Genomic DNA, 57671 nt, shown 5'->3' on the forward strand with positions numbered 1-57671 from the left:
ATTGGATTTTGTAGCATTATTTTCCCAAATAGTGGTGGTCACGAATTGAAAGACATCGTTTCCTATATTAACACCATATTCAAATTTAACAGGTTGGGTGTTCCAGGCATTTCCTACTTGCTTCTGTTCCAAAATTCTATCTAATGGAGAATTTTCCAGTATTTTCTCTGAAAAAATCTTTTCTGAGCCGTAAATATCGGGTTGGGTTGCATTCGCTAATGGTGTTGACACTATTGCTCCATTCACGGTTCCTGATTGTGGAACAGGTAAGTAATCTTTGGTCTGCCTTCCGTACTGATCGTATTCAATATGGGTAACAACGTCTCTTCCCAAAGGAGAAGCTTTTATGTTCACCACCTGTTTAGGTCTTCCAAGACCATCTATATACTGAACGGTTTCTGAAGTTTTTGTCGGTTGGCCGCCTGCATTATAATCAAGATAGGATTTAGAATACACATAGTTTTCTCCCTGGGTAAGCTGGGCATTCACGGAATGAGCCATCAGCAAAGCCCCGATGGGAATGATTATTTTTTTCATGGTTGTGTGTAGTTTTTATAGTTATATTGGTATTCTTTCGCGATTCTGTATCCACCATTTTTATCCAGCTGTTTTACTTCTTTCAGTCGGTTTGCAGTGTCGTAGGTGTAAATTTCTCTCATTCCGGACGGTGGAGTGATGCTGGTTACACCAATTAATGGATTGTAAGTATACGTACTGATCTGATATCCTGATAATGCAGAATTGTTTCTAAACAGATCTAAAGCTGCAACCAATGATTGTTCGGAAGCCTCTGTACCCAACTGCGCATCATTGTCTGAGGCATTGACGATGTTATCAATTAATGACTGGCTGATATCTGATAGTTTCGCGCCTTCAATTTTAGCAATGGGCTGGGTTTTACTGTAACCCCAGATTACAGTCGTAGAAATTCCGGCTTTTGTAGTGTATTGCTGTATGTTTCCTTTGGAATCATATCTGTCATAAGTAGCTTCGGTAGATGGTGCATTGTTTTGAAGGTCATAGGAAACAGATGATAAAGGAAGCACCAGAGAAGCGCTGTTGTTTGTAATTTCAGCAACGGTTTTCGGATAAATGGTTTCTGTTCTCGACAACGTTTTTGTAATATTTCCAATCTTCTGCGTTGTTGAAGTTTCCAGAGGAAGTCCTATCATATTCTTACTGATCATCAACTGATTGCCTTTTTCATGGGCATATTGGTAGGTGGTTTCTGTGACCATATGGTCTGAAGTTTTTGCCGTTACGGTTTTCACGTTCATAGGTTTATTGATATCCGTATCGTAGTAAGCTGATTGGGTAACCGTTTCTACGACTCTATTTCCAGGGAAATATTCTGTCGTTTTAGATTCAGTATTTTCAACCTTACCCGAATTGATCGCTAAAATTTCTTTATTTACTAAATATATATGGCCATAAATGGTCTCATGTGTACTACTCGTTATTCTTTTGGGATATTTTACAATATCCAGATTTAAAGCAAATCCCATTTGGTTGGGATCTCCGGTAATAAATCCGGCTTTAGGGTTTTTTAGATTATTAAAGGCATATTTATTAGTTTGAACTCTCAAAGTATCACCCAGCTTATTTAAGATGATACTTTTTTCCAGCAATCCATTTTTCCAGTCATCATAATTGGAATAAATGTGGGTGTACATTTTATCACTGTCTGAAGTGTTGACCTTTGAAAATATATTGATGCTTTCTCCCAAATCATTATACTCTGTTACTTGCTTATAAGTAATAACATCTGAAGAACCATAGCTGTTATAACTGGTGCTTGAGTTATTAATAACAAGATATTTTTGAACATACGGGGGATATATTTCAGCTCCCTCGTTGTTAAGTTCAGAATATCTTTTCAGTAAACTTGTATATTGAAAAGGCATATTCAGAACGCCGCTGCTTTTATTGGTATTGGTAGCCGGATCGAAGGTTTCGTATTTATAATTGTAGGCATTTACAATGCTGTTTTCATTTTTATCTTCAATTTTTTTAATTCTAAGCCCTCCAATCGGAACGTTGGTATTCACCGTGTTATATTTTCCATACTCTACATCTATTGCATATCCGCACTGGCATTTACCCTGTCGGGATAAAGATATGTTGAATACATTATTCGAGGGATACAGTTCAAATACAGCCGGTTTTCCATTAGTCCCATAATTCTGCCCCATAACCATAGCATTCCCATAGCAGGAGGTATCATGAACCTGACTGGTTTCGTCATCTACATTGTTTTGACAGGTATTCCCAAATGTCAGTTTGATCTTAGAAGCTACTTTTCCATCAAAGAAACTTTGTGGAATAGTGACGGTTTGGGTTACATCTCCAAAATCATCACTGAATCCCCCTGTTCCTGTAGGTTCGCTCATTACCGTGGCAAAATTGTCTAGATATCCCCATTGATAATTTGATTTTGTGAAAAATTTACTGGCGTTTTCATAATACAGATTTTTACTTCCACCGGTTGGATATTCAATTTTATTTAAAATACCAATCTGTGCATAGGTCGGATTGGTATCACGATTCCTGGTATATTGAGGTTTTACAGAAACATTTTCACTTGGGGATACATAATCTGTATAAACCTGATCGGGAAGATTGTATGAGCCTTCACTGGAATTAGTAGAATTAATATATCCCCAATAGTCATCATTATTAGAATTACGGGCAGGAAAGGGAATACTTTCATTATAATAAAATTTATAATAATTATTCTGCAGGTCATCATAAACGTTCAATAGCTTCAGCCTGTAATTCTGAAAATCAGTACCGTTATTTGAAGTAAAATAAGAATAATTCATGTGATAATTCTTGATAATCTTTCCATAATTATCTTTCACAAGAACCTGACGCAGCGCCACACCATTATTGCCCGAAAGGTCTTTTCTTATACTTGTTCCGTCAGAAAAAGGCAATCCGTCATTAGAATAATTGAAATATACAGTTCCGTCGGGAAAAATAATTTTTGTAATTAATTTCTCCATACTGGCTGCTGTTCCTGTATACCTTTCATATTCAGGTAAATTAGGTGGCAGATTTACATCTGTCATAACGTTTTTAGTGATATCAATATTTACTTTTTCAGTAATACTTTTTTCCTCATAGGAGTATGATTTTGCATATTCGAATAAAATCCTCTTATTATTTGCAGTTCTGATACTATCAACCTGATAAAGTGTTTGTGAGCCAGAACTTGTACTTCCCGGAACACCTGAGTCTAATAATGTAGAGTTCTTTGTACTTAAGAAATAGGTAGCTCCGTCCGTGCCTACAATTTTGATATTCTTTTTGTTATTTGTAGCGGTAATCAACAGATCCTCATGAGGAATCGTATATCCTGTATCGTTATTAAAAATAAAGCTTCCTCCTCCCAATGGCAGGGAATAATTGAACATATCGGGTCTTGTATCATATACCCCTTCATAATGATCAGCCACGACTTGTCGGAGCTCATTTTCGTGCATACTTATATCAACAAGTTTGGATAATATCGTATTGACATTTTTAGTATACATTGAAGAATACTTGTCATCTTTATCCACAATATTCTGGTTGATGCTGCCGGGAATATTTAAAGACCAGCCTAAGCCTGCAGTACTGGCCACCTCATTTAATTTTATTCCGCCGGTATTATATGACAGGGAAACAGGAATATTAATCCCATCCACATTCACAGTATAAAAAGGAATATTGATATTGGCTTTTCCTCTAAACATATCAACCGGAAGCTTCCCCACTTTGTCCATTGCATATGCATTCGCGGAAGTAGGAAAAGCGACAATATTTTTTTTCTGTGTACTGTAATCTCCCACTCCGGATTGACTGTATCCGGTAGAAAAAATATAAATAAATAATAGTATAAAAACTTTTTTCATCTTAGTTTATTTCTTAATTAATTTCGCACTCGCTGTCTTATTCGTATCTGTCTTTATCGTCACCAGATAAGCCCCCTGAATCAGATTCTGCGTATTGATCTTCGTCACCTTATTCTTCGTCTTCAAGCTCTGAAGTTGTCTTCCACCCATATCGTACAGAATAATATCAGCTTCCTTAAAACCTTGCCCTGAGCCTGTCGAAGGGTCAAAGCCTATTTCTACATAAGCATAATCTGAAACCGGATTCGGATAGATCTTGATGTCTTGTTTTTCAATTAATTTATTGATCTGGCTGTCCCCTAGTTTCACGATCTTCCAGTTTTCTTTTCCAAGCTCTTCTGCACTAGTTCCTGCCAGGATGATGGAGCCATCTCTGTTTAATTTGATATCTGAAAGTCTTTCCTCTTTTTTCCTGGATTCTCCTTTCACATATTTTCTCCACGCTTCATTTCCGTCTTGGTTGAGATAAAGCATCCAAAACGTTTCATCGTCTGTTTGTATTTTTCCTTCTGCCTGCGTATAACCTCCTAAAAGAATTCCTTTTGAAGATTTATCATCTGCTGAATGAAGAACACTCATCCCCATCAGAATATCACGGTTCTTGAAATTGAAAGATTTCTGCCAGATTTCATCACCTATTTCATTTAAAGAAATTAGCCAAAGATCTGTTCCTTCCTCAATGCCTACCGTTTTATTTCCTGACCTTTCAGATCTGGATTCTCCACCGATTAAATATCCTGCTGATGTTAAGGCTAATGTTCTGATATGATCATCACCTTTTCCTCCATAGTTCTTTTCCCATTCCACTTTTCCGGTTTTGTCGAGTTTGACGATCCAGTAGTCGCCCTCGCCGAAATTATCCGTAGACTTACCGGTTCGGGATACGGGATACGAGGTTGCCGAAGACAATTTATCCGTGGAACCCGAAACCCGGATCCCGGAACTTCTCGAGTAAATTCCCAACAAGGCTCCACCATCTCTGGTAGGAATTATTTTCTCCACTTCATCCAAGCCTTTTCCGCCTAAAACCGTTTCAGAAAGAACCTTTCCGTTTTTATCCAGTTTTGAGATCCAAACATCTTTTGAACCGTAACCGCTAGTTCCCTGAGGCTCTCGAAGGGAACTTTGTCTGTTTCCTGCCACAAAAAATCCAAGATCCGTAGTTTGGATAACCGATCGTGCTTCCTCATCAGAAGAACTTCCCAGTGTTTTCTGCCAAAGCTCATCTCCGAATTCATTGATTCTGATCAGCCAGATATCAGATCCGCCTTTGGAATCTTCTTTTTTATCGAGTCCCTTTCCGGAATAGGAAGTTCCGGCCAGAAGAAATCCTCCTTCCTGAGTGGCTACGGAGGCTGACAAATAATCGTGGTTTTGACCTGAGAAATATTTTTCCCAGATCTGCTCACCTTGTTGGTTCAGTTTGATTAAATGGAAATCGTAACCGTTGTTTTGCTTTCCTGTTCCCTGAGGCTCTCGAAGGGAACTTCCTGAAATAAGATATTGCTGATCAATAGTCGTGGTCACCTGGCTTAGAAAATTCTGTGTAGAAGATCTGATGTCTTTCTGCCACAATACTTCCTGGGCAGAAAGCCCCAGAAGCGTGCACAAGATCAATGCACCGGAGTAGAATTTCTTCATCTTTTGTGTATTTTTAGTTTAAGATTAGCTTGTATATTTTGCGGCAAAATTAACACTTTTTAACGCATTCCAAATCCCTGAATTAAGATTTAATCTAAGTTTTAATTAAGCGATATATTATTAACACTTTACCAATTAACTGATGAACAAAATTAATCCCATAGCACGACAGAACGTGTCGCATAAAAATAAAAAGGACCGACCCCCGAAAGGATCAGCCCAAAACATTAACTGTTTTTATTGATAGAATTATGATTTCTTATTTCCAGCCACCGCCTAAACTTTTGTAAATATCTACAACGGTACTTAGCTGTTGCTGTTTGGCTTCGATCAGCTCCATTTTCGCATCCAGCGCATCCCTTTGATTCAGAAGAACTTCAAGATAATCTGCTCTTGAATTCCTGAACAATTGGTTCGCAATGTCAATCGACTGATCCAGCGCTTTTGTTTCCTGCGACTTCATCTGATAGTATTGATCTATATTTTTAACCTTTGACATCAGATTAGCCACATCCAGATACGCATGCAAAATCGTTTTGTCATACTCGTATAACGACTGGATCTGTCTCGCATCCGCGGTCTGGAAGTTCGCTTTGATGGCGCTTTTATTAATCAGAGGTCCTGCTAATTCTCCAGCCAGATTATAAGCGATGGATTCCGGCATTTTAACCAAATAAGAAGGTTTAAAAGCTTCCAGCCCTAACGTTGCAGAGATCTCCAGTGACGGATAAAACTCTTTTCTCGCAGCCTGTACATCCAGTTTTGCCGCTTTCAATTCAAGTTCAGCCTGTTTGATATCCGGACGGTTAGCCAGTAACTGAGACGGTATTCCCGTATACACAGTCTGTGGCATCGTAGACATAAAGCTTTCCTTAGCCCTTACAATAGGTTGCGGATATCTTCCCAGAAGCGCATTGATCTCGTTTTCTTTCTCCGTAATATTCTGACGGATCGTGTATTCCGAAGCTTTGGATTTTGCCAGTTCAGCTTCAAATTTCTTCACAGCCAGCTCCGTAGCCGCAGCAGCTTCTTTCTGAATTTTGGAAATTTCCAGTGCTCTTTCCTGCAGCTTAATATATTGCTGAATAATATCCAGCTGATTATCCAAAGCCAGCAATTCATAATAATTGTCTGCTACTTCTTCAACAAGGCTGGACAGAACGAAGTTTTTACCCTCAACTGTAGAAAGGTAATGAGCAACAGCTGATTCCTTCTCAGTTCTGAGCTTTTTCCAGATATCAATCTCCCAGTTCGCCATGAATCCTCCTTCAAAATTCCCCAGCGGATCCGGCATTTCTCTTCCGGGTTCTATTTCCGTAGTGGCATCACCGGCGCCTTCGCTGGTATAACGTCCGGCTTTTTTAAGACCGGCTCCTATTCCGGCTGAAACAGTTGGGCTTAGTTTTCCTTTTTTCGCTAAAACACTGCTTTTCGCCATTTCAATCTGCTGAAGCGTGATCAGTAATTCCTGATTGTTTTTTAAAGCAGTTTCAATTAAGCTTACCAGATTCGGATCTGTAAAAAACTGTCTCCATGGAGTTGTACCACTGTTTGCATTGGCATCCTGCTGCTCTTCCTGATTGAAATTCTGAGGCAGGTTTTCTTTTACTTCATCTTTTATAACCGTGGCCATTGGAGCTCTACAGCCTGTGAGTACAAGCGATAGAGCAATGGCTGCTATATATTTATTATAAATCTTCATGTTTGTTATCGTGTTGATAAGGTTCAGTTTGTTCTGTTAAAGGATTCTCTTCTTCATATCTTGCCAGCCTCGATTTCTCTGCAATAGTTCCGAAAATATAATACAGTCCCGGAATAATCATCAGTCCGAAAATAGTTCCTATCAGCATTCCTCCTGCTGCTGCCGTACCAATCGTTCGGTTTCCTACAGCTCCCGGTCCGGTGGCCATTACCAACGGAATAAGACCCGCGATGAAGGCAAATGAAGTCATCAGGATCGGACGGAAACGGATGGCCGCCCCTTCGATAGCTGCCTGTGCTACAGGAATTCCTTCTTCTGCTTTCTTCTGAACGGCAAATTCGACGATCAATACAGCATTTTTACCCAGCAGACCAATCAACATGACCATCGCCACCTGAGCGTAAATATTGTTTTCAAGGCCTAATAATTTCAGGCATAAGAATGCTCCGAAAATACCTGTAGGAAGGGATAAAATCACCGGCAACGGCAGGATAAAGCTTTCATACTGCGCTGCAAGAATCAGATACACAAATCCAAGACAGACTAAGAAAATAAATACCGCTTCATTTCCTCTGCTCACCTCGTCTTTAGAGATACCCGCCCAGTCGATACCGAAACCTCTCGGAAGTGTTTTATCAGCAACTTCCTGAATCGCTTTAATGGCCTGTCCACTACTGTATCCCGGCGCAGGAGTACCACTTACTTCTGCGGAGTTATACATATTGTGTCTTGTGATCTCTGACAATCCATATACTTTCTGCATTTTCATAAAATCAGAATACGGAACCATCTGTTCTTTATCATTTTTCACATACAATTTCAGCAGATCGGTAGGCAGTGCACGGTATTGCGGCCCAGCCTGTACAATCACTTTATACGGTCTGTCGAAACGGATGAAACTGGTCTCATAGTTGGAACCGATCAATGTGGACAGGTTATCCATCGCACTTTGGATCGTTACCCCTTTCTGCTCGGCAAGATCATTATCCACTTTCAGCATGTACTGAGGGAAACTTGCAGAATAGAAGGTAAATGCAGACCCAAGTTCAGGGCGTTTCTTCAGTTCTTTAACAAAATCATTACTTACCTGCTCCATTTTATGGTAATCTCCACTTCCTGCTTTATCCAGCAAACGGAGTTCGAAACCTCCTGCAGCACCATAACCCGGAATGGAAGGCGGCTGGAAGAATTCTATGTTAGCACCAGGAATATTCTTGGCTTTTTCCTCGAGCTTTTCAATGATTTCTGCGGCAGATTCCTTACGTTCTTCCCAACTTTTAAGGTTGATCAGACACGTTCCAGAGTTGGATCCCGTACCTTCTGTCAGGATTTCATAACCAGCCAGTGAAGAAACGGACTGTACCCCATCGATATCTTCAGATTCTCTTAATAATTCTTTCGCAATCTGATTCGTTCTTTCCAGAGTAGATCCCGGAGGTGTCTGGATAATCGCATAAATCATCCCCTGATCTTCCGCCGGAATAAATCCTGAAGGAAGTGAGTTGCTTAAGAAGAATGTACAGGCACAGAATGCCAGTAATAAAGGAAGTGTAATGGATTTTTTCTTAACTGTTTTGTTAAGCATTTTCTCATATCTTCCTGCTCCTTTCGTGAATAAATTGTTGAATTTATCTAAGAAAATAGTAATCGGTGTTTTCTTTTTAGCTTTTCCGTGGTGATTTCTTAAGATCAAAGCACATAAAGCCGGAGTCAGTGTCAAAGCTACAACCCCTGAAAGGATGATCGCTGAAGCCATCGTAATGGAAAACTGACGGTAAAATACCCCAACCGGACCTGACATAAATGCAATCGGAATAAATACGGATGCCATTACCAAAGTGATCGCGATAATCGCCCCACTGATTTCATGCATCGCTTCTTCCGTAGCTTTTAAAGGTGAGAGTCCTTTTTCTTCCATCTTGGCATGGACAGCTTCAATCACCACAATCGCATCATCGACGACGACCCCGATGGCCATTACCAATGCAAATAGTGAGATCATGTTCAGCGTAATTCCAAATGCGGACATGACTGCAAATGTTCCAACCAGTGAAACAGGAACCGCCAGCGCCGGAATTAAGGTCGAACGCCAGTCTCCAAGGAACAGGAATACCACAATGGCTACCAGAATAAAGGCTTCAAATAAGGTATGAATTACCTTTTCCATGGATGCATCCAGGAATCTTGAAACGTCATAACTGATGTCATAGTGCATTCCTTTCGGAAAGTTATTTTTCTCAAGATCTTTCATCAAAGTTTTCACATTTTTGATAACGTCACTTGCATTGGAACCGTAAGACTGTTTTACTGTAATCGCGGCAGAAGGTTTTCCGTTCAGTGTAGAATAGATATCATACATGGAAGAACCGAATTCTATATCCGCTACATCTTTTAATCTTACAAATTCTCCTCCCGGTTTTGCTTTCAGGATAATATTTCCATAATCTTTTTCATTGTTGAAACGTCCGGAATATTTCAGAATATATTCGAAAGACTGGGAACGTTTTCCTGAACTTTCTCCCGTTTTACCCGGAGAAGCTTCCAAACTCTGCTGGTTCAGGGACTCCATTACTTCGTCTGCGGAAATATTGTAAGCGGTAAGTCTGTCCGGTTTAAGCCAGATACGCATTGCATATTCACGGGTTCCGAGGATATCTGCGAAACCTACTCCACTTACCCTTCTCAATTCGGACATCACGTTGATATCAGCATAGTTGAAAAGGAATTTCTGGTCAGCTTTGGGATCGTCACTGTACAGGTTAATGTACATCAACATGTTGGGTTCTTCACGGGTAATTTTTACCCCTTCACGCACTACAAGCGGCGGAAGTTTGTTGACCACGGAAGATACACGGTTTTGAACGTTTACTGCGGCTACATTGGGATCTGTTCCAAGATCAAATACGATCTGAATGGATGCTTCCCCGTCATTACCGGCATCGGACGTCATATATTTCATACCCGGAACTCCGTTCAGTCCTCTTTCGAGGGGAATAACTACCGATTTAATCAATAGTTCGTTGTTGGCTCCCGGATATTCTGCGGTGATATTTACTTTTGGGGGTGAAATGGAGGGAAACTGGGTCACTGGAAGTTTTACCAGCGACAGAACTCCCATAAATACGATGATCAGTGAGATCACGATAGACAGAACAGGTCTGCGGATGAATTTCTTAAACATACTGCTTCGTTTTACGAGTAGACTACTCTGCTTTTAGTTTCAATGACTGAAGAACTTTTTTAGGATCCTGGAATTTGGACTGTATTTTCTGGTCATCTTTTACCTTCTGTACCCCTTCTAAAAGGATTTTATCTCCCTCGGCAAGCCCTGATCCTACCACATAAAGATCGGGCAGTTCGTAAGCTACTTTTATGTTTCTGGATTTTGCTTTTCCATTTTTATCGATGATGAATACATATTTCTGATCCTGAATTTCATACGTCGCTTTCTGTGGAATGATCAACGCATTATGTACAGGCATCGTCATCTGTACTTTTCCGGTTTCCCCGTTTCTAAGGAGCTTATCCGGATTCGGGAATTTTGCTCTGAAGGCAATATTTCCTGTTTCGTTGTCGAATTCTCCTTCTATGGTCTGGATTTCTCCTTTCTGAGGAAGCATTTCTCCATTAGCCATAATCAAAGATACCTCCTTGCTTCCTCTGTCGGCAACATGGGTCTGATAGGTTAAATATTCCGGTTCTGAAACGTTAAAATAACTGTAAACGTTGGTGTTGTCTGATAAAGAGGTTAGCAAATCTCCTTCGTCTACAAGGCTTCCTAATTTTAAAGGAATTCTGTTGATCACCCCTGAAAACGGAGCTTTAATATCTGTAAAAGATAAATGAATCTGAGCCAGTTTCATTTCAGCATTGGCAGCATCTAACTTTGCTTTAGCCATTGCTCTTTCGTTTTTAGAAACAATGTTGTTACTCGCAAGTGTGCTGGCATTTTTCAGTTCAATACTTGCCTGCTCCACTTCAGCTTTGGCTTTCAATAATTCAGCCTGGTACAGCTGAGGCATAATTCTAAACAGGGTTTGTCCTGCCTGTACATACTGGCCTTCGTCTACATAAATTTTTTCAAGAAATCCTTTTTCCTGTGCACGGAGTTCAATGTTTTTCACAGATTGGATTTGGGCTACGTATTCTTTGTTGATTACCGTGTCCATTTTGACAGGGCTGGTGACGGGATATACTGTGGCTTCTTCTTTTTCTTCTTTCTTCTGACTGCAGCCAACAGTCAATAAAAGGATGCTTATCGCAATGCCTGAGGCAACTCTTTTGATCATAATTCTAGAGTTTAATATAAATTCGTTAATGTTTTGAATGGGAATAAACGGTAATGGAATTCCTGCATCGTCATGATTACCGGCATAAACAATGCAGTAGATCTCCCGCCCGGAATCCGGACAGAAAAGCGATCACGAAAAATAACTTTTAGATTCTGATAGAACGGATCAGAATGAATGTTTTAACATTGGAATACAGCGAAAGAAAACCATTGATAGTGGGTTTTCTGCTTTTAGAAGAACGAAGACCAAAAATATAGACAAGACTGAATACACCGGCAAATACAGCAATCATCTGAATGGTATCAGACAACTGAAAACTATCTTCAGCAATCTCTAAAGTGGAATTATCAATATTGTCTGCCATCTGCTGTACCGAGAGCTTTTCAAAAGTCTGGTTCAGGCGGTTGGCTTTTTTGGGCAAATGATGAGAAACATGACCGGAATAGTCATTTCGAAGTGTTTTGACATCGAGTCTGCTTTCTACTACGAAGAGCAGAAAAAGGCCGGTCAAAAAATATACTAATACGTTTCTCATTTTGAAGTGGCAAATGTACACTTAGAAATGCATACCCTCATAATAGATTAACAAAATTTAACGCTCCTTTAAATTAGCTGAATGCAAGAAAACACACATTTTTTTCTTATGAAACACGGTGAAACGTCATTCAATTTTAACAATTACAGGTATAAACAACGTAAAATCCATTTTTATTATAAATTTTAAACGTAATATTTAATTTAAGTAATAATAAATTACTTTCAAAAATGGTTAACGTACCTTAAAATTTGAATTGAAAATTAATTATTATTTAAAAATCTAATATTGATTAATATTAATCATAATAATTTGTATATTTATGAAAAATTATCAGTAATTAATTAACAATTCGGTACAGTTATTCAATTTAATAGAAGTGTTTTATTTTTAAACTTTTATACGATTTATAACCGGAATATTTAATTTTTTATGACTTATTTTTAAAACTAACCAACCACTATAACCATGAAAACTTTAATTGTGAAAAACATAATATGTTCTGCAGGCCTTTAATTCTGCATCGACATTCAATTAAAGATCTTATTTGACCACTGCAGAGAGCTGACTTTTTCGGTTCTCTTTTTTTATTACTTCTCAAAAAAATAAAGCTTCACGGGTATGATTTAAATCATTTTTTACTGTGTATCAGCATTATAGAATTTTTAATACTTTTGCAGCACATTAAAACAACAAATAGAACGTGAAAAAAAACTGTACTTTTTTATTCTTACAACCGGCTGTTTAAACCAGTATTCCAACGGTTACCCGCTCAGCAAATCTTTATTGAACAGACTTACTTTTATAGGTTATAAAAGAATACTGTAAAGGAGGCGTAAAGCTTAACAGATAGAAATATCAGATTAATTTATGTAAAATTAACACATATTTAATAAAAATATTTGTAAATTTATATAGTATTAATATCACAATTCATGACACACCTTCAAATCACTTATCACTATGAAAAAATTATTTACATCGGTTCTTATGGGGCTGGCAGTCCTTTCCTCAACAGCGTGTAAGCATCCCGGCAAAGAAGCCGAAGCACTTACTGAAGCTGCACCTGAAAACAAAGATGAGATCTCAAAAGACATTTTCACGGACAATTACGGGGAAAAAATTGAAGTCACCATCAACCACACAAAAAACACAGCAACTGTTCATCTGGAAGGCAAAACGTATGATCTTAAGAAAAGCGATGCTCTTCCTGAATATACGGCCAGTAATGAAGAATATCAGTATTCGGATATCAAAGGAAATATTACTTTACTGAAAAAAAATGTAGATATGGTTCTGTTTCATGCCAAGCGTGACCCTAAAGGATCCGGATCTACAAAGATGGCTTCCTATTAATCCGAAGCCTTAACATACTACCCAACCCACACAAAATAATAAACTATGAAAAATTTGTATTACTATTTATCTGCCCTTTTTTTACTGGTATTTCTTACGGGATGTAAGACGCCACCGGCACAGAAAACGACAACAGATATCATGGGAAAAACATGGAAACTTACGGAACTGAACGGACAGCCCATCAAGCTTAAGAATCCTAAAAGCAATCCTTATTTCAAGCTCAATACGGAAGGTATGAGATATGAAGGTAACGGCGGCTGTAATGGCGTTGGAGGCACTTTCGAGATCAAACCTGAAATGATGAGAATCAAATTTAATCAGGGAATGTCTACGATGATGGCCTGTGATGATCTTGAAACGGAACAGCTGTTCACAAAAGCTTTGCTTGCTGCGGATAATTATTCTGTCAATGGCAATACACTGACCTTAAACAAGGCGAGAATGGCCCCTTTGGCTAAATTTGTTCTTCAGCCTTAATTGAATTTAAAATTTTACGATATACAAAGGTGGCTTGAATTTCTCAGCCACCTTTTTTTATTTCTTATAGATCATATAACTTACCAGCAGACTTATATTGACCAAAACAGCAAATGCATTTGACAAAATAATAGGCAATTCGTCTTTCTTAAAACCATACCATACCCAAAGCGAAAGTCCTGAAATAAGGACCAACAGCATGACCAGAGAAATATCGTCCACATTCTTCTCTTTGATCACCTTGATCAGTTGGGGAATCATGGAAATGGAGGTAAGTACTCCGGCTACGATACCAAGGATATTTTCATTCATAGTTTAATTTTTTTTTTGGCTGATGAATTCTGGCTTCTAGTTTTTGGCTTATTTAAATCTGTCACTTGAAACTTCTTCATGTAACGGTATATTCTCTTCAATAAACTGATACAGACTATGAGAGAAATAGCAGCCATTCAGAATTCCTCTTGCTCCCAGGCCATTGAAAACATACAGGTTTTTGAATGATTCATGTCTTCCGATGATGGGTCTTCTGTCCTTGACAGTTGGTCTGAAGCCAAAGTTTACTTCTTCTACTTCAAAATCATACGGATAAATTTCAGACAGACCGTTCACGAGCTGTGCTACTGCGGATTCGTCTACATGATGATGCAATTGCTCTCTGTCGTATGTTCCGCCGTAGAAATGAAGTCCGTTATCTGTCGGGAACAGGAAATGTTTTTTCTTAATAGTAATATCTTTCGGAATAGATTCTGAAAGTTTTACTTTGATATGGTGTCCTTTATTCGGAACTACTGCAATATCTGAAAAGAAAGGATTTTCTTTTACGCCCATTCCTTCACAGAATATAATATTTTTAAACTGAAGGTCTTTGTAAATTCCTTCAGAAGTTTCAACTTTTCCATAATCGAATTTTTCTCTGACCAGAAATTTATTTTTTTCTAAAAAATCAAATAGATCCATGAAAAACCCACTTACTTTCAGTCTGGCAGACTGATTGACCTTTCCGGTGTTAAAGTCGTTTTTTACTACCTCTAAATGATCGAATTTTTCATCAAGAAAGCTGGAAAGTTCTTCACTTTTGGATTTCTTTACCCAAAGGTTCTGTTCATTCTCATCATGAAAGATTCTGTGGATCGGTGAATCGATCAGATAATTTTTCCCGGTATAGGATTTTATCTCTGCTAAAGTATCTTTAAGAAAGTCGATCTGTTCCTGTGCTTTCCAGAATGTCGTGAATTTTTTGAGCACTACAGGATTGATTATTCCTGCAGAAACCTGGGAAGCACTCCTTCTTCCTTCTGAGAAAAGGACAAAAGATTTGTTATGCTTGATTAACTGATGAGCGAAAAACAGCCCCGCATATCCGTCTCCAACGATGATATAGTCTATATGTTTCATAATAAAAAAAACCTGAGTAAAAGTACTCAGGTTTTATATAAATATCAAGTGAAATCTTAGTAATTCCACATATCATTTTCCATACTAAGGATCTGATTTTTGATTCTTTCGCTTTCAGCTAACTGATCGTCAGCATCTTTAGGGATATAGTCCTTGATCGTACCATCACCTAAACCGCTTGATGATTTGTAAATAACTGAAGAGAATCTTCTTGCATTGATGATATCATCGAATGAAAGGTCAGCAGAAGAGTTTTTTCTGTTGTACACAAAGTTGTTGGCCAACACATCTCTAGCATTCGGATAGAAGATCCAGAACAGGTCGATAAGCTCGTCATTACTTGCAATCGGCTTACCATCTGGTCCAATAACTCCCTGTACAGCTGGATCTGGTCCCATTGCTGCAATACCAAGAGGTCTGTATTTCATCTGTCCGTCTCTCTTATCGATAAACCACATACCCATGATTTTAAGAACTTTTACTTTATCAGTAGTGGTCTTGAAAACGTCGGTATATTCTTTTTTCTCCTGATCAGTTAATTGTCTTCCGGAGTTAAGGATATCAATAGCAGCATCATTGATGATTACTTTTTCCAGTCTCTTCTGGATACCTTCCGGCGTTAATTTCACCGTAAAGTTTTCGTCATCATAAACCTGCTCGATCTTTCCGCTTAAAGCAGCATCCAATAATAACTGGTACAGAGATCTTGTAGGTGTAGCCAAAAGTCCATCCGGATTGTCATAGTAGAAAGGCTGGTTGATCTTATCATTCATGTCAATGATCTCCCATACAAACATACTCTTAAAGATATCTTTATCTTCTACAAAACCATATTCAAGAGGCTTTACTGTCTTATCAATAATAGTATCACCAACTTTTTGTTTGTTTTCCTCTCTCATCTGTCTGAACTCTTCCGGAGAAGCTGCGTTCAGAATAGTCTGGGATAAAGCGAATCCCGAAACTAATACTAAAAGGGTGCTAATATATTTTTTCATAATAAATTACAATTTTAGTCCTATGGAATATTAATGATTATAGGAGTAATGTTTTTAATAACCTGACCGTCCAGACCTTGAGCCGTAACTTTAATATCAAATATTGAAACTACATCTCCTGATCTAAGATTTTTCACTAATCCAGCGGCATCATTTAATGAACTTCCGTGAACTAATAATGCTGCTCTACCTGGTACTCTAACCATAAACTGAGTTACAGTGAATGAAACCGGGAAGTCAAAGTCAGGAATTGCTGCCTGTACCGTTTGATTCTGGATAGACGTAGCCGGCATAGATACCATACTCTGTCCTCTGATCTGTCCTTGCGGCGGTGGTACATTCTTAATTCTATACTCAAATACCTGTGATACAGATTTTCCGTAAGGATCTGTTCCTGATAATGTCAGTTTAACTGTATTACCCGAAGTAGGCTTCACACTCCATTTTCCTGGACCTGTATTTTTTACAGATGCTCCCGGAGCAGATAGTGAAAGTTTAGAATTGTCAGCCCCTAAGATTGATCCTGACACAGGGTTCTCAAGTCCTCTATACATTACATTCATCTTATCCGCAGAAAGCAATAATCCTTTTTCAAGTTTTACTTCTCTTGGTCCTGCGATTACGTTATACGTGTGCGTCCATGGGAAACTTTGAGGTTTTCCTGAAGCATCCGTTAAAGTAATTGTTCCACCCAGTTTGTGCTCGCCGATACCAGAACCTGAAATAGAGGTAATCCCTTTTCCGTTCTCTACTCTGCTTACCCCTGAGATAGCGATCTTGTTACTTGTAGAATAAGTACCCAACATTACTTTTACTTCAGCCTGTTTTCCTGCCTGGATATCCACCGGACCTGAAACGATAGGCTCGTAACTTGAGAATTTGATACTTGCATCCACTTTCTCCTGAAGTAATAATGCCAATGCATCAGACTGTACGTTTCTCGCATCATTCTGGATGATCTCTAAATTAGAAATCGCAGCGATCAACGGCTGGTGATAGAATTTATTCTGAAACCAAGTCTTGTCATTCGGAGATTTTCCTTTTGGATATTCAGCGATCAAAGATTTATTAGCTCTGTCTACTAAGTCTTTCAGCTGAGGATTGTTTCCAAAAGTAGCATTGATGTAATTTCTTACGTCGTCAATTTTAGCTTTTAAATCTAAAGCTCCTTTTGAAGGCGTATTCTCTTCTCCTTCTTTGAAGAAATATTCCGTAGTTGCTTCATTATTATTCAGCGCTGCGAAATTTTCGCTTACATCAATTTCTTTTCCTGTTTTTGGATCTTTATCATGAAAATCTGAAGTCTTTTTTAAAGCATCCTTAATATCCTGAGCAGATTTTACTAAGACATCAATTTTACCTTTTAAAACTTTATAATTTCCCCAAGGCTGTGCATAAGTATCTGGTACCTGCATTGCTTTAGCCTCAAGGGTTTTTTCGAATATTTTTTCGTTCTTATTTTCTGTTAAAGTTCTTGTTTCATTCAATGCTCTGGTAGAGTCATAATATGATCTGATGATTTCTGCATCAATATTTAGGGCCATCATCGCGATGAACACCAAATACATTAGGTTGATCATCTTCTGACGAGGGGTCTGTTTTCCTTGTGCCATTCTCTTTTCTTTTGTTTTTGATTAAGTAGTTAAATTTCAGAAATGGTTAGGAATTAAGACTTCATAGCAGTAAGCATACCACCATAAACTCTATTTAAGCTGTTAAGATTAGTTGTTAAACCTTGTAACTCTTGATTGAATTTTTCAGATTGCTCTGCAGACTTCTGCATATCTGCTACATATTTATTAGCAAATTCAGATTGTCTTTTACCGCTTTCAAGCTGCATTACATATAAAGCGTTCATACTTTCCATATGCTGAGCTGCTTTGTTAAGCTGATCATTATATTTATGAGTAGAAGCAGATACATCCACAGTCTGGTTGATCTGGTCTACAGAGTTAGAGAACTTGTCAATACCAGTTCTCAGTCTGTCGAACAACTGAACATCCAGTTTAGCATCCTGAAGCATTTTGTCTAATTTGTTTGAAAGAGAATTTTCTAATTCTGCAAAATGCTGAGCATTATTTTTAGATGAAACATTAGAATGTAAAGGATTTGGGTTAGCATGCTTATCTAATAGTTCAGGATAAACATTCTCCCATGCATAAGATTCTTCTGATTTTGGAGGGTCGAATGCAAAAATGATAAAGATAATAGCCTCCGTAATAAGTCCCACAGTAAGAGCGATATTACCATTAATTGGTCCCAAGGTAATGTGAGTAATTTTAAGCCAAGCTCCAAGAATTACAATTGCAGCACCGAATGAATAAAAGAAATTCATCCAAGCATCTTTAGTCTTAAACATATTAAGTTAGTTTTTTTAATGTTAAATAAAATTGTTATTGAAAAATAGTTGTCCGGTTAAATTATCTGTTAACTCTTCTTGGCTTAACAGCTGCTTCAGGAATATCCTGTACAGTTCTGAATCCGATATAGCTTCTTGCGGAATCTTTTCTTTCCCAATCTCTAGCACCTGTCATAAGGGCATATCCTATATCTTTCCAAGATCCACCTCTTACTGATCTCTTCGTATCCTTTGTATCTTTCGTAGAAGGATTTAAAGTAGATGAGAATCCGTAAGAAGAGTTGTTATACGCAGATGCTGTCCATTCAGAAACGTTTCCAGCCATATCAAATAACCCAAATCCATTTTTCTTAAATTTCTTTACTGGAGCTGTATATGTATAAGTACCTTTTTTCTCGTCTTCCATGTAGTTACCTCTCTTCGGTTTGAAGTTCGCCAGGTAGCAACCTCTGTCATCCATTAAATATGGACCACCCCAAGGGTAAGTAGCGTTTTGCATTCCACCTTTTGCAGCGTATTCCCACTCAATCTCTGTAGGAAGACGGAACTGCAATGGTCTTTGTTTTCTTCTTTTTAAGCTTTCGTTGTAATCCGTTTTCAGTTTAGATCTGAAGTAGCAGTATGCTCTCGCCTGATCCCAGGTTACCCCTACTACAGGATAATCTTTGTAGGCTTTGTGCCAGAAATACTGTTCGAACAACGGCTCGTTGTAAGTAAAGTGGAAATCATTTACCCATACCGTAGTATCAGGATAGATGGCAATGCTTGAACTCTTAAGGTAGTTGGCTCCTCTTTCGTTGTCAGCAAGTGCGGCATCCATATCTCCCCACTGATAGCTGTATTTTAGTTTACTAACGTCTAAAATTCTTTCGTTTCCTATTCTGGAAGAAGCAGGCAGATACATAGACTCTAAAACTTCCGCATATTCTACATCAGGGTACTTTCCAGTGCTCCAATGTAATGGGATTTTCCAGTCTAATTTTTTGCTTGCATCATAACTTCCGTCATCTCTTCCTCCCTGGCCTTCTAAATATTCTTGATAAGGTGTTAAATTTTCTTCTTTTTTAGCAAGGTATGCATAGTCTCCTATACTTGCTCCTCTACGTCCACCTTCTTCACCGCCTTCCCCAGCAGCTTCGGCCAATAGAGTTCTCGCAATGGAATCTCTCACATAATTGATAAATACCCTGTACTCCGCGTTGGTAGTTTCCGCTTCATCCATGAAGAAAGAGGAGACCGTAACAGTTTTCAATGATGCTTTTTCAGGGGTATTTGTTGGATCCTGATCAGCAAGACCAGCCACAAATGAACCTGCTGGAATAGCCACCATTCCGAATGGTCTTTCCGCAACAAATGATTTCGTTTTTTCTCTTGGTATCAATTCTCCTTTCGTTCCAGGCTTCCCTACAGAAGAACTGCCACCACCTGAACAAGATACTGATGCTACCGACGCAGACAATAATAAAAGAAATATCCTTTTCATGTTAATTTTTATAATTAAGCCGTAAATATATAATTTTTTTAAGAAACTTTTAAGATTTTTTTTGAAATAACGGAAGAAATCTAAATTTATTTTATTTACAACTGTTTTTTATTCTACGGTTACTGATTTTGCCAGGTTTCTCGGCTGATCTACATTGGCCCCTCGGTATACAGCAATGTAGTAAGCTAATAGCTGTAGAGGCACTGATGCAACGATCGGTGAGAAACATTCTGAAGTCTCCGGAATTTCAATAACATAATCTGCCATTGCACTTACCTGCTTGTCTCCTTTATTAACGACAGCAATGACTTTTCCTTTTCTGGCCTTAATCTCCTGAACATTACTCACAATCTTATCATAGTGTCCTTTTTTTGGTGCAATGATAACGATTGGCATGTTCTCATCGATAAGGGCGATAGGTCCGTGTTTCATTTCTGCTGCAGGATATCCTTCTGCGTGAATATAAGAGATTTCCTTCAGCTTAAGGGCACCTTCCAATGCTGCAGGATAGTTGTATCCTCTTCCTAAATAAAGGAAATTGGTAGCGCTGATAAAGTCTTTAGCAATATTCTGAGTAAGCTCGTGTGTCGTACTTAATACTTCTTCGATCTTTTTAGGAATAGCATCCAGTTCAGCGATTAAGCTCATGAATTCAGCATTTCCTAAGTTACCGTTATGTTTCCCCAGTTTAAATGCAATCAATGTAAGGATCGTAAGCTGTGCTGTAAATGCTTTTGTAGAAGCTACACCGATCTCAGGACCTGCATGCGTATACGAACCTGCATCTGTAATCCTTGCAATGGAAGAATCCACTACATTACAGATACCATATATAAATGCTCCTTTTTCTTTGGCTAATTTCAAAGCAGCCATCGTATCTGCAGTTTCTCCTGACTGGGAGATAGCAATCACCACGTCTTTATCTGTGATAATCGGGTTTCTGTATCTGAATTCTGATGCATATTCCACTTCTACCGGAATTCTTGCATATTCTTCAATAAGATATTCCCCGATAAGACCTGCGTGCCATGAAGTACCACAAGCGATGATGATAATTCTGTTGGCATTTTTGAATTTCTCTAAATGATCCCAGATCCCAGCCATTTTGATAATCCCTTCGTCTACAAGAAGTCTCCCTCTCATCGTGTCGTGTATGGATTTAGGCTGTTCAAAGATTTCTTTAAGCATGAAATGCTCATAGCCACCTTTTTCTATCTGCTCTAAGCTTAATTTAAGCTCCTGAATCTCAGGTTCAATTTTAGAGTTATCATTAATCGTTCTGATGTCTACCCCATTTTCCAATGAAATAGTAGCCATATGTCCCTCTTCAAGATAGATCGCCTCTTTTGTAAATTCTACGAAAGGAGAGGCATCAGAAGCAATAAAGTACTCTTTATCACCAAGTCCTATGGCTAGCGGAGAACCTAATCTTGCTACCACCAATACGCCCGGATAATCTTCGTGAAGTACTGTGATAGCGTATGCTCCGTATACTTCATTCAAAGCATATCTCACCGCTGTAGGGAAGTCTATTTCTGAATTCACATCCATGAAATACTGGATAAGATTTACCAGAACTTCCGTATCTGTTTCGGATTTAAATGTAAATCCTTTTTCAGTAAGCATTGTTTTAATGGTATCATAGTTTTCGATAATACCGTTATGGACAAGGGCTATTTTTTCATTATTTGACAAATGCGGGTGTGAGTTTCTGTCACTTGGAACCCCGTGAGTGGCCCAACGGGTGTGGCCCATTCCTATTTTAGCTGTCCCTTTTAACTGCGCCGAAATATTGACTAAGTCATCTACTTTACCCTTTGTTTTTTCTACTTCAAATTTCTTATTTGAACCTTCCAAAACAATCCCTGCACTGTCATATCCTCTATATTCTAATCTTCTAAGACCGTTGATCACAATGTCATACGCATCCTGAAATCCTGTATATCCTACAATTCCGCACATATTCTGTCTAGTGTTTTTTTATTTTTTAATACCGTAAGTGATGTATAACTGAATTCTTTCTTTAGTCTTACTTGCATCTGAGCCTACAAAAACAGCTCTTTCCATTTCAAATGCTCTGTTAGTAGATTTGAATCCGGCTAATGGTCCTGCCGCTGTAGCTACAAACTGTCCCATATTGATAACCAATGGATTGTTGGTCCCAGTACCATTTTCCACAATATCTTTTACTGTTTTCGTTACTGTGAATTCATAATAAGATGGGTCCGCGCTGTAATTAAGCCATGTGAAACCTGCTGCAATATCAGGAAGATATGCTGTAGGAGTAAATACTCCTGCCGTTTCCAGTGAAGGAAGAATAGTAACGTTATTACCTGTTGCTCTTCTTAATTTATTTTTCCAGACTTCATCTACATAAAGTCTGATCTTAGCACTTACGATGGCTGCTTTATTATCCTTATACAATGCTTTTAGCTCGTTGATGGTAGCATCCGGAATCTTTACCGCGATAGAAGGTCCTCCCATCCCCTGTAAGTATAGCTTTTCATTTCCTACATTTTGGTTGATCCCAGCTATGGCTTTCCCCCATTCAGATGTGTCATTGCTATATTCATACTTTCCGATACGTGCATTCCCTACACCTCCTCTCAATAATAATTTGAATGAAGACTGTGGTCTTGTGATCGTACCGTTGTCGTTCTTTTCGTTGGTATAATACATGATTACTTCCATGTTATCCGGAGAGAACTGGAAAAGATACCCATCCGTTTCGTCTACAGAAAGTTTGATTCCTTTGAAATATCTGATAAAGTTAGCTGCATCCTGAAGTTCAGGCTTACCACTCTTATCAAGGATTTTAGTCTGGAAGAAATCATTGTTCAAACGAATTCTAAATCCTGCATCTGCTGCAAATAAGGTTGAGTTGTCAGATTTTTTAGTGACGGTAACAGCTTTTACATTTCCGTCAAATACGGCAGAACCTAATGCTGTCCCAGTTCCCACAGTTACATTGGAATATTTGAAATCATTAGAGTTGGCATCCAGGAAAGTGGTTACTTCATCTACATTAATGTGCAGCAGTGTATTGGTTCCTCCTGTCTTAGTTTTACCATATTTCACTCTGTAATCAACAGGATAAGTCTTGATATCCGTAGAAACAGGTGTAGATACGGTCCCTATCAATATATTTTCATCTTTGGCACCCGGAGCTTTCACCGAATCCGCTACATATTGAGGTTTCATCACCAATACTACGGAATCTACTTTTGGGTTTTTTCCAAAATCAAAATTGTCACTGCTCATTCTCAACTGAGAGATAAACGATGCTTTCTGCATTCCGAACTGTGGCTCGGAAAAAGCTCCGATAATTCCAGCAGAAGTAGAGACTCCCGTGCTATTGATAAGACTGAAAAGTCTTCCGGCATCACTTCGTATAGAGTCATTATTATTGATATTATAAGCAACAAGGGGATATGATGTTACATTCCCCTCTGCAGCACCGTCCAGAAACAGCTGCTCACCCAGCGAATCCGCTTCCGGTTCACAGTTATAAAGAAGAGCACTTCCTAAAACCGCCACAAAAAGCATGGCAAAAGTCCTTTTAACAGTATGAGTCATTAAAAATGTGTTTTTAATAAAGTTGGTTTATAGAATCTACGTCTACGTATTCTGATTTCGGAGCTGAAGTTTCCTTGAAACCCTGATCAAGATCCTCATCCAGGAACTCGTCTCCTTTTACGACCATGTCTACGTAATTCATACTTTCGATAACAAAATTTTTGATTGTCGGATTATCTAACGCTTTTAATCCGGAAATATTATCGAATGCCAATTTCTCAGCGATATTTTTATCAAGATCCGCGTCTTTCTCATTGTATAAAGAAAGTACGATTTTGGCGTCTTTGAAATAAGTATCGGATTCGTAATATGTTTTAAGGTAAATTGGAACGAAAGAAGACATCCATCCGTTCAGGTGGATTACATCCGGTACCCAGTTCAGCTTTTTGATGGTCTCGATAACACCTCTTGCAAAGAAGATCGCTCTTTCGTCGTTATCATCGAAAGGATTCCCTTCGTCATCGACATAGTATTGCTTTCTTTTGAAGTATTCTTCGTTGTCAATAAAGTAAACCTGAAGTCTTTCCCCCGGAAGAGACGCTACTTTAATAATCAAAGGCTGGTCCAGGTCATTGATAATAATGTTCATTCCCGAAAGACGGATCACCTCATGAAGTTGGAATTTTCTTTCACTTATTTGTCCAAATCTTGGCATAAAAACTCTTACATCATTGCCTTCATTGTGCATCTTAAGTGCCATTTTGTTTACCACTGCAGCCATATTCGTATCTTCCTGATATGGATACATCTCTGTAGTAATGTACAGTATTTTTTGATTCGGCATAAATTTCTATCTATATTTTTGTAAAAATGCTTTAATGTGCAAAATTACAAAAAAACATCCAACATTATTTTAATTAACATTATTTTACGATAATTCCTATTTCCAAATTATTAAAAACTCATATAATTATGTGATATTTTTAGTATTTTTGAATTAGTATTAAAATAAACTATGGAAGTTATAAAGAACAAGAAAACCCTTCAGGATTTCATTGAAAGACAGAAAGAAATGGGAAAAAAGATAGGCTTTGCCCCTACTATGGGTGCGCTCCATAACGGCCACCTTTCCCTGTATGAAGAAGCCAGAAAAGATAATGACCTCGTAATTTCTTCAATTTTTGTAAATCCAACCCAATTTAATAATCCGGAAGACCTGGAAAAGTACCCGAGAGATATCAACAGGGATATTCTGATCCTCAAAAACTCAGGATTAGTAGATGCTGTGTACATTCCCGAGGTAGCTGATATCTATCCTGAAAAAACAGAAAGTCAGCATTATGATTTTGACGGACTGGAAAATGAAATGGAAGGCAAATCAAGACCGGGGCACTTTGACGGCGTAGGAACCGTGGTAGAAGAGCTTTTCAGACAGATCAAACCGGACAATGCCTATTTCGGGGAAAAAGACTTTCAACAGCTTGCTATTATTAAGAAAATGGTAGAAAAGAAGCAGCTTCCGGTAAAAGTAACAGGTGTTTCTATTTACAGAGCGGAAAACGGCCTTGCTTTGAGCTCAAGAAACCAAAGACTTCATGAAGACCGAAGAGAAGCTTCAAAAGTGATTTATCAGACGTTAATTAAAGTAAACGACTGGTTCCGGACCGTTACTATTCCTGAAATAAAAGAAAGAGTGACAGATATTTTTGATCATGAGCACGGAATGAAATTAGAATATTTCCTGATCGCTGATGAAGACACCCTGAAGGAAACCGATTTTTTCTATAAAGACAGAAAATACAGAGCATTCATCGTAGTTGTAGTAGATGGCGTACGATTAATTGACAATATGCATCTCGATTAATATTAAACACCTGTTCAACAAAATTGCGCTGGTATACATTAATAAAAGAAAAGCTCTGATCTTATAGACCGGAGCTTTTCTTTTGATATAAGGTAAATATATATAAAAAAAATCAAAGGTCTCTTGAGGAAACCTTTGATACACCAAATCACAAAATATTAATATGAAAAAAATTTACTTTTCAGTAAACTTGTGACCCGGCTGGGATTCGAACCCAGGACCCATACATTAAAAGTGTATTGCTCTACCAGCTGAGCTACCGAGTCGGTCACTTTATCAACGATTGCATTTGAATAATAACCTTCGTTTTAGGAGGTGCAAAGATACAACTTTTTTTTACTCCTGCAATAGTTAATATAAGTTTTTTTTATAAAAATCAAAGGTCTCTTGCGGAGACCTTTGAAACACCAAATCACAAAATATTAATATGAAAAAAATTTACTTTTCAGTAAACTTGTGACCCGGCTGGGATTCGAACCCAGGACCCATACATTAAAAGTGTATTGCTCTACCAGCTGAGCTACCGAGTCGGCCACAATTAAAAATGAAATAAATTCATTAATAATCATTAAATATTCGTTGCAGTGCCTGCGACTGGACTCGAACCAGCACATCCTTAGGAAACCACCCCCTCAAGATGGCGTGTCTACCAATTTCACCACGCAGGCATTAAAAATTACAAAAATCTAGTAATCTTTTTCGCTTGTGACCCGGCTGGGATTCGAACCCAGGACCCATACATTAAAAGTGTATTGCTCTACCAGCTGAGCTACCGAGTCGGTCACTTTATTTACGATTTACATTTGAATAATGTCCCTCGTTTTCAGTGGTGCAAAGATATGTGTTTTTTCGTTATCTCAAAACTTTTTTGCAAATTTGTTTAAAAAAAATTCATGGTTATTTCACTGATCGGATACATGGGATGTGGCAAATCTCACATTTCCAAAATATTAAGCGACAAAATAAATTTTAGACTAATTGACCTCGATAAAGAGATTTCCAGGAGAAATAAATTAACCATTCCTGAGATTTTCGAAAAAAAGGGTGAAATCCACTTTAGAAAGCTGGAACGAGAGGCCTTGGAAGAGATTCTTGCATCGGAAGAAAATCTGGTTTTAAGCCTTGGAGGAGGAACTCCGGTTTACTACAATAATATGGAGATTATCAATAATAGTTCTAAAAGTATATTTTTAAGAGCGTCTGTCAATACTTTATATGAAAGACTGACCAAACAGAAAGAAAAAAGGCCTTTAATAGCCAACATTTCTGATGAAGATCTGCCGGAATTTATTGCGAAGCATTTATTTGAACGAAATATATTTTACAGTAAAGCACAGTTCAGTGTCAATACAGATTCCAGAGATCCAGATGACATTGTGCAGGAAATAGTAGAAAAGCTCTATCTCTAGAGCTTTTTTATGTTAATCTTCGTTTTCGGAACTGTCATTTTCGGGTCCTTCTGCTGTTTCACCAAAGAAATCATCCCAGTCTGTAAAGTCTGAGGCAATATCATTTCCTATATACTCATCCATATCTCTCCGGTCTCTTTTGGTAGGCCTACCCTCCCCTTTAATTCTGTAATAGTCCTGTGACATTTTACGGAGTTTTAATAATTCATACTGCTCCTTGTCCGTCACATCCTGTATGTGAAGGGAAACCAGCTTTGCTCCCAGCCTGCTTTTAGGAATCTGGATAACCTTTATTTTGTAATCGATCTGATTTTTGCGGATTTTAATAACATCTCCTACTTTTACCTCTTTAGACGACTTTACGGCAGACGTTCCTATCGAAACTCTGTTCTTCTTAATTTCCTCTGTTGCAATACTTCTCGTCTTATAAAAACGAATGCACCATAAAAATTTATCTATTCTCATAATTTTTTATACTTTTGCCGTTATATTATTTGTAAAGTAATTAAAGTTTTTTGAAATGAAAAAAATATTTTTATATATCCTTGCGGGATCTTTATGTTTTTCTGCATGTAAGAAAGATGATGAAGTTGAAACTTATAAAGAACCGGATGACATTTCCGTTCAAAACAGTTATGACGATCAGGCCATTAAGAAGTTTATGAGCGAAAATTATCTGGATGCTCAGGGAAATATAAAAGCTTTCAGCACGACAGATACCAGTGATGACAATGAAAAAAAATTATCTGATCTGCCCTATGAGACACTTCCTTCCGGAACGATATACATTATGAGACAAGGCGCACAGCCAGCAGCTGGCACGGGTAAGGATATTAAACCTGGAGACGTTCTTACCATTATGATGAGAGCTACTGCCTATTTAGCAGCCACCAGTACAGACGGAAATGTTTCTTTTATTTCTAATATTATTATAGCCAATACCATCAACGGTACCGGACTTCCAATCGTTGACCCAACGTTTTACTATGTTAAAAATAAAGTGTTAACTGATGCAACTGCAGGAGTAGCACAACAGAGAAGTTACTACGAAATAGAAGGGTTCCAGGAAGCCATTCAAAAATTTAAAGCGTTTGACAATCTTCCGAATGGAAGCCCTTACAATCTTCAAGGCGTTATTATAGTTCCATCAAAAGCTGCTTTTGCAAGAGATCCGCATTTTACCTATAATGTGAACAATTATACGTTAAGAAATAATTCTATCGTATTCAATTTTCAGGTCTACGGAAGCAGAGACAGACTTGACAGTGAGAAATAAATTTTAGAAAAAAAATAAAGAAACCGCCTTCAGATGAAGGCGGTTTTTGTTTTTGTATGCTTTTTTAATATTTTGCTTTCTGCTTCACATTTCCTAAAATATCAGGGAAATAAAGGTCTGCCAGATGATCGAACTCATCTCCTCTCATAAACATGGTGGCATCTACTTCTTCGTAAGAACTTCTTCCTGCCGCTGCAATCAGCTCATTACAGGTATGCAACGTATTTTTGTGGAAATGGTATACCCTTTCACTCTTATCGGTAACATCGAGGCCTTTAACCAGCATTTTATCCTGAGTAGCAACACCTGTAGGACAATTGTTATTGTTACATCTTAAAGCCTGGATACAGCCTAGTGAGAACATAAACCCTCTTGCGTTATTACACATATCCGCACCCATTGCTACGGCTCTCAGAATATCTAAACTTGTCAATACTTTTCCGCTGGCAATTACTCTTAATTTGCTTCTTAAATTGTAATTGTTCAGTGTTCTGTTGACAAAAATCAAAGCAGGCTCCAAAGGCATCCCTACTCCATCCGAGAATTCCGGCGGTGCAGCTCCTGTTCCTCCTTCTGCTCCATCGATCGTAATAAAATCAGGGTAGATTTTTAAAACATTCATCTGTACGCAAATATCTTCGAATTCCTTGGTATCACCGATACAAAGTTTAAAACCAACCGGTTTTCCTCCTGAAAGCTCTCTCAGCTGCTGAACAAACCTCAAAAGACCTGCAGCATCAGAAAATGAACTGTGCGATGGCGGTGAAATAACGGTCATTCCCGGAGTGACGTGACGAATCTTTGCAATTTCCGGTGTATTCTTCACACCCGGAAGCACACCACCATGTCCCGGCTTTGCCCCTTGAGACAGCTTAATTTCCACCATCTTTACATTGGGAAGGGTAGAATACTGTTTAAACAGTTCAGGGTTAAATTTCCCTTCTTCATTACGGCAGCCGAAATATCCGGTCCCGATCTGCCAGCAAAGGTCACCTCCTTCCATGTGATAGGGAGAAATACCTCCTTCTCCTGTGTTATGGTAGAAATTTCCTTTTTTAGCGCCTCTGTTTAAAGACATTTGTGCCCTGTCACTCAACGCTCCAAAACTCATCGCTGAGATATTGAAAAGTGAAGCATGGTAAGGCTGTGTACACTGTTCTCCGCCTACCCAAACTCTTGGCAGTTCTTCTACCGGAGACTTCGCATAGATGGAATGCTTGATTCCTTCATATTTTCTGTGATTAACTTCTAACTGTGTTCCAAAAGCGACAGTGTCACTCAAGTTCTTGGCACGTCTGTATACTGCAGAACGCTGGTTTCTGGGAAATGGCTTCCCATCGGTCTCCCTTTCGATGAAATACTGCTGCATTTCTGGTGAAATACTTTCGAAAAAGTACCTGAAGTATCCCAAGACCGGGAAGTTCCTCAAAATAGCGTGTTTCGACTGATAAGCATTGTAAACACCCAATGCATAGATGGCAGTTAACAGGATGGGTATCCAATAATGCGCTCTGATCAGTAATGCGACAATCCATGTAGCAGTTACTAATACAATTCCCCAAGATAAAAACTTATCTCTCATGAATGTAGTTATTTAAAGTTAAAATAAATTTAGTGGAATTTTCGCAAAGAGACTACGCTTTTGCTAAAAAACTTTCGAAGGATGACTGCACAGAAACCGTGCCATCTGACAGGATTTTTTCTAAATTTAGAAATTCAATCTGATTAACGAATGCGGGATCAAAATCTTTCTGGACTCTCACGTAGTTTTCTGTGAAGCCATACATTTTGCCGTCTTTATTTTCGTGCTCCCAAAGAACAGGAAGCGTTTTTCCAAGTTGAGTCTGATAAAATGCCATTTTCTTCTTCTCAGAAAGTATTCTCAGCATTTTATTTCGTTTTTTTCTTTCAGGGATAGGAACGACACCGTCCATATCTGCTGCTTCCGTATTTTCTCTTTCAGAATAGGTAAATACATGAAGATAAGTGATAGGAAGTTCATTCAGGAAATTATAGGTCTCCATGAATTTCTCTTCGGTTTCACCCGGAAATCCTACAATAACATCTACACCAATAGCCGCATCAGGCATTACCTCGCGGATCTTATTCACTCTGTCGTTGTAGAGTTTCGTAAGATAACGGCGTTTCATTTTTTTCAACAGATCATCGCATCCCGACTGTAGCGGAATGTGGAAATGGGGAACAAAACTTTTGCTTTTTGAAACAAGGTCAATACTTTCGTCTTTCAAAAGATTCGGCTCAATGGAAGAAATACGTATTCTTTCGATACCTTCTACCTGATCAAGCTCTGAAATTAAGTCCAGGAAAGTATGTTCGTGTCTTTTATTCCCGAATTCACCTTTACCATAATCACCGATATTCACACCGGTAAGAACGATTTCTTTGATGTCTCTTTCAGCAATTTCTCTGGCATTTTTAATGACGTTCTCGATGGTGTCTGAACGTGAAATTCCTCTTGCCAGCGGAATGGTACAGTAGGTACATTTGTAGTCGCATCCGTCCTGTACTTTCAGGAAAGCTCTTGTTCTGTCACCAATTGAATAGCTTCCGATAAAGAAATCGGTTTCTTCAATTTCGCATGAATGAACAATTCCTTCATTATCCCTTTTTTCCAGGTCGTCAAGGTAGCTTAGGATATTGAATTTTTCTTTCGCTCCCAAGACAAGATCCACTCCATTGATTTGTGAAATCTCTTCAGGTTTCAACTGTGCGTAACATCCGACAATCACCACCAGCCCTTCCGGATTGGCTTTCATTGCTCTCTTCACGTGAAGTTTACACTCACGGTCAGCGTTTTCAGTTACCGAACAGGTATTGATCACATAAACATCTGCCTTATCATCAAAACTTACTTTGTCATAACCTGCATCTGTTAATTGACGGGCAATAGTAGATGTTTCCGCAAAATTTAATTTGCAGCCAAGTGTATGAAATGCGGCAGTTCCGTGAAAAGTAGACATTTTATTACTCCTGAATTTTCTGGGTGCAAAGATAGTAATTTTAATAATAATTCTGAATCGATTCAGTCTATTATTTATATTCATCCCTTATTTCAGGGCTGTTTTGAAAGCATACGGGCGATGAATTGGAATCTGTATTTTCAATGGAAAACCGGTCTTTCATTTCATTATTAAATTCCTGAGACTTATTTCTTTCAATGGAAAGGGTTTTCCAGTGATCATTCTTCATCATTTTCGCAATGTAAACGATCTGTCCGATATGATAGGGATAATGAGCCAACTGACGGCAGACTGCATCCAAAACCGAATGGGCCTCACCTCTTAAATACACGGTATGGTGTATATTTTCATCATTAATCTGATCCAAACCTTCAAAAAGACATTTCCAGCCCGCTTCCCAGCAGTCGATCACTTCCTGTTTGGCTGTAAAGGTATTCACAAATTCATCATCGCGGTTGCGCCACGGCTTTTCTCCGTCTTCTGTCAGGAAATTCGTCCATCTTGACAGCATATTTCCACCGATATGTTTTACGATGACGGCAATGGAATTACTTTCATCATTATACTGCCAGAAGATCTGTTCATCAGAAAGCTGTCCGAATGATTTATCCCCGAGAGATTTATAGTACTGAAACCGTTTTATAAAAAGATCTTTCATGATAGTAAAAATAAAAACCAAGTTAGCAATTTTCCCGTATATATAAGGTAAACAGCAAACATGGTGTGTAAAATAAATGACTTTATGAAGGATCTGAATTCGTTAAAAATTGAACATCTTGAAAAATGGTTCACCGACGAAAGCACGATCTGGATTCCTCCCTCCAAAGAAATTTCAGGAAAGAACAGGATTTTAGCCTTATTCAGAGCGATATTCAGGCGCTATGATTCAATAGAATGGCAGGTTTTTGAAATTTTTCCTTTGGGTAATCAGAGGTATTTTTACCAGACAAAATCTTATGGAAGTATGATTAACAAAGGAGTTTACGAAAACAATATCTGTACAATCGTTCATTTTTCACAGGAAGGAAAAATCATTTATCTGTCTGATTATTTTAAGGATACAAAAGCCTTCAATTAAATTTCACTCTCATAAAAGAATAAAACCACTTCTTTCGAAATGGTTTTACCTCAATAGTTTATTATTAAAAAAGCTTAATCTCTGTTTTTAACCACAATCCAACCTGAATATTTAATTGGTGTGCTCATTTTATCATTCTCGTTCCAGCCCACAGAATACCAGTAGTTTCCTGTCGGAACTTTTACACCTCCTCTGGTAGTTCCTTCCCATTTGTAACCGGTAGATTTATCCACCTGGAAGATCATATTTCCATAACGGTCAAAGATATTCATGACTAGGTTTTTCTTGTTTGCCAAGGCCGAATAATCAATAATATCATTATATCCGTCACCGTTTGGCGTGATGACATTTACAAGATTAGGCACCACGATGCTGATATCTATAGGATCACAGTCGTAAGAATCTTTTACATATATCGTAGCATCTCCTCTTTTAAGGTTAGTAAATACATTGGAATCCTGCCAGTTGATATTATCCAAAGAATATTTGTAAGCCGGTGTCCCTCCTATCACATATACCGTAACCGTTGTGTTTGAAATTTCAATATTTGAAACCACAGGCTGCTCGGAAGGATATACTTTTACATTCTGCACCACCGTACAGTCGCCGGTTTTAAGTTTTACCCAATAGGTTCCTACACCAACATTGGTGATCGCCTGCGTTGTCGCTCCGGTACTCCATAGATAGCTGTTGAATCCAGGGCCTGCATCCAGCGTTGTTTTGTCTTCCACACAAATGATTTTGTCTTTAAGAGTGGTTGAATAAACAGGCGGAATCACTACCAGTGTTACTTTAGCGATATTATAACAGCCCTGAGCATTGGAAACCCTTACATACACCACTCCGCTTGGAGCAATATAGGCTGTACCCGTTAAAATTTCATTAGTCTGATTCGCAGCATCCGTTGCCGAAGGATAATATTTTTTCACTGCGCCGGTTACTCCGGTTACAGGTGCAGAAGTAAGATTGAAAGATGCCGTAGACGGACTGCTCTCGATAGAACATGATCTCAAAGTAGCGTCCGCCACCGTCACTACAGGATGAAATTTCAATGTGATCTGTGCAATGCCGCTGCATCCGAATGTGGAAGTCACTTTTACGTAAATCGTTGCTTCAGCAGAAATAAATGCTGTCGGATTCGTGATTTCATTGATACCTGCATTCAGATCTGAAAGCGTGTTGTAGTATTTTTTTGTTACCGTCGGATCTGCAAAAACGTCCGCGGTAGTAAGGTCATACAGTGCGGTTCCTGCATTATTATTGTTACATTGGGTCAACGTAGCATTTTTCGTGGTGATTTTACCGTCTCTGAATTTAAAGGTTCCAATCTGTTTACACTTATTAAGCGGACTGGTCGGATTGGTCGGATCTGTGTAGCCAATGCTGTAGTAGTACACGGAAGTCATATTGACCAAAGTCGGAACGGTAATGGCATTATTTCCGGTTAACGCATCATTCTGGCTTGTGTGGTAACTTACATAAAAATTAGGATTTCCGTTAAGAATTCCCGCAGTCAGTGTAGAAAAATCAAATACAGCCGGATTAACGCATACCACTACTTCTCTCGGATCTGCAGGGTTAGCCGCAGGAACTCCCGGAGGCGTAAACGGATAAGGCTGTGTAGCCGGATCTGTAAACGGAGATGCCAGTGTTGCCGTACCGCCCCATGTTAAAGCAAAAGGAGCTATCGTAGGATTAAAGACATCCACCCAGTTATCGATGTATAAATAATAGGTTTGACCTGCCAGAACATCCATATATCTGCAATACGGTGTTGGTGAGCCCCCAAGTGCATTGGTAATGGTACTGGTCATATTCATTCCCGTAGATGCTCCCACTCCAACAACTGTCGCCGCATTACAGCGAATGGGCGAACCCAGGCTTCCGCAAGAAACATTAGGCCCATAAATGGCCCAGTCATAATCAGCATTCGGATCATTGGGAACCAGATCAAAAGTAAGCGTTCCACTGGTGGCAATGGTAATTTTATACCAGATTGAATTATGCTCACCGGATGACAGACATCCTCCCAGGTTTTCATTCACAGCGCCAATTCCCAGAGGGCTATAGGTAATATTAGAGTTTCCGCAGACCGCAAGGGCCGTAGCGCAGTCTGCCTGAGCAAAGAAAGCACGCGATATACCGAAAAAAATAAGAAGTAAAAGTTTTTTCATAGATATACAGTTTTTGGTGAATATAATGTGAAAAACACACGGTATGCATTGATTTACAACACATACATCAAATATACCTATATTTTAATCACAAACAATGGATTTTTAAAAATCTTAAATTATTTTAAATAAAAACATAAAATAATTACGATATAATCGAATAAATAGCGACTATTTTATACTTGTAATATTCCCACAAAGATTTTCAAGGTGAAAGATTTTATGGAACGGACTCTTTACTTCCTGCAAATGCTCTTTATCCTGAATAAACGTATATCTTGACGCTATGGAATTCATATCTGATACAATCACGAGCCAGCATTCATCTACCGAAGTATCATAATAAGGGAACTTTTCATTTTTCTTATCAATAAGGTCGAGGATCTTTTCGGAGCAGAGTTCGTCAAAAAGATTCATGCTGTATTCATGGGTAATGAAAACATTTCTGCGGTGAAAAGATTTTCGCATCCCCTTTACACAGCCTACTGGTTTGTTCTTTTTGATGCTTTTGTAAATATTGATGATATTTTCTTCCTGTTCTTCTATATTATCAAATTTAATATTTGGGTGGAATTCTAAAAAATAAACACCACGGTACTTCGCGGTGTCTTCCTGTTCTAATACTATTTCTGCCTGACGGAACATCTTATTCAAGGTACTTTCTACCTTTTTCATTTCCAGATGATTGATCACTTCGGTCAATTCTATTCCGATCTTTTTGTCGTTGAGTTTGGCGATAAAGTCGGGACTTTCGCAGGTGAGGTCTTCAAATTTCACATCGGGGAAATGATGCATAAAAGAATTAAGCAGCAGAATCTCTGACTTTTTTCTGTATTTTTCGCGGTCATGAAGTAGAGATTCGTCTATTTTACGGTGATACTTTTCCATCGGCTTTTTTTTCAAATGCCGGTTCATGTAGTATAGGCTCAGATTCTTTATTAAATCTTCATCAGAAAATGTCTTTTTCATGGGTGATTTTTTTATGTGACCAAAGAACACATGCCATAATGGTTCTCACCGTTAGAAGTTTTTGATTTTCAAAAATTTACCTATTAAAGGTAAGTAAAAAAACTATTCAGCAGATACTTTTAAATGAATTTATCAAATAATTAATGTAGAGTTTATTTTCATAATCAATACCTTTAGTCCTCAAAATATAAACACTATGATTTATGGATTTTAAAAATTTTAAAATACCTTACAACATCAATCCACAATATTCTAAAAAAGCCGCTTATTTTTCGATGGAATTTGCCATTGAACAGGTTTTAAAAATATATTCGGGAGGCTTGGGATTCCTCGCAGGATCTCATATGAGAAGTGCATACAATCTGAAACAGGATCTTATCGGGATCGGAATTCTCTGGAAGTTTGGCTATTACGATCAGGCCAGAAACCATGACCAGACCCTTCAGCCGGTATGGACAAAAAAAATGTACAGCTTCCTGGAAGACACCGGAATAAAATTCCAGATCGAGATCCACAGCGCACCGGTATGGGTGAAAGTATGGTACCTTGATCCTGAGATTTTCAATACAGCCCCGATGTTTTTCCTTTCTACAGATGTCCCGGAAAACGATCATGTCTCCAAAACGATCTGTCACAAATTATATGATGCGAATGAGTCTACAAAGCTGGCTCAATATATCCTGCTGGGAAAAGGAGGCGCCAAATTACTGGATGAAATGAACGCGGAAAGAGATGTATACCATCTGAATGAAGCCCACGGACTTCCCGCCGCATTCTATCTTCTGAAAAAATACAATGGAGATCTGAACAGGGTAAAAGAGAAACTGGTTTTCACTACCCACACTCCTGAAGAGGCAGGAAATGAAAAACACAATCTGAAACTGTGTTATGATATGTCTTATTTCTCAGGTTTTAGTATGCAGGACGTAAAAAGCATTGAGGGAACAGATGACGATCGTTTCAACCATTCTTTATGTGCTTTGAAAATGGCCAGAATGGCCAATGGTGTTTCCCAGCTGCATGGCGTGGTTTCAAGAGCAATGTGGAGTAAATATCCTGGAATATGCGAAATTACTTCTATTACCAACGCTCAGGAATTCAAATACTGGTCAGATAAACCTCTTTATAACGCCAAAGACGAAAATGACACAACTGTTTTCGATTACCGCAAAAAACATTTAAAGAAGAGACTTTTCACCATTGTGGCTGATCAGACGGGAAATTTATTCAATCCTAATATTTTCACCATTGTCTGGGCCAGAAGATTTGCGGGCTACAAACGTGCAGACCTACTTTTACATGATAAAGAAAGATTCTACAAATTACTGAATAACCCGAAATATCCGGTACAGATTATTTGGTCCGGGAAACCATATCCGATGGATTATTCTGCGATTTCCACCTTCAACACCCTGGTAGAAGAAAGCAAGAATCATAAAAATATGGCTGTTCTTACAGGTTATGAACTGGCATTAAGTAAATCGATGAAGCAAGGTTCTGATTTATGGCTCAACAACCCTCGAGTACCGAGAGAAGCTTCCGGAACTTCAGGAATGTCAGCAGCTATGAACGGATCTGTGAACCTTTCTACCGATGACGGATGGATTCCTGAGTTTGCAAAACCGGGAGAAAATTCATTCGTCGTTCCAAAAGCAGACTATATGAATATGAGCATCTACGAACAGGATACTTATGATCTGAATGCTTTGTATGATATCCTTGAAAAAGAAATTCTACCTATGTATTATGACAATCCGGATCAATGGAGAAAGATTCAGTATAATGCGATGAATGATGTTCAAGAGCACTTTAACAGCGACCGAATGGCAGACGAATATTATAAAATTCTATATAAATAATCAAATCAGAATTTGATTTACCCATAAAAAATTCCGTGAAAACATTTTCACGGAATTTTTGTTATTGAAAGTTATTCTTTTTTCTTCTTCGGTACTTTTAAGCCTTTTTCTTTAGCTTCGGAAATACCTATGGCAATGGCCTGTTTTCTGTCGGTCACTTTTTCTCCGGAAGAGGATTTCAATTTCCCCTCTTTGAATTCGTGCATTACCTTTCCTACTTTGTCCTGAGCTTTTTCTGAGTATTTGGTTTTGCTCATGATAAAAAAATTTAAGATTTTGGCAGGGAAACCCCTAATTCATAAACTTCAGCATGCTTCAAATATTTTGAGCGTTCTCTGGAAGTCACCGATTCAAAATGGTCATTCTTAATCACAATGATCGGGTCTTCTATATTTTCAATTTCAAAACTGGCGAAATACCTTTCATCCGGGCTGGTTTTATCTTTGCTGGCCTTTATTTTCTGCAGCTCATCGGCATATTTTCTAAACCCCGGATCAGACGAATGGATAAATTTGTACTCATCGCCTGCATATACGTAGTAATGAAGTTTTTTCTCGATCAATCCGGCTTCATCTGTAATCTGAGGATTGTCATTTCCATCTTTAAACCCAACTTCTACCAAAATTCCTCCTTTTTTATTGGCACATTCTTCCGCATCCTTAAAACTTGAAAATCCGGTATAGACAATCTGATCGGCCAAAACATAGCGATTCAGTTTCTGGTTGTATGCATTCGTTTCCATAATTATTATTTAATTTGATTGTAATGGAATACATTCAATTTTTTTGCCAAATTGTTAATTTTAAAAAATTCACCAGTGTATGACTTTTTTTATTACTTTAGAACTTCAAATCTTACAACTAATATTTTATCATGAAAAATCTTAAAAAGATCGCAAGAGAGCAATTAAAAAAAGTACAGGGAGGTGGCCTTCCGGGAATGAAAAGATGTTCAGATCCGGTTACCTGTCAAACCATGATGTGGTATGCTGTACCACCAATGCAGAACTCATGCAACCCAACACTTCCGGTTTGTCTTACGGAGCTGAATCCACCGGAGTAAGAATAATTTATAAAATAACAACGAAAACAGGATCTTAGGGTTCTGTTTTTCTTTTATGTGGTTATATGAGTAAGAATTATTAAATTTGGAATCATTAAAATTAGAAATGAAAAAATTACTCTTAACTCTTACTGTGGCTGTGGTATTCCATAATGTATCGGCACAGGAAATCACTTTAGATAAAATATATTCAGGATACTACCGTGGTAAAGGCATTGCGGGTATTGCATCCATGAAGAACGGCGAAAACTATCTGGTCATTGAACCTACAGGAATTGCCAAGTATTCGTACAAAACTTCACAAAAAGAAGGCAATATTGTTGACGGTAAATTTGAGAGCTATGAATTCTCTGATGATGAATCAAAAATTCTTCTTTTAAAGGAGAGCCAGCCGATCTACAGACATTCTTTCCTTGGGAAATTTGATGTAAAAGATCTGAACTCCGGAAAAACGATCAGCTTAAATGAAGGCAAAACAGTGCAGGAGCCAAGATTCTCCCCTGATGCCACCAAAGTAGCATTTATTGCAGAAAATAATTTATTCTATCAGGATCTGACCTCAGGAAAAATCACTCAAATTACCAGTGACGGTAAGAAAAATTCTATCATCAACGGTCTTGCAGACTGGGTGTATGAGGAAGAATTCGGGCACGCAAGACAATATGAGTGGACCAAGAATTCTGATGCGGTAGTTTTTGTAAAATCTGACGAAAGCCAGGTTCCGGAAATCTATATTCCTATCTATGGAAAACAGCTTTACCCGGCTGAAATGCGCTACAAGTATCCTAAAGCGGGAGAAAAAAACGCTGTCGTTTCTGCTCAGTTATATCGTCTTGATAGCGGAAAAACGATGCCGTTGAATTTAAATTCTTTCAAAAACTATTATATTCCGAACGTTATTCAGACGGCAAAACCTGATGAAATCGTCCTTGTAACCTCTGAAAGAATTCAGAATGCTTCTGATATTTTAAAGGTTAATACCAAAACGGGAGCGATCCAGAAATTATTCACCGAAACGGATGATAAATGGATTGATACAGACAGCCCGACTCTTGAATTCCTTGAGGATGATTCTTTCCTTTGGGCTTCTGAAAGAGACGGAAACCGTCACCTTTACTGGTACGATAAAGATGGAAAGCTTAAAAAGCAGATCACCAAAGGAAACTGGGAAGTAACTGACTATTATGGATTCAATCCAAAATCTAAAGAAGTTTACGTTCAGACCACTGAAAAAGGAAGCATCAACAAAGTCGTTTCCAAAGTAAATATAGAAAACGGAAAATCCCAGCTGATCTCCAATGCAGAAGGAAATAATTCTGCCAACTTCAGCAAAAACTACAGCTATTTCATCGAAACATCTTCTGCGGCTTCAAAACCTTACACTTTTGTTTTAAAAGACGGAAACGGAAAGACGGTAAAAGAACTTCAGAATAATAATGATCAGCTTCAGAAATTAAAGGCTGATAATTTTTCGGAGAAAGAATTCATCACCATTCCAAATGATGCGGGAGATCAGATGAATGCCTGGATCATCAAGCCTAAGAACTTTGATCCGAATAAAAAATATCCTCTCTTTATGTTCCAATATTCCGGACCGGGATCACAGCAGGTGGCCAATTCATGGGATACAGGAAATACTTTATGGTTTAATCATTTGGTACAGAAAGGATATATCGTTGCTTGCGTAGATGGTCGTGGAACAGGTTATAAAGGAACTAAGTTCAAGAAAGTTACCTACATGAATTTAGGAAAATACGAGATTGAAGATCAGATCACCGCTGCAAAATGGTTCGGAAACCAGTCTTATATTGACAAAACGAGAATCGGAATGTTCGGATGGAGCTTCGGTGGATATATGACCAGTTTAGCGATGACTAAAGGTGCGGATGTTTTCAAAGCGGGAATCGCTGTAGCACCGGTAACCAACTGGAGATATTATGATTCTGTATACACGGAGCGATTCATGAGAACGCCTCAGGAAAATCCGGACGGATATGATAAAAACTCACCTACAGAATATGCTAATCTGCTCAAAGGTAAATTCCTTCTCATCCACGGAACAGCCGATGACAACGTACATTTTCAGAATTCTATGGAATTCTCTGAAGCATTGATCCAGAATAAAAAACAGTTCGATTTCATGGCTTATCCGGATAAAAACCACGGAATTTATGGCGGACAGACAAGACCGCAGCTGTATCAGAAAATGACGGATTTTATTTTGAATAACTTGTAAAACTAATAATGAACAGGATTATTTTATTAGCATTTATTATATCTTCATGGTCAATAAGCGCTCAGACAAAAGCAATAACAGAAGACGGAAAGGAAGTTGTTCTTTTTGAAAATAAAACATGGAAGTATGTTAATGAAAGTGACGAAAAAACTCTCGAAACCATTACAACCAATGACCAATTATTTGAAAAGACAAAAGAATCCACTTTTTTAATAAGAAGTAAGAATGTTGATGGCGGTTTTTATTATAATCCAAAAAGCTGGAAAATTGTAAAAGCTCCAGGAAATGTTTCTTTTGTAGAATATGCATTCAGTAATAATTCTAATTCTGCGGTATATTCATTATTTGGAAGTGAAATTCTGCCAGTTCAGAGTTTGAAAAATTTAAAAGATATTCTGATTCCTATGATCCAGAGAAATACAGATTATTTTAGATTAAAAAGATTAGTTTGACCTAAATAGGTTCATTAAGAGTAGATTACAAGAATGGAAAATGCTATCGGTAACGATTTAGTAATGGTGCTTACTGCACTTGCTTTCACTTGATTACCTTGTAAATCATTAATGCAAATGTAATAAATTAATGGGTAAAGTACATTACTGCTTTACCCATTTTTTCATCTAAGTTCTATGAAAAAATCCCCCCATAGGGTGTAATCTGTGATATTGGTTTCAAGATTATTTCCAAATTTTGGCTTATATACAATAATTGTAACTCCGAAACAAATAGTGCTAACTTTTAAAATGATTACGCTATGGAAATCGTATTGAGTAAAATATTATCGCAAATTAGGTATCAGGAAGATAAACTTTCATCTCAAATGTTGCCAACATCGGAAGAAGCATATCAAATGACCTTATTCCTTAATGAAATGTTGTGTTCCATAAAAACCCAAGTCGTACAGACTGGATTTACAGATGAACAGCAAGAGATAGAATTTTTCAAAAATATCAAACCGCAAGTTTTAGGTAAACTCATATACTATAACAAAGTATTCCGTATTGAAACAACTTGTCCGGTGAGTAATGGGGAAATACACCAAAGCTATTATGAGAACCTATTAAAATCGCTGAAATCAGAATATAAAGAGAGTATATGCAATGAAGATTTTTACAGGTACTATCGTACAGGAAGGACTGACCGAGATCATTCTTTTTTCAGGCTCGGGCAAATCAATTACCACGATGGCTTAAAGAGTGGCGTATTTGAAATCGACCTTAGTTTTTCAACATACTATGATAACAAGATAGCTCATATTATAGCGAACGAATTACTTTATACTTATATGATTGCTAAAATAAATCCTGAAGAAAATCCAGATTTGATTTTAATAAATGGAGATGCAAATAAAGATATTTCGTGGACAAATACTCAAAATGCCCTTATCGAACTTATATATGCTTTATATGCTTCAAATTCCATTGCTTATGGAAAAATAGGTATTAGAAAATTAGCTTTGATTTTCCAGGTGTTATTCCGAACGCCCTTAAACGATATACATCATTCTTTCCATAGAATGAAAACAAGAGCAGGTTCTCGAACGGCATTTTTAGATCAGCTCAAAATATCCCTTGAAGAGTATATGGACAAAGACCTTTAGTTGTTTCATTACAGTTTTTAAGAGCAGAACATTTTTTGTACTGCTCTTTTATTTGCCCATAAATGCCAATTGGCAAATGTCAGTAAAACTCCATTAAGAAATATCTTAAATGCTCCAAAACCCTTATTAAACAAGGGTTTCTCATAATTGTAAAAATTTTCAAAAAACCGCCTAACCAATTGGCGAGGGTTGGCGGACAAACACTGCCACCTTTGAGAATTTTGCATTGTAAACATTAAGGAGCAATGCGATGAAAATAATCACAATCGAAGAAGAAGCGTGGCAACAGCTCAACAGCCGTATTAATGCCATTGCTGATTACCTGAAAAGATTAGACAACACAAGCTATGATGACTTGTGGCTTAACAATCACGAGGTATGCCAATACCTGCACATCAGTGAAAAAACTCTATGGCGTATGCGGACCAAAGGCGAGATAGCATACTCGAAAATCTACGGTCAATATTTCTACACTATTGGAGCCATTAAGGATATGCTCAATGCCAATGCTATACAAAGCAGTGATGAATTTGTACAGGAATTAATGGCAAAAGGCAAAAGCTATATGGAAAAAGGCAGAAGACTAAAATCCGACAAACCCTAAAAAGTGTGGCTATGAATATTGATAGAATGGAATTTATAGCGTGGATGGAACGCTTAATGGGTCGCCTTGATATGCTGGGCGATAATATAGATGAACTGCAAAGGAAACGCAACAGCATAGACGGCGAAGAATTATTGGATAATCAAGACTTATTGCAAATGCTGAAAATCAGCAACCGCTCCCTGCAACGGTATCGCTCCATTGGCAAGCTACCCTATTATACGATAAGCGGAAAACTGTATTACAAGTTGTCCGATGTGCATCAGTTCATAAGAGAGAGCTTTAACCCTCCTCCTAAGAAATGAAAGCCAATGAACGCCAAATACTGCCTTTGAGTGCCACATCGGGCGAGGCAGTGAACGCTTATTTTACTTTCGGCGATGAACTTTAAATTTTTCAGATTATGACCGAAGAAACAACAAACAAACAGGAAATGCCCGAACAACTATCGGACATATTATTGGTGCTGGATAAAGATAAAATGAAAATCCAAGCAGTAAAGAGCATTGACAAAAACGGGAAAATGGAAACTGTTGACCCCACAAAAAAGAACCAAAATCAGTTTATGCGTGTGGACAAGCACGGCGATTTCTTTTCAAATTTCTTCTCCAACTTTATCAGCCAACTGAAAAACCCGACCAACTTTTCATTTTTCAAAGTACCCGAACCTATCGCCGTAGAAAAGGCAAAGGAAATGCAGAAACAAGTTGACAAGCCTACACCGGAGGGCGAAAAAGTGATGAAAGAACACGAAATAAAAACCGACACACAAGAGAATAATAAACAAGAAAATAAAAATGATATGGCAACAGCACAAACAACACCGGAAACAAGCGAATACCGCTATAAGCCGGAGCAGATTGATTGGGACACAATGAAAAATCTCGGATTGAGCAAGGAATACCTCGAAAAAAGAAACCTGCTCGACCCTTTGTTACGAGGTTTTAAAACCAACGAACTTGTACCAGTAGGCATTAACCTCGGAGGTTCTATCCTCCGCACAGATGCCCGTCTGTCTTTACAGCAGGGCGAAGGCGGAAATGTTATCGTGGCAATACACGGTATCAAAAAAGAACCTAATCTGCACTTTGAGTTCTTCGGACATAAGTTTACGGATGAAGACAAGAAAAACCTGCTCGAAACAGGCAATATGGGGCGTGTGGTTAATCTAATCAATTCTAAAACAGGAGAACTGATGCCATCCATTATCAGTGTGGACCGGCTGACCAATGAGCTTATTGCACTAAAGACAGATTTCATAAAAATTCCTGACGAAATTAAGGGCGTAAAGCTGAATGAAAAGCAAAAGCAAACCTTAATGGAGGGTAAGCCGCTTCAGTTAGACGGAATGATTTCTAAAAAGGGAACTGAATTTTCGGCAACCGTACAGTTCAATGCAGACAAGCGCTATGTTGAATTTATGTTTGACAGAAGCAACTCTAATCAGCAAGCACAAAGCAGGGGGCAGAATAACCAACAAAGTCAGCCGCAGGAAGCTCCAAGAACATTCAGAGGTAAGGAACTGACAGATGAGCAACATAAGGATTTTAAAGCCGGACAAACCGTCTATATTGACGGATTGAGGGATAAAAAAGGGCAGCCATATCAGGGTTACATCACTTTCAATAGAGAAACCGGAAAAACCAATTTTGAATTTCCTAATAAATATAAGGAAAGGGTTAAACCCACCGAAGCTCATAAAACGCAAACTGCCGTCAATTCGGAGGGCAAGACCAACGAAGCGACCAAAAACATCAAAGAGCCTTTGAAGTCGGAGCAACAAAGACCGAAAAACAAACAGCAGCAGGAACAACAGGAAAAGCTCAAAGCTCCTGCAAAGTCCAAAGGCAGAAAAATGTAGTAAAGTATGAAAACAATCATTGCAGAAAAACCAAGCGTAGCAAGGGAAATAGCCGGACTTGTGGGAGCATCCGAGAAAAAGGACGGCTACCTGACAGGCAACGGCTATTTTGTTACGTGGGCATTCGGACACCTTATCGGGTTGGGAATGCCAGAAGATTATGGAATATCAGGATTTGATAAATCAACCTTGCCAATACTGCCCAATCCCTTTTTGCTGACCGTTCGGAAAATTAAAAAAGACAAAGGTTATACAGCCGATACAGGTGCATTAAAGCAGCTGAAAGTTATTGAACAGCTTTTTAACCGTAGCAACAGTATTATAGTGGCTACCGATGCAGGACGTGAAGGCGAACTCATTTTCAGGTACATTTATGAATACCTGAAATGCAACAAGCCCTTTGAACGCCTTTGGATAAGCTCACTAACAGAAAAAGCCATTAAACAAGGTTTTGATAATCTTAAAGACGGGACAGCATTTGACGGATTATACCAAGCAGCACAAGGCAGGAGCCGTGCCGATTGGCTGGTAGGCATCAATGCTACACAGGCATTGAGCATTGCGGCAGGTAATGGGATTTATTCGCTCGGAAGAGTGCAAACGCCTACACTCGCTTTGATATGTAAACGCTATCTGGAAAACACGAGTTTCTCGGTAAAGAAATATTGGCAGATACAGTTATCGCACAACAAGGAGTTCATTGATTTTAAAAGTATCGCCACAACCAAATGGGAAGACCAAAAGTTAGCCGATGATACGCTGAAATCTATTCAACGGAGTGGAATGGCAACGGTTACATCAATGGAAACCAAAAGCGTTACAGAGCAACCACCTTTGCTGTTTGATCTTACGGGGCTACAAAAAGAAGCCAACAAAAAACTCAACCTCTCTGCGGAAGAAACGCTCAATATTGCCCAAAGCCTTTACGAAAAGAAGTTTATCACTTATCCACGTACAGGAAGCAAATACATACCCGAAGATATGTGGGCAGAGATCCCTAACCTTGTGAGGGCTTTGCAGGACAGAGAAACCTGTAGGCAAGCCGTATCAAAAGTGAAATGGGGACGGTTCAATAAACGCATCGTAAACGACCTGCGTGTTACCGACCATCACGGATTATTGATAACGGATAAAATCCCGTCTGCATTATCTGCAAAGGAAAATGCAGTTTATGATATGGTTGCCTTTCGGTTGCTCGAAGCCCTTTCACAGGCCTGTGTCAAAGAGATAGCCGATGTCGGTTTGCAGGTGTCGCATTACGATTTTGCGGCAAAAGGCTGTAAAATCATAGAAGCGGGTTGGCGTGGCATCAAAGGTAGTTTCTCCGATGATGATACCGAACCGATACAAGATTTGCCCGAACTGAAAAAAGGTGATGAACTCAAAATCAAGGAAGCTGCCGTTTTGGAAAAGAAGACAAAACCGCCAGTACTTTATACTGAAGCCGGGCTTTTGTCGGCTATGGAAAGTGCAGGAAAGGAAATCGAAAATGAAGATGAGCGCAAGGCTTTACAAAATATCGGTATCGGTACTCCGGCTACAAGAGCTGCAATAATCGAAACCCTGTTTACCCGCAATTATATCCAACGAGAAAAGAAGTCCTTAATCCCTACCGAAAAGGGATTGCAGGTCTATGAATTGGTCAAAGACCGAAAGATTGCGGACGTGGCAATGACTGCCGAATGGGAACTCGCATTGCAGAAAATTGAGAACAACGAAGCGGATGCAGATGCATTTCAAAAGGAAATGGAAAATTATGCTTCATCTATTACCAATGAATTACTGCAAACTTCCATCGCCCAAAACCACCTGCCCAAATTGGTTTGCCCGAAATGCAAAAGCCAACAACTCATTATCCGTGATAAAATCGTGAAGTGTCCAGATGAGGGTTGTAATTGGGTGCAGTTCCGCAATGTGTGCGGCGTACAAATTGGTCTAGCCGATATTGAAAGCCTTGTCAGTAAAGGAAAAACTTCACTCATAAAAGGAATGAAAAGCAAGGCGGGTAAGAAATTCGATGCTTTCATCGTGTTGAATGAGGATTACAATACCTCCTTTGAATTTGCTAAAAATAAAAGCTACAAAAAGTAATGGAAAATAAGCCTGCCATTAGTCCAAAGGAAATCAAGAACCTGATTTATACCATACGTGACAAGCAAGTGATGTTGGACAGCGACCTTGCGGTTTTGTATCAAGTAGAAACAAAAAACCTTAATAAAGCTGTAAAACGGAATATTGATAGGTTTCCTGAAAAATTTTGTTTTCAACTGACCGTTGAGGAAGTCGATTTTTTGAGGTTCCAATTTGGAACCTCAAACGTGGGGCGAGGTGGAAGACGTTATCTTCCCTACGTTTTCGGCGAACAAGGAATAGCAATGTTGAGTACTGTGCTTCGATCCGATGTGGCTGTAAAGGTCAGTATTGAAATTATGGATGCGTTTGTAGAAATGCGTAGAATGCTCATCAGCAATGCTTCCCTCTTTCATCGCTTGGATAAAATTGAGCTGAAACAATTAAAAGCCGATCAGAAGATTGAGGAGATTTTCAAGGCTTTGGAAAGCGACAAACTCTACAGCGAAAAAGGTGTTTTTTACAACGGGCAGGTCTTTGATGCCTATACCTTTGTTGCGGATATTGTCCGAAGTGCCAAAAGCTCCATTATCCTGCTCGATAATTATGTAGATGATACCGTACTGACCTTATTGGGGAAACGCAACACTAATGTGACCGCAACTATCTACACCAAAACCATCAGCAGTCAGCTACGGTTGGATGTACAACGGTACAACAGCCAATATCCCCCTATCGACGTAAAGATTTTCTCCGATGCACACGACCGCTTTTTGATAATAGACCAAACAGAACTGTACCATATCGGAGCATCGCTCAAAGACCTGGGCAAAAAATGGTTTGCCTTTTCGAGAATGGATATTGAGGTAGGCAGGATGCTCCAAATTCTCAACAACACATAAAACAAAACCCTCCGAAATTCAAGAGGGTTTTGCTTTAGCCTTTAGATGCTTCCAAAGATGCCTTTCTGAACTCCTTTAAAAGTTTTTCCAATTCAAGAGAAGCCTTGCGTGCTCTTGTACCTGCCGCTTTGTTTCCTTTTCCTGCCTGTAATTCAGCATCTGCTTTCAGTGTTTCAAAGCTCGCATTGATTTTTTCGATTAGTTCATTCATTATGGTAATGGATTAAAAATTTCAACACAAAAATAGAAAAAAATAATTTCACTGTCTTGCTATGTTAATTCGGACTTGTATGTTAGCGGAAGTTTTTATTGTTCGCCTTTTAGCTCTTCGATGAAATGTTCTCCTAATGGAGAAAGCCGGTAACCTACATTGTGGCTTATGGTCAAGCCTAAATTTTTCAGTTTTCGGATATTTAGTTTTAGCCATTCTTTTTCAAAGCCTGTCAATTTTGCAATACCTATGGCGTGTAAATTGGGATTGTCTTTTATCGTCAACAGGATTTTTTCAGTCCAATGACCTTGTTTACTGTAAAGGTCTAAACGCTCTAATCTACCTTTTAACTCTTCAAATTGCTGTTCTGACAATCCTGTTTGCTCCCTCAACTTAATTCGTGGGTCTTCGGCATGATAACGAACGGATATTTTAAAAATAGTTCCTGTGCTGTTGTGGGTAAATGATTTTAGCAACTGCTTTTTTTCCGTAAAGCCTGCCTGTACTGCTTCTTTGTCGCTTATATCATTTTCGCTTACAGCTTCAATCTTGCCGATTTCGAGCAAACCAACAGATGTATGCAAAAGGCTTCCGGTTTTAACGGAAACCTTTTGCCACTTACGAAATGCCAAAGTGATTTCTCCCGATTTAATACCTTGCAGGTGTACTCCCTTAAATAGCATAATTATAATTCTTTTACATACTTGTTCAAATCAAATGACTTTCTACCAAGCAATTTTTCAAGTGTACTGTCCACATGTGAAAATTCGCCTATCTTAATCCCGTTGGCCATACTGACCAATAAATCCACGACTTCGACAGGTATTTGATAGCTAATCAGTTCTTCTCTGAAAACTTCATCCGAAATATCAACGTGGTTTACGGTTATACTTTTTTCTTTACTTATCACCCCTGCCAATTCATCAAATGAATATGCTGTGTTACCTGTTATTTCATAGGTCTGGTTTCCATGTGCATTTCCCGTTAATACGTTTGCAATGGCTTCCGCTATGTCTGTCCGTGATACAAAACTTACTTTTCCGCTTCCCGATGGATAACGGATTTCGTTCGTTTGCAAGGCATTTCCAATCAGTTCGGGTATGGCTTCCATATACATGCTGTTTCTGAAAAAGGTATAAGGGATATTTGTTCTCCTTATCAGTTCTTCCGTATAGTATTGTGTTTGCGTTCCTTGAAAAACGGTATTTGGTCGGGCTTGCACCATACTTGTATAAACAATGTGCTTTACGTTGTTTTCCACGATTGCGTTTACTACATTTTTTTCCTGTTGTTTGGCTGTTTCTGTATCCACCCCAATAGTAGATATTTGCAATACTGTCTCTACGCCTTTGAAGACCTCTTTAAGTGTGTTGTAATCGTTGTAATCCGCTTGTCTGGTGGTTACGCCCTTTTCCTTAAATTCATTTACCGTTTCGGGGTTTCTGACAATGGCAACAATATCGGTCGGTGCGACTTTCTGTAACAAAAATTGAATGGTCGATTTGCCTAAATTTCCGTTTGCTCCTGTAATGGCTATCATAACTTTAATTTTTCTGTAAAATTAACAGCCTTGCTTTACTGAAAATTGGATAAAACCGACAACCGGAGGAATTGCGAGGAAGAGGAGTTTAGTAAATTTGAGTACGACAACTTCAATCGTCATTTTCGAGGATATCCGTAAATTGCTTATATTCGCAGTATGGAAAAGTCAGATTAGCATATACAAAGAAAATAGTTTCTTATTGAGGCAATATCTTATTGCCCTGTTTTTCTATTGTATTTATTTTTAAAAATATGCTAAAATGATGAATTTTTTCGAAAGCCCTTTTAAAGGCAAAATAATCAAAGACCACATCACGAACCCGAACATTATTGCCGGGAAATATTCTTACTATTCGGGTTACTACCACGGACATTCTTTTGATGATTGCGCACGTTATCTATTCCCTGACAGAAGCGATATTGATAAACTGATTATAGGTTCGTTTTGTTCTATCGGAAGCGGAGCCAGTTTTATCATGGCGGGAAACCAAGGTCATCGGTACGATTGGATATCCAGTTTCCCTTTCTTTTACATGATGGAGCAGGTCGATAGTTTCAAAGGAGCTGTTGATGGATTTGCAGGTGTCGGGAACACGGTCGTCGGTAACGATGTTTGGATTGGTAGTGAAGCCATGATTATGCCCGGTGTGACGATTGGGGATGGTGCAGTCGTTGGTAGCAGAGCCTTAGTTACCAAAGATGTTGCCCCTTATACAATAGTCGGGGGTAATCCTGCAAAACCAATAAAAAAGAGATTTACAGACGATGAAATCGAAATGCTCTTAGAAATTGAATGGTGGAACTGGGAGGAAAAAGTTTTGGCAGAAGCTATTCCTTTAATCTGCACTGGGGATGTAAAATCGCTTTATGAGTTTTACTACAAACAGGTGAAATAGCTATTTTAAGTCCCCTAAGCGGGGACTTATTATTTTAAAATCGGAACTTTTTCACTTTACACCTGCTTAGCAGAACCGAAAGGCGATTAAATCTTCCATTCGGGAAAGTTCGCTACCTGCTCGTTCGCCTGACGTAAGAAGCGTTTCGGACTTGTTCCCGAAAATTCTTTGAACTCTCTGATAAAGTGCGATTGGTCGTAATAATTGCATTGATAGGCAATGTCGGTCAGCTTGTCAAATTGGGTTTGGCGTATATTTTCTAAAGCTAATTGAAAGCGGTTTATCCTTGTATATAGGTTGGGGGATATACCTATATGCTGTTTAAAATACCGTTCTAATGAACGTTCGGATAGGTTCAGTTCACTCTGTATTTTTGGTAAACTCACTCCTTTTTGAAGCTGTGCGGTTGCAAAATTTACTTTTTCATTTTCGGTACTTCTTTGTTCAGCAAGATGTATCAAAAAGGAAGACAGCAACTCTATTCTCTGGTTGGAAGAAGTCGTATCGGAAAGCTGGTCAGTTATATTGGTATTAACCAGTTCGTCTATGCTAATATGTTGATTTGTCAACTCATTAGCATCTACTCCAAAAATGGATTTTAATGCGGTCGGTTCAAAATAAACGCCAATGTTTCGGAAACTTTTTATTGCTCTGTGTTCTGTGTATCGTGTAGTCTGCCCATATAAAAACAATTGCGGTAACTCTTGATTGTCTTTATCATGGAATGCTTTTTTGCTTTCCTGAAAAATAAGTCCGGGCAAGCCGTCCGACATTATCTTGAACGTTTTTTGAGAAAAGTCTAAACTATCGTCTTCCAATATCCAAAAATAGCGAACGTATTTCCGCAGGGGTGCTGTTGGATATATTTGTTGATAGTTCATTTTACCTGTTCATTTTGCTGCATCATTACAATTATACTAAATAAATCCTCCAGATTTAGGAGGGTTTTGTTTTAGCCTTTAGATGCTTCTAAAGAGGCTTTTCTGAACTCTTTTAAAAGTTTCTCCAATTCAAGGGATGCTTTGCGTGCTCTCGTACCAGCCGCTTTGTTTCCTTTTTCTGCTTGTAATTCTGCATCAGCTTTCAACGCTTCATAGCTTGCATTGATTTTTTCGATTAGTTCATTCATTATGATGGTGAATTAAATTTTGTAAGGCACAAAAATACTCTTTTAACGCTATAATATACTATCCATTACGCCAAATACCGCCCCTCAAAGCCAAACCCTGCCACATTCATAGCTTCTCTTTTTCCCTTTGATACTTTAGCCATCGTAATTGAAAAAGTATCTATTAAAGTTGGAAAGCAATGCATGTGAAAGCAAAGAAATACGATGTCATATATGCCGACCCACCGTGGCAATACAAGGTATGGAGCAAGAAAGGAGCCGGAAGAAGTGCGGAAAGTCATTATCAGACCCAAAGTCCTGAGTTTTTAAAGGGGATGAATATACAGGCTATTGCCGGAACCAATTGTATACTTTTTATGTGGGCTACTTTTCCCTGTTTGGAGCAGGCATTGGAACTCGGAAAAGCCTGGGGATTTACCTACAAGACCGTCGCTTTTACGTGGATAAAGACAAACCGGAACAATGCAACCATTTTTGCCGGAATGGGTTATTACACCCGTGCCAATGCGGAAATAGTTCTGTTGTTTACCAAAGGTAAGCCCCTTACCCGTCAGGCAAAAGATGTCCCGCAGGTACTTGTATCTCCACGGGGCAGGCATTCAGAGAAGCCCGATGAGATAAGAAAACGTATTGTCCGCCTGTTTGGAGAAGTGGACAGAGTGGAGCTCTTTGCAAGGCAAAGCCCGATGCAGGATAACGATAATACTTTTGAGGGTTGGGACGTATTCGGCAATGAAATAGATAATTCCATAGAAATCCCCGAATAACCATTACGCCAAATCCTACCTCTCAAAGCCAAACCCTGCCACATCTTTAAAGGGTCTTACCTACTGCTATAATTTTAGGCTTTACGCAAAATTCAAAACAAAATTATAGTATGGATACACAGCAAAAAGACCTATCGTATTTCAGATTACGACTGCAAGAACTACTAAACAGCAGCTTCCCCGAAAAGGCACACGACCAGAAATTTATTGAGCAGCGTTCATCGTGGGCTGCCAATGCCTACGAGGGTGCGTTCCGCTCCGGAAATGCTATCGACCAATGCAACGAAATAGCCAATTACATACTTTTCGAGGGGCTTCACTTTTCCAAGTTTGATACGGTTTTCCAAGTGGTCTGCAATGAGTTTGATACCCTGATGGCAGACGAGGAATTGCGACCGTTCGCCCTTAATATGCTCCCTGTCTGCGAGCCTGTTTTTTTAAGATATACACTAACCGATGATTTCGCCTACGGTTATGAGTTTGATTTACTCTATACCGAAATAACCGGAACCATCGCAATATGGATAACCGAAAATGGGCTTCAGTAAAAAGCAACATCTCCAACAGAACATTGATGCCCTGCAAATTGCTTTTAAACTGGAAAAGGAGAAACGACAAGCCACCGTAGGCGAAAGATTGCTAATGATGCAATACAGCGGATTTGGCGGTCTTAAATTCGTGTTGAACCCCATAGCGAACGAAATAGACATCAATAATTGGAGAAAAACAGAACACGACCTTTTCCCGATTACGCAGGAACTCCACCAACTACTCAAAGAAAATTCAGAAGACGAAAAGCAATACCGCAGGTATGTGGACAGTATGAAAAGCTCCGTACTGACGGCTTTTTATACACCGCCACAGGTCATAGATGCGATTTCCGCAACTTTGCGTGAAAGCGGTGTGAAGATTGATAAATTTCTCGAACCCTCCGCTGGTATCGGCTCGTTTATACAATCCTTTTCGGAAAACCAACAACCCAAAATTACTGCCTATGAAAAGGATTTGCTGACAGGTAAGGTTTTAAAACAGCTTTATCCCGAAAGCACTATCCGTATAAGCGGTTTTGAGGAAATCCCCGAAAAGGAACAAAACAGCTATGATGTAGTCGCAAGTAATATTCCGTTTGGCGATACCTCCGTATTCGATTTATCCTTTTCCCGAAGTAAGGACAATGCAAAAGTACAGGCTTCCCGAAGCATCCATAACTATTTCTTTCTGAAAGGAAATGATATGCTCCGTGAGGGTGGTTTACAAGCGTTCATTACCTCGCAAGGCGTTTTAAACAGCCCGAAGAATGAGCCGATACGGAGGGCGTTAATGGAGAACAATAATTTGGTTTCGGTTGTGCGGTTGCCCAACAACCTGTTTACAGATTATTCTGGTACGGAAGTCGGAAGCGATTTGATAATCCTGCAAAAGAATACGGAAAAACAAAGTCTGACTGAAACAGAAGAACTGTTTTGCCAAAGCAAACAGACCAAATACAATACGCCAAGCAATGCTTTCTTTCGGAATGGAACGAGAGTAATCCATACCGACCGTAAAATTGACACCGACCCCTACGGACAACCTGCAATCATCTATACCCATAAAGACGGTGTGGACGGCATTGCCAAAGATTTGAAGCAAATGCTTTCCGAAGATTTTGGAAAGCACCTGAATTTGGCTTTGTACAAAGGCGAACGCAAAAATAAACCTATAATACAAATTCCGGTTGAGCCAAAGGTAACACCTCCGGTTGTTGAACCCATAATCATTCAGCAAAAGCCACAACCTGCACCAACTGCGACAATTCATCAGGAAAGTCCGCAGGAACTGAAACAGTTAAGCATCTTTGACCTGTTTGAAAATGCGGGTGATCCTGTAATGGTGGTTGCTCCCCCCAAAAAAGCCACGCAAGCCAAAAGACAAACCGCTAAAAAAAGAGGTGGTACAATAGGTCGCCAAACTGACCTGTTCGGCGGTGGGATGCAACAACCTTATATACCGCCAAAATCTAACGGTACACCACCAGTAAATGGCAAAAAACAGGAAGCTATCGGCGATTTGTTTTCACAAGCAAACGGGAATGTCCAAGCGGACACGCCAGCCATTCCCAAAATGCCAATTAACACCATTCCCGAACCTGCTCCGTACAGTGGCGAACTGCAACCGTTCCACCGAAACGACTGCCTTGTCGTGGATAACGGTTGGGTCGGTCATCTGCAAGAAGTAGATACCGCAGACGGTACGGCTGTTTTTCATCCCTTGCAACTGTCGTCCTTGCAGAAAGCAAGAGCCGAAGCGTATATCGGAGTGCGTGATGTTTACCAACAGCTTTACAATAAAGAAGCGGAGCTTCAGACCGAACATAAGGAAGAAAGGGAAACACTTAACCGCCTTTACGATGCCTTTGTCAAAAGGTACGGAAATCTCAATAGTGCGGATAATATCAAGCTCATCAAAACGGACAGTGCAGGTAAAGAAATACCCTATCTGGAGCGTGTCGTTGGCGGTGTAATCCATAAAGCAGATATATTCAACCGTCCTGTAAGTTTTTCTACCGCAACCATTGCAACGGACAATCCCGAAGAAGCGTTATCGGCTTCACTGAACAAATATGGAAGCGTGGATTTGGACTTTATGTCCGAAATCAGCGGTATGCCTGCTGATGCTTTGAAAGAAGCCTTACACGGTCGCATCTACTACAATCCATTGCAAAAGGAATATGAAATATCTGAACGCTGGGTTGCGGGCAATGTAGTGGAGAAAGCCAATGAATTAAGAGATTACCTCGAAAGCAATCCCGATGATACCGAAGCCAAAGAAAGCCTTATCGTATTAGAGGAAGCCCGACCAAGACGTATCGAATTTGAGGAACTCGATTTTAATCTGGGTGAACGCTGGATACCCGCAGGTATTTATGCCCGATTTGCATCGCACCTGTTCGATGCGGAAGTCCGTGTACATTATTCGGATAGTGCCGATGACTTTTCCGTCACCTGCAAACAGAAGAACGTACATATCTGGGATAAATATGCGGTCAAAGCCAAAAGCCGGACGTATGACGGGATTGCTCTGCTCAAACACGCCCTTGTCAATACCACGCCCGATATTTCAAAGACAGTAGATGTAGATGGCAAAGAGGTCAAGGTGCGGGATATGGAAGCCATACAAATGGCGAATACCAAAATAGACGAAATCCGAACCGCCTTTACCGATTGGCTCCACGCCCAAAACGATGAGTTTAAAACAAAGCTTACCGAACAATACAACGATACCTTTAACTGCTTCGTCCGACCGAACTATGACGGCTCACATCAGGAGTTTCCGGGATTAGACCGTAAGGGATTGGAAATTGAAGACCTGTATTCGAGCCAAAAGGATGCCGTTTGGATGATAAAGCTGAACAACGGTGCTATCTGCGACCACGAAGTAGGTGCAGGAAAGACGTTGATAATGTGTACGGGTGCACAGGAAATGAAGCGTTTGGGCTTAGCCCACAAACCGATGATAATCGGACTGAAAGCCAATATACCCGAAATTGCCGAAGCCTACCGCACCGCCTATCCCCACGCCAAAATTTTATACCCCGGCATTGATGATTTCACGCCCGAAAAACGTCTGCGGATTTTCGGCGATATTAAGAACAACGAGTGGGATTGCGTGATACTAACACACGACCAATTCGGAATGATACCCCAATCGCCCGAAATACAAAAGGAAATTCTGCAAATCGAATTGGACAGCGTAGAGGAAAACCTTGATGTTATGCGAAGTCAAGGCGAAGACATAACGCAATGGATGCTAAAGGGAGCGGAAAAACAAAAGGAAAACCTCGAAGTAAAGCTGAAAACCCTGCAACACGACATTGAGAACCGCAAAGATGATATTGTGGACTTCAAAATGATGGGCATAGACCATTTGTTTGTGGACGAAAGCCACCAATTCAAAAACCTGACGTTCAACACAAGGCATTCAAGGGTTGCGGGATTGGGCAATCAACAGGGAAGCCAAAAGGCACTGAACCTGCTGTTTGCCATACGTACTATACAAGAGCGTATTGATGCGGATATGGGTGCGACCTTTCTTTCAGGTACAACCATTAGCAATTCGCTGACTGAATTATACCTACTCTTTAAATACCTGCGACCACGGGCATTGGCAAAACAGGGCATTAATTCCTTTGATGCGTGGGCAGCGATTTATGCCAAGAAAACAACCGATTATGAATTTTCGGTGGCTAACAATATCGTCGCAAAAGAGCGTTTCCGCTACTTTATCAAAGTGCCGGAACTGGCTCAATTTTACTCCGAAATTACGGATTACCGTACTGCTGAAATGATTGGCATAGATCGCCCCGAAAAGAACGAGATATTCTATAACATACCGCCTACGCCTGACCAGGAAGTGTTCATTCAAAAGCTGATGGAGTTTGCCAAAACGGGCAAAGGCGAATTATTAGGCAGGGAACCGCTATCCAAAAAGGAGGAAAAAGCAAAGATGCTCATTGCTACGGACTATGCCCGTAAGATGTCTTTGGATATGCGAATGGTAAGCCCCCATTACAAAGACCACCCCGATAACAAGGCTTCGCATTGTGCCAATAGTATTGCCAAGTATTACCACAAATTCAACGCACAGAAAGGAACGCAATTCGTTTTCTCTGATTTGGGAACGTACAAGCCTAACGAATGGAATATCTACTCCGAAATCAAACGTAAGCTGGTAGAAGACCACGGCATACCTGCACACGAAATCCGCTTTATACAGGAAGCGAAAAACGACAAGCAACGAAAGGCACTTATAAAGGGAATGAATGACGGTACAATTCGTGTGCTGTTCGGTTCTACGAGTATGTTAGGCACAGGCGTAAACGCACAAAAAAGAGCCGTTGCCGTACATCATCTGGATACGCCGTGGCGACCGTCTGACCTTGCCCAAAGGGACGGTCGGGCTATCCGTAAAGGCAATGAAATCGCTAAACATTTTAACAATAACAAAGTGGATATAATTATATATGCAGTAGAAAAATCATTGGACAGCTACAAATTCAACCTGCTGTACAACAAACAGCTATTCATTAACCAACTAAAATCCAACAATCTCGGCAAACGGACAATTGACGAGGGCAGTATGGACGAAAAATCGGGTATGAACTTCTCGGAATACGTGGCTATCCTTATGGGAAATACAGACCTGTTGGATAAAGCTAAAATAGAAAAGCAGATTGCGGGATTGGAGAGCGAACGGCAATCGTTCAACCGTTCAAAATCAAGTGCCAGATATAAATTGGAAGATTATACGGCAGAATTGAACAAAGCCCAATCCCGATTTGACCGTATGAGCCTCGATTGGAATAATCTACAAGGGCGTATCCAAAAACGTTATGATGGCACTATTGCCAACCTTATTAAATTGGACAGCTTGTCACCCAATGCGGATATAAAACAAATCGGAGCAAAACTCAATCAGCTTGCGGACAAATCCCGTACAGGTGGGGATTATGAAGAAATCGGAAGCCTTTACGGTTTTCAGCTTTTGGTAAA

At 39.1% G+C, this 57671-nt stretch carries 49 protein-coding genes and 4 tRNA genes (1 of these 53 running past the window's edge); 20 read left to right on the top strand and 33 right to left on the bottom strand.

What is annotated here, in order from left to right; genetic code table 11:
* The 7 genes from IW22_RS13035 to IW22_RS13065 form a co-directional block, all read right to left on the bottom strand.
* The coding region (locus IW22_RS13035) for a DUF6443 domain-containing protein (RefSeq protein WP_034727061.1) at positions 1–537 on the bottom strand (537 nt) is incomplete at its 3' end.
* Positions 534–3896, bottom strand: a complete 3363-nt coding sequence (locus IW22_RS13040; protein ID WP_034727062.1) for a hypothetical protein — start codon at positions 3894–3896, stop codon at positions 534–536. The genes IW22_RS13035 and IW22_RS13040, both read right to left, overlap by 4 nt.
* Positions 3897–3902: 6 nt before the next feature.
* Positions 3903–5537, bottom strand: a complete 1635-nt coding sequence (locus IW22_RS13045) for a T9SS type A sorting domain-containing protein (RefSeq protein WP_034727063.1) — start codon at positions 5535–5537, stop codon at positions 3903–3905.
* Positions 5538–5796: 259 nt separating this feature from the next.
* Positions 5797–7239, bottom strand: coding sequence for a TolC family protein (locus IW22_RS13050; RefSeq protein WP_034727064.1), 1443 nt, complete (start codon positions 7237–7239; stop codon positions 5797–5799).
* The gene (locus IW22_RS13055) at positions 7226–10420 is read right to left on the bottom strand and encodes an efflux RND transporter permease subunit (RefSeq protein WP_034727065.1); all 3195 of its coding nucleotides are present in this window, start codon (positions 10418–10420) and stop codon (positions 7226–7228) included. Before IW22_RS13055 ends, IW22_RS13050 begins: the two co-directional genes overlap by 14 nt.
* A 22-nt stretch (positions 10421–10442) precedes the next feature.
* Positions 10443–11525: an efflux RND transporter periplasmic adaptor subunit gene (locus IW22_RS13060; RefSeq protein ID WP_034727410.1), complete on the bottom strand. Its 1083-nt coding sequence runs from the start codon at positions 11523–11525 to the stop codon at positions 10443–10445.
* 151 nt (positions 11526–11676) lie between these two features.
* The gene (locus IW22_RS13065; protein ID WP_034727066.1) at positions 11677–12066 is read right to left on the bottom strand and encodes a hypothetical protein; all 390 of its coding nucleotides are present in this window, start codon (positions 12064–12066) and stop codon (positions 11677–11679) included.
* Between the two features lie 963 nt (positions 12067–13029).
* Here IW22_RS13065 and IW22_RS13070 point away from each other — a divergent pair.
* Positions 13030–13422, top strand: a complete 393-nt coding sequence (locus IW22_RS13070; RefSeq protein WP_034727068.1) for a hypothetical protein — start codon at positions 13030–13032, stop codon at positions 13420–13422.
* Between the two features lie 45 nt (positions 13423–13467).
* The gene (locus IW22_RS13075; RefSeq protein ID WP_034727069.1) at positions 13468–13902 is read left to right on the top strand and encodes an META domain-containing protein; all 435 of its coding nucleotides are present in this window, start codon (positions 13468–13470) and stop codon (positions 13900–13902) included.
* Between the two features lie 57 nt (positions 13903–13959).
* Here the strand turns inward: IW22_RS13075 and IW22_RS13080 are convergent, their stop codons facing one another.
* From IW22_RS13080 to IW22_RS13120, 9 genes are all read right to left on the bottom strand, one after another.
* Positions 13960–14214: a SemiSWEET transporter gene (locus IW22_RS13080; protein ID WP_034727070.1), complete on the bottom strand. Its 255-nt coding sequence runs from the start codon at positions 14212–14214 to the stop codon at positions 13960–13962.
* A 48-nt stretch (positions 14215–14262) separates the two neighbouring features.
* Positions 14263–15297 (bottom strand): NAD(P)/FAD-dependent oxidoreductase, encoded by a 1035-nt coding sequence (locus tag IW22_RS13085; RefSeq protein WP_034727071.1) that lies wholly within the window; start codon positions 15295–15297, stop codon positions 14263–14265.
* Between the two features lie 56 nt (positions 15298–15353).
* Complete coding sequence (gene gldN / locus IW22_RS13090) at positions 15354–16292, bottom strand: gliding motility protein GldN (RefSeq protein ID WP_034727073.1); 939 nt, start codon at positions 16290–16292, stop codon at positions 15354–15356.
* 20 nt (positions 16293–16312) lie between these two features.
* On the bottom strand, positions 16313–17905 hold the full coding sequence (locus IW22_RS13095; RefSeq protein ID WP_034727074.1) for a GldM family protein: 1593 nt from the start codon (positions 17903–17905) through the stop codon (positions 16313–16315).
* Between the two features lie 53 nt (positions 17906–17958).
* A complete protein-coding gene (gldL, locus tag IW22_RS13100; RefSeq protein ID WP_034727075.1) occupies positions 17959–18651 on the bottom strand; it encodes a gliding motility protein GldL in 693 nt (230 codons plus the stop codon).
* 61 nt (positions 18652–18712) lie between these two features.
* Entirely contained in the window at positions 18713–20134 is a 1422-nt protein-coding gene (gene gldK, locus IW22_RS13105) for a gliding motility lipoprotein GldK (RefSeq protein WP_034727076.1), read from the bottom strand.
* A 108-nt stretch (positions 20135–20242) separates the two neighbouring features.
* Positions 20243–22096 (bottom strand): glutamine--fructose-6-phosphate transaminase (isomerizing), encoded by a 1854-nt coding sequence (gene glmS, locus IW22_RS13110; RefSeq protein WP_034727077.1) that lies wholly within the window; start codon positions 22094–22096, stop codon positions 20243–20245.
* Positions 22097–22114: 18 nt separating this feature from the next.
* Complete coding sequence (locus IW22_RS13115; protein ID WP_081873951.1) at positions 22115–23710, bottom strand: DUF4270 family protein; 1596 nt, start codon at positions 23708–23710, stop codon at positions 22115–22117.
* A 13-nt stretch (positions 23711–23723) separates the two neighbouring features.
* On the bottom strand, positions 23724–24494 hold the full coding sequence (locus tag IW22_RS13120; RefSeq protein WP_034727079.1) for a glycogen/starch synthase: 771 nt from the start codon (positions 24492–24494) through the stop codon (positions 23724–23726).
* 171 nt (positions 24495–24665) lie between these two features.
* On the opposite strand from IW22_RS13120, the gene panC reads away from it, so the two are divergent.
* Complete coding sequence (panC, locus tag IW22_RS13125) at positions 24666–25514, top strand: pantoate--beta-alanine ligase (protein ID WP_034727081.1); 849 nt, start codon at positions 24666–24668, stop codon at positions 25512–25514.
* Positions 25515–25707: 193 nt separating this feature from the next.
* Here panC and IW22_RS13130 read toward each other — a convergent pair.
* The 4 genes from IW22_RS13130 to IW22_RS13145 form a co-directional block, all read right to left on the bottom strand.
* Positions 25708–25780, bottom strand: a tRNA-Lys gene (locus tag IW22_RS13130).
* A gap of 191 nt (positions 25781–25971) precedes the next feature.
* Positions 25972–26044: transfer RNA gene (locus IW22_RS13135), tRNA-Lys, on the bottom strand.
* 55 nt (positions 26045–26099) lie between these two features.
* Positions 26100–26182, bottom strand: a tRNA-Leu gene (locus IW22_RS13140).
* Between the two features lie 38 nt (positions 26183–26220).
* Positions 26221–26293: transfer RNA gene (locus IW22_RS13145), tRNA-Lys, on the bottom strand.
* Positions 26294–26407: 114 nt separating this feature from the next.
* Between IW22_RS13145 and IW22_RS13150 the strand changes: the two genes are divergently transcribed.
* Positions 26408–26923, top strand: a complete 516-nt coding sequence (locus tag IW22_RS13150) for a shikimate kinase (RefSeq protein ID WP_034727082.1) — start codon at positions 26408–26410, stop codon at positions 26921–26923.
* A gap of 12 nt (positions 26924–26935) precedes the next feature.
* On the opposite strand, the gene IW22_RS13155 is transcribed toward IW22_RS13150, so the two are convergent.
* Positions 26936–27388 (bottom strand): RNA-binding S4 domain-containing protein, encoded by a 453-nt coding sequence (locus IW22_RS13155; RefSeq protein ID WP_034727083.1) that lies wholly within the window; start codon positions 27386–27388, stop codon positions 26936–26938.
* Positions 27389–27443: 55 nt separating this feature from the next.
* Between IW22_RS13155 and IW22_RS13160 the strand changes: the two genes are divergently transcribed.
* Entirely contained in the window at positions 27444–28199 is a 756-nt protein-coding gene (locus tag IW22_RS13160; RefSeq protein WP_034727085.1) for a hypothetical protein, read from the top strand.
* Between the two features lie 64 nt (positions 28200–28263).
* Here the strand turns inward: IW22_RS13160 and IW22_RS13165 are convergent, their stop codons facing one another.
* From IW22_RS13165 to IW22_RS13175, 3 genes are all read right to left on the bottom strand, one after another.
* Positions 28264–29781 (bottom strand): FMN-binding glutamate synthase family protein, encoded by a 1518-nt coding sequence (locus IW22_RS13165; RefSeq protein WP_034727087.1) that lies wholly within the window; start codon positions 29779–29781, stop codon positions 28264–28266.
* Between the two features lie 52 nt (positions 29782–29833).
* Positions 29834–31180, bottom strand: a complete 1347-nt coding sequence (gene mtaB, locus IW22_RS13170) for a tRNA (N(6)-L-threonylcarbamoyladenosine(37)-C(2))-methylthiotransferase MtaB (protein ID WP_034727088.1) — start codon at positions 31178–31180, stop codon at positions 29834–29836.
* Between the two features lie 70 nt (positions 31181–31250).
* Complete coding sequence (locus IW22_RS13175; protein WP_034727090.1) at positions 31251–31838, bottom strand: DUF1572 family protein; 588 nt, start codon at positions 31836–31838, stop codon at positions 31251–31253.
* Between the two features lie 84 nt (positions 31839–31922).
* Here IW22_RS13175 and IW22_RS13180 point away from each other — a divergent pair, with 84 nt between their 5' ends.
* Positions 31923–32258: a nuclear transport factor 2 family protein gene (locus IW22_RS13180; RefSeq protein WP_131401730.1), complete on the top strand. Its 336-nt coding sequence runs from the start codon at positions 31923–31925 to the stop codon at positions 32256–32258.
* A gap of 74 nt (positions 32259–32332) precedes the next feature.
* Here the strand turns inward: IW22_RS13180 and IW22_RS13185 are convergent, their stop codons facing one another.
* Together IW22_RS13185 and IW22_RS13190 are read right to left on the bottom strand one after the other, a co-directional pair.
* A complete protein-coding gene (locus tag IW22_RS13185) occupies positions 32333–34432 on the bottom strand; it encodes a T9SS type B sorting domain-containing protein (RefSeq protein WP_034727093.1) in 2100 nt (699 codons plus the stop codon).
* A 171-nt stretch (positions 34433–34603) separates the two neighbouring features.
* Positions 34604–35401 carry a hypothetical protein gene (locus IW22_RS13190; RefSeq protein WP_034727095.1) on the bottom strand — a complete coding sequence of 266 codons (798 nt, stop codon included), beginning with the start codon at positions 35399–35401 and terminating at the stop codon, positions 34604–34606.
* 203 nt (positions 35402–35604) lie between these two features.
* Here IW22_RS13190 and glgP point away from each other — a divergent pair, with 203 nt between their 5' ends.
* Positions 35605–37260: an alpha-glucan family phosphorylase gene (glgP, locus tag IW22_RS13195; protein WP_034727096.1), complete on the top strand. Its 1656-nt coding sequence runs from the start codon at positions 35605–35607 to the stop codon at positions 37258–37260.
* 71 nt (positions 37261–37331) lie between these two features.
* Here the strand turns inward: glgP and IW22_RS13200 are convergent, their stop codons facing one another.
* Positions 37332–37517: a DUF6496 domain-containing protein gene (locus IW22_RS13200; protein WP_034727099.1), complete on the bottom strand. Its 186-nt coding sequence runs from the start codon at positions 37515–37517 to the stop codon at positions 37332–37334.
* Positions 37518–37528: 11 nt separating this feature from the next.
* Positions 37529–38002: a hypothetical protein gene (locus tag IW22_RS13205; RefSeq protein WP_034727101.1), complete on the bottom strand. Its 474-nt coding sequence runs from the start codon at positions 38000–38002 to the stop codon at positions 37529–37531.
* Positions 38003–38133: 131 nt separating this feature from the next.
* Here IW22_RS13205 and IW22_RS13210 point away from each other — a divergent pair, with 131 nt between their 5' ends.
* From IW22_RS13210 to IW22_RS13255, 9 genes are all read left to right on the top strand, one after another.
* On the top strand, positions 38134–38322 hold the full coding sequence (locus IW22_RS13210) for a bacteriocin-like protein (RefSeq protein WP_034727103.1): 189 nt from the start codon (positions 38134–38136) through the stop codon (positions 38320–38322).
* A gap of 106 nt (positions 38323–38428) precedes the next feature.
* Positions 38429–40558 (top strand): S9 family peptidase, encoded by a 2130-nt coding sequence (locus IW22_RS13215; RefSeq protein WP_034727104.1) that lies wholly within the window; start codon positions 38429–38431, stop codon positions 40556–40558.
* Positions 40559–40566: 8 nt separating this feature from the next.
* Complete coding sequence (locus IW22_RS13220; protein WP_034727107.1) at positions 40567–41010, top strand: hypothetical protein; 444 nt, start codon at positions 40567–40569, stop codon at positions 41008–41010.
* Positions 41011–41312: 302 nt separating this feature from the next.
* Positions 41313–42158, top strand: coding sequence for an RteC domain-containing protein (locus tag IW22_RS13225; RefSeq protein ID WP_034727108.1), 846 nt, complete (start codon positions 41313–41315; stop codon positions 42156–42158).
* 250 nt (positions 42159–42408) lie between these two features.
* Positions 42409–42762 carry a helix-turn-helix domain-containing protein gene (locus IW22_RS13235; protein WP_034727114.1) on the top strand — a complete coding sequence of 118 codons (354 nt, stop codon included), beginning with the start codon at positions 42409–42411 and terminating at the stop codon, positions 42760–42762.
* An 11-nt stretch (positions 42763–42773) separates the two neighbouring features.
* On the top strand, positions 42774–43067 hold the full coding sequence (locus IW22_RS13240) for a helix-turn-helix domain-containing protein (protein WP_034727116.1): 294 nt from the start codon (positions 42774–42776) through the stop codon (positions 43065–43067).
* A gap of 98 nt (positions 43068–43165) precedes the next feature.
* Complete coding sequence (locus IW22_RS13245) at positions 43166–44623, top strand: DUF3945 domain-containing protein (RefSeq protein WP_034727118.1); 1458 nt, start codon at positions 43166–43168, stop codon at positions 44621–44623.
* 6 nt (positions 44624–44629) lie between these two features.
* Entirely contained in the window at positions 44630–46714 is a 2085-nt protein-coding gene (locus tag IW22_RS13250) for a type IA DNA topoisomerase (protein WP_034727120.1), read from the top strand.
* Positions 46714–47595: an ORF6N domain-containing protein gene (locus IW22_RS13255; RefSeq protein ID WP_034727122.1), complete on the top strand. Its 882-nt coding sequence runs from the start codon at positions 46714–46716 to the stop codon at positions 47593–47595. Before IW22_RS13250 ends, IW22_RS13255 begins: the two co-directional genes overlap by 1 nt.
* A 34-nt stretch (positions 47596–47629) precedes the next feature.
* Here the strand turns inward: IW22_RS13255 and IW22_RS13260 are convergent, their stop codons facing one another.
* The 3 genes from IW22_RS13260 to IW22_RS13270 all read right to left on the bottom strand — a co-directional run bounded on the left by IW22_RS13260 (position 47630) and on the right by IW22_RS13270 (position 49346).
* On the bottom strand, positions 47630–47806 hold the full coding sequence (locus IW22_RS13260) for a histone H1 (protein WP_034727124.1): 177 nt from the start codon (positions 47804–47806) through the stop codon (positions 47630–47632).
* Between the two features lie 95 nt (positions 47807–47901).
* Positions 47902–48489 (bottom strand): hypothetical protein, encoded by a 588-nt coding sequence (locus IW22_RS13265; RefSeq protein WP_034727126.1) that lies wholly within the window; start codon positions 48487–48489, stop codon positions 47902–47904.
* 2 nt (positions 48490–48491) lie between these two features.
* Positions 48492–49346, bottom strand: coding sequence for an SDR family oxidoreductase (locus tag IW22_RS13270; protein WP_034727128.1), 855 nt, complete (start codon positions 49344–49346; stop codon positions 48492–48494).
* 262 nt (positions 49347–49608) lie between these two features.
* On the opposite strand from IW22_RS13270, the gene catB reads away from it, so the two are divergent.
* The gene (gene catB, locus IW22_RS13275; protein WP_034727129.1) at positions 49609–50244 is read left to right on the top strand and encodes a type B chloramphenicol O-acetyltransferase; all 636 of its coding nucleotides are present in this window, start codon (positions 49609–49611) and stop codon (positions 50242–50244) included.
* 86 nt (positions 50245–50330) lie between these two features.
* On the opposite strand, the gene IW22_RS13280 is transcribed toward catB, so the two are convergent.
* Together IW22_RS13280 and IW22_RS13285 are read right to left on the bottom strand one after the other, a co-directional pair.
* Positions 50331–51125, bottom strand: coding sequence for a helix-turn-helix transcriptional regulator (locus IW22_RS13280; protein WP_034727131.1), 795 nt, complete (start codon positions 51123–51125; stop codon positions 50331–50333).
* 71 nt (positions 51126–51196) lie between these two features.
* Positions 51197–51373 (bottom strand): histone H1, encoded by a 177-nt coding sequence (locus tag IW22_RS13285; RefSeq protein WP_034727134.1) that lies wholly within the window; start codon positions 51371–51373, stop codon positions 51197–51199.
* A 185-nt stretch (positions 51374–51558) separates the two neighbouring features.
* Here IW22_RS13285 and IW22_RS13290 point away from each other — a divergent pair, with 185 nt between their 5' ends.
* The 3 genes from IW22_RS13290 to IW22_RS13300 form a co-directional block, all read left to right on the top strand.
* Positions 51559–52140 (top strand): MT-A70 family methyltransferase, encoded by a 582-nt coding sequence (locus IW22_RS13290; protein WP_228384044.1) that lies wholly within the window; start codon positions 51559–51561, stop codon positions 52138–52140.
* Positions 52141–52250: 110 nt separating this feature from the next.
* Complete coding sequence (locus tag IW22_RS13295; protein WP_034727139.1) at positions 52251–52688, top strand: DUF1896 domain-containing protein; 438 nt, start codon at positions 52251–52253, stop codon at positions 52686–52688.
* A protein-coding gene (locus IW22_RS13300) for an N-6 DNA methylase (protein WP_034727143.1) crosses the window boundary here: on the top strand, positions 52675–57671 show its 5' portion. It continues 430 nt past the right edge of the window; 4997 of the gene's 5427 nt are visible here — the first part of the coding sequence; its start codon is at positions 52675–52677; its stop codon lies off the right edge, out of view. Before IW22_RS13295 ends, IW22_RS13300 begins: the two co-directional genes overlap by 14 nt.

Origin of the sequence: Chryseobacterium sp. JM1, from assembly GCF_000737715.1 — a bacterium.
Taxonomy (GTDB): domain Bacteria; phylum Bacteroidota; class Bacteroidia; order Flavobacteriales; family Weeksellaceae; genus Chryseobacterium.

What these genes read in the sequence shown, in the direction of transcription:
- IW22_RS13085 (WP_034727071.1), bottom strand. Translation starts at nt 15,297, where the DNA reads ATGAAACATATAGACTATATCATCGTTGGAGACGGATATGCGGGGCTG.
- IW22_RS13190 (WP_034727095.1), bottom strand. Translation starts at nt 35,401, where the DNA reads ATGAAAAAGACATTTTCTGATGAAGATTTAATAAAGAATCTGAGCCTA.
- IW22_RS13160 (WP_034727085.1), top strand. Translation starts at nt 27,444, where the DNA reads ATGAAAAAAATATTTTTATATATCCTTGCGGGATCTTTATGTTTTTCT.
- gldK (WP_034727076.1), bottom strand. Translation starts at nt 20,134, where the DNA reads ATGAAAAGGATATTTCTTTTATTATTGTCTGCGTCGGTAGCATCAGTA.
- IW22_RS13075 (WP_034727069.1), top strand. Translation starts at nt 13,468, where the DNA reads ATGAAAAATTTGTATTACTATTTATCTGCCCTTTTTTTACTGGTATTT.
- mtaB (WP_034727088.1), bottom strand. Translation starts at nt 31,180, where the DNA reads ATGTCTACTTTTCACGGAACTGCCGCATTTCATACACTTGGCTGCAAA.
- IW22_RS13205 (WP_034727101.1), bottom strand. Translation starts at nt 38,002, where the DNA reads ATGGAAACGAATGCATACAACCAGAAACTGAATCGCTATGTTTTGGCC.
- IW22_RS13270 (WP_034727128.1), bottom strand. Translation starts at nt 49,346, where the DNA reads ATGATAGCCATTACAGGAGCAAACGGAAATTTAGGCAAATCGACCATT.
- IW22_RS13080 (WP_034727070.1), bottom strand. Translation starts at nt 14,214, where the DNA reads ATGAATGAAAATATCCTTGGTATCGTAGCCGGAGTACTTACCTCCATT.
- IW22_RS13285 (WP_034727134.1), bottom strand. Translation starts at nt 51,373, where the DNA reads ATGAATGAACTAATCGAAAAAATCAATGCAAGCTATGAAGCGTTGAAA.
- IW22_RS13115 (WP_081873951.1), bottom strand. Translation starts at nt 23,710, where the DNA reads ATGACTCATACTGTTAAAAGGACTTTTGCCATGCTTTTTGTGGCGGTT.
- IW22_RS13165 (WP_034727087.1), bottom strand. Translation starts at nt 29,781, where the DNA reads ATGAGAGATAAGTTTTTATCTTGGGGAATTGTATTAGTAACTGCTACA.
- IW22_RS13065 (WP_034727066.1), bottom strand. Translation starts at nt 12,066, where the DNA reads ATGAGAAACGTATTAGTATATTTTTTGACCGGCCTTTTTCTGCTCTTC.
- IW22_RS13215 (WP_034727104.1), top strand. Translation starts at nt 38,429, where the DNA reads ATGAAAAAATTACTCTTAACTCTTACTGTGGCTGTGGTATTCCATAAT.
- IW22_RS13050 (WP_034727064.1), bottom strand. Translation starts at nt 7,239, where the DNA reads ATGAAGATTTATAATAAATATATAGCAGCCATTGCTCTATCGCTTGTA.
- IW22_RS13175 (WP_034727090.1), bottom strand. Translation starts at nt 31,838, where the DNA reads ATGAAAGATCTTTTTATAAAACGGTTTCAGTACTATAAATCTCTCGGG.
- IW22_RS13070 (WP_034727068.1), top strand. Translation starts at nt 13,030, where the DNA reads ATGAAAAAATTATTTACATCGGTTCTTATGGGGCTGGCAGTCCTTTCC.
- gldL (WP_034727075.1), bottom strand. Translation starts at nt 18,651, where the DNA reads ATGTTTAAGACTAAAGATGCTTGGATGAATTTCTTTTATTCATTCGGT.
- IW22_RS13235 (WP_034727114.1), top strand. Translation starts at nt 42,409, where the DNA reads ATGAAAATAATCACAATCGAAGAAGAAGCGTGGCAACAGCTCAACAGC.
- IW22_RS13095 (WP_034727074.1), bottom strand. Translation starts at nt 17,905, where the DNA reads ATGGCACAAGGAAAACAGACCCCTCGTCAGAAGATGATCAACCTAATG.
- IW22_RS13155 (WP_034727083.1), bottom strand. Translation starts at nt 27,388, where the DNA reads ATGAGAATAGATAAATTTTTATGGTGCATTCGTTTTTATAAGACGAGA.
- panC (WP_034727081.1), top strand. Translation starts at nt 24,666, where the DNA reads ATGGAAGTTATAAAGAACAAGAAAACCCTTCAGGATTTCATTGAAAGA.
- IW22_RS13280 (WP_034727131.1), bottom strand. Translation starts at nt 51,125, where the DNA reads ATGAACTATCAACAAATATATCCAACAGCACCCCTGCGGAAATACGTT.
- IW22_RS13265 (WP_034727126.1), bottom strand. Translation starts at nt 48,489, where the DNA reads ATGCTATTTAAGGGAGTACACCTGCAAGGTATTAAATCGGGAGAAATC.
- IW22_RS13040 (WP_034727062.1), bottom strand. Translation starts at nt 3,896, where the DNA reads ATGAAAAAAGTTTTTATACTATTATTTATTTATATTTTTTCTACCGGA.
- IW22_RS13210 (WP_034727103.1), top strand. Translation starts at nt 38,134, where the DNA reads ATGAAAAATCTTAAAAAGATCGCAAGAGAGCAATTAAAAAAAGTACAG.
- IW22_RS13180 (WP_131401730.1), top strand. Translation starts at nt 31,923, where the DNA reads ATGAAGGATCTGAATTCGTTAAAAATTGAACATCTTGAAAAATGGTTC.
- IW22_RS13240 (WP_034727116.1), top strand. Translation starts at nt 42,774, where the DNA reads ATGAATATTGATAGAATGGAATTTATAGCGTGGATGGAACGCTTAATG.
- IW22_RS13120 (WP_034727079.1), bottom strand. Translation starts at nt 24,494, where the DNA reads ATGCCGAATCAAAAAATACTGTACATTACTACAGAGATGTATCCATAT.
- IW22_RS13255 (WP_034727122.1), top strand. Translation starts at nt 46,714, where the DNA reads ATGGAAAATAAGCCTGCCATTAGTCCAAAGGAAATCAAGAACCTGATT.
- IW22_RS13245 (WP_034727118.1), top strand. Translation starts at nt 43,166, where the DNA reads ATGACCGAAGAAACAACAAACAAACAGGAAATGCCCGAACAACTATCG.
- IW22_RS13045 (WP_034727063.1), bottom strand. Translation starts at nt 5,537, where the DNA reads ATGAAGAAATTCTACTCCGGTGCATTGATCTTGTGCACGCTTCTGGGG.
- IW22_RS13150 (WP_034727082.1), top strand. Translation starts at nt 26,408, where the DNA reads ATGGTTATTTCACTGATCGGATACATGGGATGTGGCAAATCTCACATT.
- IW22_RS13225 (WP_034727108.1), top strand. Translation starts at nt 41,313, where the DNA reads ATGGAAATCGTATTGAGTAAAATATTATCGCAAATTAGGTATCAGGAA.
- IW22_RS13200 (WP_034727099.1), bottom strand. Translation starts at nt 37,517, where the DNA reads ATGAGCAAAACCAAATACTCAGAAAAAGCTCAGGACAAAGTAGGAAAG.
- IW22_RS13220 (WP_034727107.1), top strand. Translation starts at nt 40,567, where the DNA reads ATGAACAGGATTATTTTATTAGCATTTATTATATCTTCATGGTCAATA.
- IW22_RS13185 (WP_034727093.1), bottom strand. Translation starts at nt 34,432, where the DNA reads ATGAAAAAACTTTTACTTCTTATTTTTTTCGGTATATCGCGTGCTTTC.
- IW22_RS13260 (WP_034727124.1), bottom strand. Translation starts at nt 47,806, where the DNA reads ATGAATGAACTAATCGAAAAAATCAATGCGAGCTTTGAAACACTGAAA.
- IW22_RS13055 (WP_034727065.1), bottom strand. Translation starts at nt 10,420, where the DNA reads ATGTTTAAGAAATTCATCCGCAGACCTGTTCTGTCTATCGTGATCTCA.
- gldN (WP_034727073.1), bottom strand. Translation starts at nt 16,292, where the DNA reads ATGAAAAAATATATTAGCACCCTTTTAGTATTAGTTTCGGGATTCGCT.
- IW22_RS13250 (WP_034727120.1), top strand. Translation starts at nt 44,630, where the DNA reads ATGAAAACAATCATTGCAGAAAAACCAAGCGTAGCAAGGGAAATAGCC.
- IW22_RS13295 (WP_034727139.1), top strand. Translation starts at nt 52,251, where the DNA reads ATGGATACACAGCAAAAAGACCTATCGTATTTCAGATTACGACTGCAA.
- catB (WP_034727129.1), top strand. Translation starts at nt 49,609, where the DNA reads ATGATGAATTTTTTCGAAAGCCCTTTTAAAGGCAAAATAATCAAAGAC.
- glgP (WP_034727096.1), top strand. Translation starts at nt 35,605, where the DNA reads ATGGATTTTAAAAATTTTAAAATACCTTACAACATCAATCCACAATAT.
- glmS (WP_034727077.1), bottom strand. Translation starts at nt 22,096, where the DNA reads ATGTGCGGAATTGTAGGATATACAGGATTTCAGGATGCGTATGACATT.